The organism is Agromyces binzhouensis (genome assembly GCF_004135055.1).
GTDB lineage: Bacteria > Actinomycetota > Actinomycetes > Actinomycetales > Microbacteriaceae > Agromyces > Agromyces binzhouensis.
In genome coordinates, this window is sequence record NZ_SDPL01000001.1 from 1 (window position 1) to 57,083 (window position 57,083).

Here is a 57,083-nt window from a genome sequence, read left to right on the forward strand (position 1 = left end):
CCCGCCCGCCCGCCGCCATGCGCCACGACCGCGGGATGCCGACGCGCTCGTCGTAGATCCGGACGATGCTCCGGGTGCTCGGGAGGGACTGCCGCAGGAGCGCCTCGCGGATGTACTCCTGCTTCCACCTCGGATCGTCCGGCACGTCGAAGACGCTCCGATAGCGGTCGAGGGCGCCGAGCAGGTCAAGCGTGATCATGGTGCGCCGGCACTTCCAGCATCGCGAGCAGTTGGTGCCGTCGACGGACTCGATGCAGACGTCGAGCCGGTCGTACGAATGCGGCACGTGCGTCACGAGCTCGGTCTTCTGCCATCGGTCGAGGTCGGTGACCGCCGGCTGGAGCGTGAGCGACCGATGCGAGAGGAACGGCAGCAGGATCGGATCGGCGAAGGACACGTCGAAGCTGGGTGTGGCCGCGACATCCGCGTAGGGCACCGACGAGGCGTACAGGAAGTGGCGGATGCCGCCCGCGAGCAGGTGCGCGACCGCGGCGTTCCGCATCGTATGGGTCTGCTGGAAGCCCAGCCCCGGCGCCGAGTAGAGGTCGTCGACGTTGGAGTCGACGTCGAACAGCGGCAGCCCCATCGACTCGGCGCCCGACCGGAGGGGCGCGAGTCGCCGACTGGAGAGCCGACGGCCGCGCTCACCCCGGCCGTGCGAGCCGACGTTGTTGTAGAGGAGCTGCGTCACGCGCACCGATGCCGGGACGTCGGCGGCGAAGTGGTGCCGCGCGAGCGTCGCGTACGAGTCGACTCCGCCCGAGTACCCGGTCGCCACCGCCTCCCCCGGCGGCGACGGCGGGATGGCATCGCGGACCGTCACGTCGATCGGCCCGAGCTCGGGGCGGACGCCGCGCAGCACCGTCGGGACGTCGTGCGACAGGTTCCATGCGAGCTCGTCCGTCACCGGTCCCTCGACCACCAGGGTGCGCCGCAGCCGCATCGCCGGCATCAGCAGCGCCAGCAGCGCGGCATCCGCCCTCGGGTTCACGTACCCCGCCGCGGCCTCGGGCACCGAGAACCAGAGACGTTCGACGCCGTCCACGCCCTCGACGCCGACCTCGTAGGTGATCCGACCTTCGCCGGCCCTCACGACCGGCGTTCCGATGACGATCGTCATCCGCGCTAGCTCCCGGCGGCGCCGGCGTCGGTCACGCCCACGTCGGCACGCGAGAAGTTCTGGAACGAGCGCGACGCCGTCGGCCCGCGCTGCCCCTGGTAGCGCGAGGAGTACTCGGCGGAACCGTAGGGTCGCTCGCTCGGCGAGGAGAGCCGGAAGAAGCAGAGCTGGCCGATCTTCATGCCGGGCCAGAGCTTGATGGGCAGGGTCGCGACGTTGCTGAGCTCCAGCGTGACGTGCCCGGTGAAGCCGGGGTCGATGAAGCCGGCCGTCGAATGCGTCAGGAGGCCGAGGCGGCCGAGCGAGCTCTTGCCCTCGAGGCGCGCCGCGACGTCGTCGGGCAGGGTGACCGCCTCGAAGGTCGATGCCAGGACGAACTCGCCCGGGTGGAGCACGAACGCCTCGTCGGGGCGCACGTCGATGAGGTGCGTCAGCTCGGGCTGGTCCTCGGCGGGATCGATGAACGGGTACTTGTGGTTGTCGAACAGCCGGAAGTACCGGTCGAGGCGCACGTCGATCGACGACGGCTGGATCATGGCGGGGTCGTACGGGTCGAGCCGGATGCGCTCGCGGTCGAGCTCGGCCCTGATGTCGCGATCCGAGAGAAGCACGAGGTCAGCCTACCGAGGGGGCACCTGCGCCTTGCTACGATGGTGTCCGCGGCGTCGACGGATGCCGCATGCCGATGTAGTTCAATGGTAGAACTTCTGCTTCCCAAGCAGACAGCGCGGGTTCGATTCCCGTCATCGGCTCTGATCAGGGATTTCTCGGCTCCACGGGCGGCGCTTTTCGATTGCAAACGGCTTTCGTAGTCACTTAATAGTCACAAATTGGCGAACGCCAGCCTCCGTTGGCCGAGCCGGTGGAGTCTGTGGGCACCTAGTCCCATGTCGCCACCCTTGGTCGAACACGACCGCTGGATTAGGCGCAAGTGGGTCGCCAGCTCAAGCTGTCACGCTTCCCGCCGTGCGAGTCGGCGGTATCGCCCCCAAGCGCGTACCGCCGTCGCGTGCTAACCGGTACAGACCAGCTTGTCGATGCCGGCATACTGCAATGGTTGGGGATCCAGGTTGAGTGTGATCAGCCGAGGCGACCCTGCGTACCAGCCGTGGACGATACGGGTCTCGGTCCTCTCCGAGGCGCCGACGTCGCTCGAAGCCAGCCCGAACGTAATCTCTACTCGGTCGCAGTCCTCCGCTGCAGTTACGTTCCATGCCCAGCAGTCCTTTCCATCACTGCATTCCCAGGAATTGGGTTCGACTTCGATGTCGGCGGGCAGGTCGAACGACATGGCGACTGCCGGCGGACGGCCTCCAGCCGAGTCTCCGTCGGTCTCGGTGTTCATCGACGACAGGGCAAACACAACGCCCGACGCGATCACGGTGGCGGCAGTCATCAATGCCACGAGAGTGACCGAGAGGACGTCGCGAGCGCGAGTCTGCTCGTCAGGCCTCGGTGTGCTGGACTCGAAAGCTCCAGCGGCCGTCGGTTGCGCGAGCAATATGAGAAGGAGGATCGGACCGACGAACGGGACCCACACGATGAAGATCCAGGCCCAGTGGTTGCCGCCGTCACGGAGACGTCTCACCGTCACCGCAATTGAGGGCACGATCAGTGCGACCGAGATGAGAAGCGCCGCGACGAGGACTACCCCAAATGCGGGAGTGTCAACGCCGTTGAGAGCGTCAATACCGAGCGCAAGGTACGGAGCGGCGGCGAGCGTGATGCCGAGACAGAACATTGCATAGGCCCACCACCAATACTCGGGTCGACCTGCCCGCCCGGTGAATTTCGCGTAGTTCACCAGGACACTGCGCACGGCCCTTGGGAAGGTCATCGCGCGCGACGGTGGCGCCTCGACATGCAACGTCATGCAGCGAGCGTATTGCAGGCATCGTGCCGGTCAACTTGTCGTTGTGCCCGGCGCGCATGTGGCGACCTTGGACGGGGGCGCGGACGATTTCAGGAGGCTTGCGCACCGCCGCCGAGGGCGTCGAGACGTGACGAGAAGTCGCTGCGGTCGATCTTCACCGGGACATAGAACCGCGAGGTGATGCGGGAGCTGGAGTGTCCGAGTTGCTCGCTGGCCGCCTCGATGTCCTCTGCTGCCTCGAGGTAGGTCGCCACGGCCTTGCGGCAGGACACCGGTGTCATCCACTCGAGTTCGGTGCCGCGCACCGCGTGAGCCCACTGGGTTCGGATGTTCTCGGGCCAGCGAACGGCGCCCCCCGATGCGGGAAAGACGAGCTCGCAGTACGCATCGAGCCGCCGCCTGGTGAGCACATCCAGCGCAAAGTTCGGCAGCTTGAGCCGGCGGGTCGAGGAGTCGGTCTTCGGGCGTTCTTGGATGACCGCTCCCTGACCGGGTGAGCGCACGATGGTGGCCCTGATCGTGAGCGTGCGGTTCTCGAGGTCGACGTCGCTCCATCGGAGCGCCAAGACCTCCCCGATGCGCGCCCCGGTCGCGATCAGCATGTCGCCGATGTCTCCCAGGTCGCGGATGACCAAGCCCCGCGCCGTGTCGCGGCGATCGTGCGCCGCGAGCAACTCTCGGAGCATGTGGATCTGTTCGAGTGTCGGCGCGACGACCTCTTTCCGGCGTCGCCGCGGACCCTTCAGCATGGCGGCCGGGTTGGTCTCGAGGGCGCCAAGGCGCACCGCGAGGGTGAACATGCCATTGAGCACGACGATCAGCATGCGTGCCGCCCCGGGTCCCGAGCCGTCGGCGACGCCGTGGACGAGCCGCTGGAGCCGAGGGACGGTGCATTCATAGAGCCGGAGCCCCGCGCTTGGTTCCAGGTGGCTGCGGATGGTCGACGAGTACCGCGAGATGGTGGCGATCGCCTTCTCTTCACGCTTGATCTCGTCGACCCACTGCTTGGCGAGCGCACCGAGCGTGGACTCCCGCGTCAGGATCTCGTACGTCGGCGTCAGCCTCTCCTTGAGCGCCTTCGTGAGATTGCGCTCCGCCTCCGCGTACGTGCGCCCGGTCCGGATCATCCGTCGACGCTTCCCGTCGGCGTCGCGGAAGTACACGAGGGCGGCCGGGCTGCCGTAGTGAACCAGACGCTGCACCCGGCCCCAGCTCTCCAGATCCAGTGGCGGTCTACCTCGACCCATGTAGCACCTCCGCCGCTCCCGCTTGCTCAAGCCACGCCAGGATGCTTCGCCCGAACAGCTCCGGGTCGCGGTTCCACTCGAGCGTGTGTGGACTGGGTGGGAACTCGACAAGGTCGACCTCACCGAAGGCTGCGGCGGCCGATCGAGTGGTCTCGATCGGGACTGTCGCATCGCCGCGCGAGTGGAAGATGAGCGTTCGAGGCGCCGAAGCGAGGTCAAGGCCGTCGCCAATCGGCTGGTCAATTCCGGCCAGCCGACACACCACCGGTGTGCGGAGAACGGCGGCCGCGGCCGCGATAAGAGGCTTCGGAAGTCGTCGTCGGGTCGCCACCAGTCGGAGCACCTCGAGGAGGTCGAACATCGGAGAGATGAGTACCACGCCGGCAACTTCTGGGCGGCGGTCAGCGGCGTCCAGCACCAGTCGCGCGCCGTACGACCAGCCGACCATGACGACCCGCGTCGCGCCCTGCTGAATTGCATGATCGATCGCTGCGACCACCCGACGAACGTGTTCGACCGCCATCCCCCTGCTTCGCTCGTCGATGTCGGCGCTGGCTTCGAGCGACACGATCGTGGACGGGTAGCCCGCCTCGCGGACAGACTCGACCGATCGAAGCGTCGAGCTGGGTGCAGCGCCCATCCCGTGGACGTGGACGAACCAGACATCGCGCTTCCCCGCAGGGTCCGGCATTACGTCCCAGTGGACGAACGAGACCCCCTCCATCTCACCCGTGTGCGCGATCGCCGAGCGTGCAAGCGGGCTCTCTCGGCCGAAGACATCACCCACGAAGCTCACCTCCGCGGCCCCATCGAGGTCGCAGCGCTCGACGCGGCGCTCGACGGTAGACGTGTCCACCCGCACGACCTCCTGAACGCGAAAGAGTCGGCGCCCGAGTTGCAGGCCGAAGGTGCGAGGCTCCACCGTGGCCTCCATTCGAGGGAGCACTACGGTCCCTGCATCCGCACGAAATTCAGCGCGCATCGGCCGCCGCCGACCGAGCACGGCGTATCGCGCAACGGCAGCGCCCGCGATTGCCACCACGGATGCGCCGCCTGCCGCAATGGCTCCGATCGTGGCCAGCCGGCTCATCGTGCCGCCATCTGGAAGAGGTCATCAGGGATGGCGATGTGATCGTGAGCGAGGCGAAGGCGCCGCGCCTCGTCTTCGCTCAGTTGGAGTTCTCCCCCGGACCTGAACCGAGCGTCCTCGATCTCCACGACCATCCGATGCAACTGCATCTCATGGTCATCGTTGCTGAGCGCGCTCGGAAGCGCCGAGCCCGAGACGGTTCGCGCCCACAACGGCTCGAGCTCCCCGATCAGCGCGGCAGTGTGCCGGCCACGCCAGTATCGAACCACGAAGCGCGCCGCTGCGGGGATCGCGAGTCCGGTGCAGAGTAGCGCCATCACGACGAAGAACATCGGGCTGTAGAGACTCTGCAGGAATCGGAGGGCGTCCCACCATCCCATGAGATTCGACAGGTTCATTCCGATCACGTCGATGACCAGGGCGATGCCGACGACGCAGCCGACTGCGAACATCGTGAACCCGATCGAGCTCGCTCGAGTAGTGAGCCTCGAGCGATTCTGAAGGATCACGACGCCGGTGTATCCCAGCACGAGACCGAGATAGACGAATTGAACGGAGTTGTAGACAGCCGCCGGCCACTGGCCGCCGAAGTCGATCATGAACCGCGTCGACGAGTGCCGCATGTCGATGAAGGCGAACGCCACCACCATCACGCATCCTGCAGCGACGAGCAGCCAGACCGGCCATCTGCCCTTGCGATCCTGCACGCCACGGACGGAGACGATGGCAGCGGCCGAGAGGAAGTACGTGCCCGTGATGAGTGCGCCATCCGAGATGAAGGTCGTGAGGTTGCGTTCCCCGAGCATGTGGTCGACGGCGAGGTACACCTCATCGATGTTGAGGAACATCGCGAGCGTGATGAGGGCGGACGCGTACAGGATCCTCTGGCTCCGGCGGTGGCGCACGGTGATGAACTGCACGACGGTCAGCAGCGCCATGAGGCTGGTCACGGCTACCTGAGTCATCCGAAATGCTCCTCGAGCGGATGCCGGCGGGGCCGACGAATCGCGGCTGCGAGACGATCGGCGAGGCGCTCTGCCTCGACCTCCGTCTCGTCTTCAAATGCGACTCGACCGAAGATCGCGTCGCCACGCTCCAGGCGGATGTCGGGTACGAACCGGGCGAGTTGGCCGGCGCTGCCCGGCGACGATTCGTCGTGGCGGAGAAGGACATGGCTGAGCTCGTGAAGCACGCACTGCAACCGGTGCAGTGGCGAGGTCTCCGGCACGTAGAAGATGTGGTGCATCCCCTGGCGCCTCACGACGAGGCCGCACGTGGAAGTCCCCCGCAGTGTTTCGAGCGGAGTGATGTTGACCTTCGTGCCGCGCTCGCGTTCGACATACGCGACGATCGCATCGAGCGAGCAGTCGTCCTCGAATGGAAGTGCCGAGAAGCTGGCATCGGCTCGTGTGACCGCACCCGAGAGTTGTACTCGCTCGTCTGCGGTGACGACGTCACCCTGACTGCGAACCAACTCGACCGGCGAACGGAAATGTAGGGCTCCCCTGTCCCGCCGGCGCATGCTCAACGTTCCTCGTGCCGAAGACTCGAGGTGATCGCCCGGAGGGTCTCGGGCGTGATGTCGTCGCTGCCTCGGGCGGCGAGCCCTTCGACCTTGCTCTCGTGCAGCGCACGGAGGAAGTCGAGCTGCGCCTCGATCCGAACGACCTCGGGGTCGCCTACGGCGCCAGTGAGGTAGACGCCATCGATGCCGAGCACGTCGGCGATGGCTTCGAGCGATCGACGGCCGGGAGCGCGCATGGCACTCCCCTCGAGCAGCTCGGCCCACTCTTCCTGGTTGAACCGGACTCCGCGCTCGAGCAGCAGCGGCGCGATCTCCTTGTAGCCGTGCGCAGAGCCGCGACCCCGTGCAAGCACCGACACCAGGAGCGCGATGCGCCGGCCGACCTCGCTGGGATCCGGTTCATGCGAGCCGTCAGCGTCGTCGAATGTGAGCTGCCCGGATGGCGCGCGGGACTCGGCCGCGAGACGAGCCGCCGCACGGTCGACCAAAGCTGCTGGATCGACGTCGAGTGCCATCGCGACGTCGTAGAGGACGGGCACGGGCATGTCTCGGTGGTTGTTCAGGTACCGCAGAAGCGTCCCGTGGAAGATGCCTGCCCTTTCGGCGAGCTGCTTGACCGTGACGTTGCGCATGCTGCGTTCGGCGCGAAGCTCAGTCATCAGACAGCGATTGAACTCTGTGCCCGAAGTCTCCATACGGATCACTTTATGCGTCCGTTTGGGTGGTTTGTGAGCCATTGTGAGACCAAATTCGCTTGCGCTACCCGTTTGGGAACCGTACGCTACCCATATGGGAAGCAGTGAGATTCGGACGAACGTAGCTGAACGCGTGAGGTCGGCGCTGAAGACGCAGGGGCGAAGCCAGCTCTCGCTATCGCTCGAGATCGGCATTCCGAATACGACCCTCGGCCGGAAGCTGGCCGGCCACATCGACTTCACCGTGTCAGAGGTGTTCGCGATCGCCAGAGCGTTGAGCGTACCGGCCTCGGATCTGCTCCCGGACACCCTGCCGAGGAATGGGGAGCAGCGATGAGCGACAAGGTCACGTTGAAGCGACTGCTGGACAACGCGCGCAGGTCGCTGTCAGGGGCGGACGAAGCACTTGAGCGCTTCGTAGAAGACCACCGTGTCGGTGAAGTCCTGGACTCCACGCGCGCCGCTGAGTACTGCGGACTCGCGAAGGGCACCCTCTACAACCTCGCCTCGAGGCGCGAGGGGCCGGTGCAGCACAAGCACGGCCGCAAGACGGTGTACTACCCCGTCGATCTCGACGTCTACCTGTTCTCTCGGGTTCAGCCCATCCTCTCCGACGCAGCGTGACGCTGCGTCGACATCTGACTACCACCAAAGAAAGGACCCCCCGTTGCAGCGGGGGGCCGGGATTCCGTTTCGCCGGGAAGCAAGAGGAGGAATCAGTCCATGTTCAAGATTATCAGTGGGGCGCACCGCGCCGCCGTCGACGCCAGCGCGGCGTCCACGGGTAGGCCTGCCACGCCGTTCAAGCGCTCGGAGGTCGAGCGACTCGGGGCATTCGCCGAACGAATCCGCGAGACGACCCACGGCCTCTGGTGTGGGTCTGCCTCCCCCTCCACCCCAGCGACGGACTGCACCTCCCTCGCGTGCGCATGGGTGGCGTGGGATATCGCCCGCGACGTCCATGACGAGCTGCGCAGCTCAGGGCTCAGCGCATGACCGCCACTCAGCCCGCGATGCCGCTGAACCGGACCGATGAGGTGAATCCGGTGATCTGGGCCGATGTCGAGGCGATCGTGCTTCCGCACGATCGTTCGAGGAAGGAGCCGGACCCGACGGTCGTCGATCGCCTCACTCGCTCGCTCGCGGATGTCGGGCTGCTCATGCCGATCGGCGTGACGCCGCGCAACGTCCTCATCTTCGGAAGCACTCGCCTGGCTGCCGCGAAGAAGCTCGGTTGGCAGCAGATCGAAGCTCGTGAGTTCGAATCGGCCGACGACCCTGAGGTGCGACGACTGATGGAGTGGGAAGAGAACGACGCCCGTCAGGATCTGTCACTCGAGGAACAGCTCGCGTTCAAGCGCGATGTGCTCGATCCGATTCTGACCGCGCGAGCGAAGGCAGCGCAGCAGGCCGGCGCGGCGAGTACGAACCATCGGCGATGGGGCTCGCCCGTCGGCGGTGGAAACTTGCCACCCGCGAACGACGCGGTCATCTCAGCGGCGGCACTCGTCGCGCGCGCTGATGCCGTATTGGAGCGACCTGCAGCGGCGACGCTGCAGGCATCTGGCAAGTCCCGCGACCTGATGAGTCACTACCTTGGCGTCTCCGGGCGGACGATGGAGAAATTCGAGCGCCTCGCGGAGTGGTCGGAGGATCCGTCTCTTCCCGAGCCGATTCGTCAGGAAGCGAGTAGGGCTCGAGACCGAGCAAACACCCTGGGCAAGGTCGACGGCGAGTACAAGCGCGTGCGGGCACTCGTAGAACCTCCCATCGTCGCTGAGCCGCCCGCTGCGGTGATCGCCGAGACCCAGCTAACACGGGGGTTCAGCACCTTCGAGCGCTTGCTCGAGGATCACCCGCCTGCCGAGATTGCCGCACAGCTGTCGGAAGGCAGCTGGCGTGGCCTTGCCTCGGTCCTGCGGCGGGCGATGGAGTGGGGGCGAGATGCTCAAGCCTCCCGAACCACTGCTGGGGAGGTGAGCTGAGATGCAGCGGTGGTCCGGGAACCAATTGAAGGCGGTCGTCATGGCCGCGACCTCAGTCGGGCGTGACTTCTGGTCATCGGCCGATTGTGCTGAGCTGGTCGACCAAGTCGATCAGTATCTCTCCGGCCAGATCTCGCGTTCGGTTCGAGCGAAGCTTGGATACGCGATCGAGCGTGACGAGGTGACGAACACCGTCCTTGTGCGCCTTGCGGAAACAAGCACCGGGCAAGCGCTCGCGTCAGGCATGCTCAGCTCGCGAGACCCGTGGGCATACCTGGCCAAGTGCGCCGGCATCTGGGCGATCGGGCAGGCCGGCCACCGGGTAGGTGAGCTCGACGCACTGGTTCATCTGCCGGGCGTTGCCACCTCCGCCGCAGATGCCGGCATCGATCCTGCGCATGGGCTGACGCCACTTCCGGTCGTCATCGAGAAGACGGCGACGACCGTCGAGGCGTTCGTCGACGATGCGGCCGAGCGGTCGTATCGAGCCGCCGTCAGGTGGTTCGCCGAGAACCCCCCGACGCATCAGGGCCACGGACACGCTGAGGCGCGCCGCGCCCCTGAGTTCGCGCGGATGGGTTTCGCGCCTGATGAGGTCGCCGCGCTCGCTCGCGTCACATGGGGTGGCCGGCCGAACATGCACGTCACAAGCCTCTTTCGCGCCTTCCTCCTTGATGACGCCTTCGATCCGCATGCCTCCCGGCCACACCGCTTGGCCCTGATGAACATGCGCGCCGCTCTCGCCCGAGCAGGCGTCCAGGTGGATCAGGGCCGTGCGGCCTGATGCAAGCAAAGTCTGAATCGAGAGGGATCACGACATGAGACGGGAAACCGAGTTCGTGCGCCCGGAACTCGCCTTCGAGCGCGACTTCCTCCAGGTGCGCAATTGGTGGGTGCGGGATAAGCGGATTGTCGGGAACGCCTCGTCGATCTTCTTCTATCTCCTCTCGCACCGGTCCGACTTCCGGGTGACCCAGTCGAAGGTGATGCGCGAACTCGGCCTCGGCAAGGATGCGTACCTCGCCGCGCGGCGGAAGCTCGAGGCAGCCGGCTACCTCGAGGTCGTGGTGCACCGGTATGCCCCGGGCGAGGTTGATGAGCTCGGAGCGCCGATCGGCGGTCAGAAATGGACGGAGCTCATCGTCTGCGACCCAGAGGCACCGGCCGAGCTGCTCCCCTTCGAGCGTCACCGATCGACCGATGCCGACGCTCCCGAGATGAAGGTTGGAGCCTCGGCGGATATTCCGCCAAGGGCCCCATCTGGCATGGGAGAGTCGCTCCCTCAGCCCTCGGCGGAAAAGCCGCGTTGGCCTTCGCCGGGCTTAGTACCGGCGGGTGCGGCCAGCGAAAGTCCACGTGATCACTGTTCGAAGCCCTCGGCGGAAGACCCGTCGCCGGATCATCCGCCGCTTAAACAAGACCAAGCCCAAGAACACTCTTCGTCGTCTCTCGCATTCACGACCATCGCCGGTCGTGAACATCGTGCGACGGCCACGCCGGACGACGACGAATCTGTAGCCGAGTCCGACTCGGCGCTCGCGGAGCGGCTCGCTGCGCTTGACTCACGGCTCCGCCTCGGCGAACTTCTCGATCGCCTGGCCCAACATCATCCCGAGGTGGCAATCGGCGTCATCGATCTGTCCCGCGCGGCCGATGACATCCTTGGCGCCGCTCCCCGACGCGTCGGAAATCCCGTCGCGTACGTTGCCTCGTCTCTCGCCGCCGAGCCCTGGCGTTGGGTCCGCACCGAAGATCTCGATCGGATTGGATCCGCGCCAGCGAAGTCGGCATCGCAGCCGGAGCGGACACCGCGAAGGCCACCGACTGGCGCCGAATGCGCCGCAGCCGGGCATCGCTGGATCGGCGAGTTCGACGAGTCCTGCGCCTGGTGCGGGTCTGAACGACCGCACTGGCGGGATGACCGCGACGCGGCACTCGCGGTCACCGCACCGTCACGATCGAGGGGATGACGCGATGAGCGCGAAGAACGTGAAGCGTACGTGGGGCAGCGTGATGTCGCTCGTGCTGCCGCTCGTCGTCGTCGGCGCCTCCGCCATGGCGATCAGCTACGCGACACTCATCGATGTCGCGCGCGTCAATGGAATGCCCTTGCCGGAGCTGTTCCCGATCCTCATCGACGTGGGCACCGTCGCTTGCATGGTCGCCGCGGCGCAATTCCGAACGCTCGGCATCAACGGTCGCTGGCTCGCGTATGCGACGTTCTTCGCCCTGTCGGCGATCTCGGTGTTCGCGAACGCGACGCATGCGCTCGGCGCCGCTGACCTGTCGTCGACGACGCTCGGTGTCGCGATCATGCTCGCAGCGACGCCGCCGGCCGCGCTCGTCGCGATCACCCATCTCGTCATGAAGCTCGTCCCCGACATCAAAGAACGGGAACGGATCGCAGCAGCGAGCGCGACACGCGACGGCGCTCGTCATGACGCGGCCTGGAGAGCGTCGCGGCGCGACACACGCGTCCGCGACAACCCGACGACCAGCCGGCCGGACGCGACTCCCACCACGACGCAGTCTGTCGCAGTCAGTTCGGCCGCCACAGCCGTCGATGACGCCGTCGCGGGCGCCTCAGCGAGCGACGCCGTGATGCGTCACACACAGGCCGCGACGCGAGCCCGGTCCCCGCAGATGTCGAAGGGATCGTGGCGCGTCGATGCGCGAATACGCGAGGCGCTTGAGCAGGGCATGACGCCGTCAGGGCGCGAAGTCGCCGACTGGCTCGGCGGTAAGTCGACTCGCACCGGACAGCGGTACCTCGCCGCCTACCTTGAGCGCGAGAACGCGGCCTGAGCGGCGCCGCACCATTCTTGCCCGCGTGCTGCCTACTGCGCGAGCGGCGGGATCGGTGAGGCGTGTACGACGACGAGCTTGGGCCAGGCGACCACAACACGAGTGAGCCCGACCCTGTCGCGCCTCTCTCCGAAGGCGGCGGGCTGAATCCACCGATCGACTGGTGGATGCTCAGCGAGTCAGAGCGGCGCGCCCAACTGAACCGTGCGTGGTCGTTCACCCAGCGATTGGTGCGGTCCTACCGGCTCCCTGGCGAGATCGTGCCGCCGTGTTGGTTCCGGCACGACGAGATGGTCCAAGAACTCCTCGCACTCATGCAGTTCCGCAATGAGCAGCAGTTCATCCAGCAGCAGTCCCCCGGGGCGGCGCTCGACTTCCACTATCACCTCGGTCTGTGGATCACGAGAATGCGCGGCTGGGTTCTCGAGGCCGGATGCAAGCCGAATGAGCACCTCGAGAAGGCTCACCCCATGTGGGTCGTGCCGGACAGTTCGGCCGCGGTTGCGGTTGAGCGTGATTTCGACGAGCTGCTTCGGCGAATGGCGAATCAGGAGTAGAGAACATGGGCAAGGTCTGGGCATCACTCACCGGGACGCTTCGGGAGCTGTGGTCGACTGGGCGCGGCCGGTTCGTCGTGATTGCGACTGGTGCGCTCACGCTCATGGTGATCGGGGCGATCGTCGCGATGAATGTCGCGATCGCGCCCGCAGCGGCACCGCCCGCTCCGGCGACTCAGTCCCGGCCATCCGAAGAGCTCTTTCCCGATGCATCGGCGGAGACACCGGAGTCGGGCGGTGCCCCGGTCATCAAGGACAACGGACAGGTCGATATCGGCGGCCCGGGGATCGCTGCGAACGTCGACGGCTGGATCGAGCCGGATGCGCCCGAGGCCAAGCCGAGCGCAGAGAGCGGACTCGCGTCGTGGCCATCGGAGGTTCCGCTCGACGAGCTCACAATTCCGAGCTACAACGAGGTGCCCGTTGCTGAATGCGCTGCACCGCAGATTCCCGAAGCACGCGCGATGGCGAATGACATCGTCGCCTACCTGTTCACCTGGGACAGCCGTGTGGCGAGCTTCGACGAGTGGGCAGCACCCGTCGACGGGGAATGGAATCGGCTGTTCGGCTACTACGGCGGCGAAGGGATGAATGGGAAGGGCGACACCGGTCGGCTTGAGGACCGATTCATGTCGATCGGCGCCAGCGAATCCACGTGGACGGGTTGGGCGCGGAACGGCGTCCGAAGCGAGGTTCGCGTGAATCAGGTGGTGACCACGGCACCGAACCGCTCGCTGCTGCAACTCGACTACACGGTAACCATCACCCGGGCCGGCGACGGCCTCGCTGCGGAGTCCGCGGTGGAGACCGTCACGATCGTACTCACGGCCCCGTGCGCCCATGACAACTGGCCGAGCCCCGCGTCGCGATGGGACATGACCGGTCTGCAGTTGTTCGACCTCCGCGGGTGGGGCTCGGAGTAACTCGTGAAGCAGCCATTGCGGGTCGCCGGTGCTCTGCTCGCCCTGGTGGTGCTTGCCGTAGTCGGCCCGATCGCGCTCGTGATCATCCTCCTAGCGAGCGGAGCGCAGGCCGCTTCCTGCGCGCCCCCGCGCCCCGTCGATACCGCGGTCGCGCAGCTCGATGTTGAGCAGACCCAGAACGCGGGGATCCTCATCGGCGCGGCGAAGGCACTCTTCCCCGACGAAGCGACCGGGCAGCGAGCTGCGATCGTGGCGATCGCCACAGCCCTGCAGGAATCGGGACTGCGAAACATCGAGTATGGAGATCGCGACTCGGTCGGTCTCTTCCAGCAGCGGCCATCGATGGGATGGGGAACCCTCGAGCAGATCATGGACCCGCCGTATGCGGCTGGCCGGTTCTACAAGGCACTCGCTGAGGTGCCGGGATGGCAGCAGCTGCCGGTCACCGTGGCGGCGCAGCGCGTGCAGAAATCCGGCTTTCCCGACGCATATGCAAAGTGGGAAAGCACCGCATCAGGCACGGTCGACGCATTGTGGTCTCAGCAAGACCCCATCTCGATCCCCTCTGGGGTCGGTTGGGCTGGCATGGCCGGCTCCGAGGCGGAGGACGCCATTGGGACCGGCGGATGCATTGCATCGGGCGAGCTCGTGCGGCCCTTGCCGGCCGGGTACTCGCTCACCGACGGCTACGGATGGCGCAACCTCGGGATGGGAACGAACCCGTTCCATCGGGGCGTCGACCTCGCAGCCGAATGCGGTACGCCGGTATACGCGATGATGAGTGGCCGCGTCTTATCCACGGGCCCCCTCACAATGCTGATCGAGACGCCCGGCGTGGGCCAGATCGGCTACTTGCATACGGCCCCCACCGATCATCTCGTGCGCATCGGCGACGAAGTGGCGGCTGGTCAGCAGATCTCCGCGGTCGGCAATCAGCCGCCGTCGACCGGTTGTCACCTCGACGTGCGCGTGAATCCGGCCGGTGCAACCGATCCGCGAGTCCTCGCGCTTGTACCCGACCCCGGCGCTGACGGGTGGGTGAACCCCGAGGAGTTCACACGGGCGTTCGGTGTCGACCTCTGCCCTGCGGAGAACTGCGGACGCCCGGAGGAAGCGAGTCGCCTAGTGCGCCGTCCGGTGGATCAGTGTTCCGAGCCGATGAGCGGCTCGGAAGGGGCACAACTCACATGGACGCAAAGACCCTTACGATCGCGGGCGAGATCGACCCCGGGGTGACCCCCTCGAGCTCGTGGCCGATCTTCAGCTGGATCGGGCAGCAGGTCGGCAACTTCCAGACGCTGGGGGTCGTCGCGATGGTCGCGCTTCTCATCGCCGGCATCTTCACCTGGGTGGCCGGATCGGGAAGCGACAACTCGAGGCAGCAGACCGCGGGCAAGTGGATGGTGTTCCTCTCGGTCATCGGCGCCGTCGTCATCGGCGCGGCACCGGCCATCATCAAGTGGGCATCCGGCCAGAACCCGATCGGCTGATCAGGAGGCGCGACATGGGCTGGCTCGGTGACTGGTTCGGTGACGGGTTTCTCGACCTGCTCCGGGCTGGGATTCTCGGACTCGCGGCATTCGTGGGCGACATCCTCGACGGCATCTTCACAATCGACTCGCGTACGACCGACGGCCGGCCGACCGACGCCGACCTGGACGCGGCGACGAGCGTCGGTAATGTCGTGCTCTACCTCGCCGTGCCGCTGACGATCGCCGCGATGATCTGGCAGATCATGCGCTCGGCCGCCCAAGGGCGAGTTCAGGGCGTGCTGCGCGCCCTCGTCGGCGGGGTGGCGATGGTCGCAGGAACCCGCCTGGTCTTCTGGTACGGCCCCGAGCTGGTGCGTGGCTTCGATGAAACGACGATCGCGCTCCTCGACGCGTTCGAGTCCGGCCCCGGTGGCCTCGGCACGACCCTCATGGAAGGTGTCGGTCTCCGCAAGGTGGGTGACGAGTGGCAGTCGACCGACGGCGGCGAATACGAGCCTCCGGTATGGATGGTGTTCAGCGCCGCTGGCGGCAACCCCCTGGGCATCCCGCTCATCCTGTGGCTGCTGATGGCGGGCGCCGCCCTCGCGCTCATGATGATGCTCGCCTTCCGCAGGTGGGCCATCGTCGCGATGATCGCGCTCGCTCCGCTTGCGCTCATGTTCCTGCCTGCCGAGAAGGCGTCGAGGAACATGATCGGCCTCTGGATGAAGATCTTCATCTCGCTCGTGGCAGCAAAGCCGCTCGCGGCGATCATCCTGTCGCTCTCGGCGAAGATGGTGTCGGTCTCGGCCGGCATGAACCTGGTCATGTTCATCGCGGCGTTCGTCGGACTACTCGTCGCTGCCTTCGCGCCGATGATCGCGATGAAGTTCTTCGGCTTCCTCGGCACTGAGGTCGCCGATGCCTACGCACGGGCGGCAGGCGAGGGCAACCTCAAGAACGGCGCCCAGAGGACCGGCCGGGCCGCGACATCCGTGATCGCAATGGGACGTGGCGGTAGTGGCGGTGGCAGTGCTGGCCGGAGTGCTCCGAAGCCGGTGCCGAATCGCTCGGGCAGTTCCGGTTCGCGCGGTAATCGACCTGGGCCCGTGCCGAACCGTCCGAACGCCGCGCCGTCCGCGAGCTCGGCGCCGCGGCCGAACCCGGGCCCGCCGTCGCGACCGGCGCCCGGGCACTCGAGGCCGAGCCATCAACCGAGACCGGTGCCCAAGCAGTAGTCCCAAGAATCGAGGCTGACCATGACACGAGATGCTCCCACGGGCGTTCCCCGCCTCGCATTCCCAGGTCGCCGTCGCACGGGCGTCCTCGGCAGCTACAGCCCTGCCCAGCTCGCCGTCGCCGGAACCGGGGCCGGGCTCGCCATCCTGAGCATGTTCACCGCGCCGGACCCGGTCCAAGGGCTCACGGCGGCGCTCATTCCCGCGGCGGTGCTGATCGCTGTCGGCCTCTGGTTCGACGAGTACGGCCACCCGCTCCTTTGGACCATTCAGCAGAGAGCGTTGTTCACCATGAGGAAGCTCCTTCGTCAGACCATCTATCGCCGCCCTGCCGGCATCCCGATCGAGGACGCTGGAAAGCTGCAGTTGCCCGGGGCGCTGGGAAGCCTTCGCCTGCTCGAAACGCAGGGCGGAGGAGCGATCGTCGAGGATGCCGCATCCGGAACCGCGGCGGCCGTCGTGGAGGTGACGTCACCCGGCTACGGCCTCCTTGACGACCGCGATCAGGAGGGTCGGGTGGCAGCTTGGGCGCAGCTGCAGTCCGGCCTTGTCAACCACGTCGGGCTCGCTCGCGTACAGGTGCTGAGCACATCTCGTGTCGCGCAGCCGAAGCAGTTGCGCGACTACTACGAGCGCCGCGTCTCCGATTCGGTGTCGAGCTGGGCCCGCGAGCAGTACGAGACTCTGCTCGAGGCTGGCGTGGCGACGACCACCACGCATCGGCAATACCTTGCCGTCGTGCTCGACAAGGCGAGGATCGGCAAGGAGATCCGGGCGCAGGGAGGGGGCAGGGCCGGCCTTGTCTCAGTGATGGCCCGTGAGGTCGCCACGCTCAGGCGCGGCCTTGCGGACTGCTCCGTGACCGTTCGACATTGGCTCGGGTCCCGGCAACTCGCCGCGGTGACGCGCATTGGCTACGACCCCACCACGGGCGACCTGATCGAGGAACGCACCGCCGACCGAGCCGGCGTCGCGCCGGAGTCGGCCGGGCCGATGGCCGGCGAGGAGCACTGGGACCACATCCAAGTGGACGGCGTGCTGCACCGTACCTTCGAGATCACGGAATGGCCGCGCATCCCGACCCTCCCCGACTTTCTGAACGCCGTGAACACGTTGCCGTTCCAGCACGCGATGTCTCTGTACTTCTCTCCAGTCAAGCTCAGGCAGTCGATCTCGCGGATCAAGCGCGAGCGCGGCGCGATCGATTCGAACCGGGAACTGCGGCAGAAGCGGGGCAACTACCGCGAAGACAATGCGTTCGAGAAGCGCGAGCGTGACGCGATCGACCAGCGCGAGGAGGAGCTCACGCAGGGGTTCGGTGACCTCGAGTACATCGGTCTCATCACGGTGACAGCGACGACCCTCGAGGACCTCGACGCTTTCTCGAGCGAACTGCGGACCGCAGTCGAGAGCAAGGGCATGGAGGTTCGTCCTATGTTTGGCCAGCAGCTCGCTGCGTTCAACTCGAGCGGCCTGCCCTTTGCGCTCGCGCCGGCGAAGACGCGCGGCGTGAAGGTGTGGTGATTCGGCATGAAGAGTAAAGCGTTCGCTGGCCGGGTCATCCCGGAGAACGAGACGCGCGACGCCCGGAAGGCGCGCGAGGCGGAAATGCGCGAGCGGGTCAGCGCCACGGCGCCGTCGCGGCCAGGACCGTCAACAAGTACTGAGCCGCGAGCGAAGGCGTGGGGTGATCGAGGACGATCGGCGTGGTGGGGGCCGGCGCGCGTGACCCCCAGTCCGCACCGCGCCAGTTCCCTCGTCGCCTCGTATGCCTACCCGTTCCTCACAGAAGAGGGCCTCGGAACCCGAGGGGTATGGATGGGCAAGCTCGCCGACGTCAGTGGTGGCGGCGACTTCGTGTTCGACCCGTACGAGCTGTACAACGCCGGCCACGTGACCGGCACGTCAATGGTCTGGATCGGTACGGTCGGAACCGGGAAGTCCGCAGGGGCGAAGTCGTTCGCCACGCGGATGGCGACGATGGGTGTCAAAGTCACCGTCGCGTCGGACCCGAAGGGGGAATGGGCGCCCGTCGCCGAGGCCATCGGCGGGAAGGTGATCGCTCTGTCGCCTTCAGGAGACCACCGTCTGAACCCGCTCGATGAGGGTCCACGCGACTCGCGGCTGAGCGACGCAGCCTGGGCGCGGCTCGTGAAGTCGCGACGGCGGCTGCTGCTGTCGTCGATCATCCCGTCGCTGATCGATCGCGACCTCAAGCCGGCCGAGCACACACAGCTCGACATCGCCCTCGACCGCGCCGTCGCCGACAGCGCTGGCGGCGGGGTGGTCACCATCCGCGATGTCTACCGGTGGCTCGTCGACCCCGAACATGGCGCTCCCGCAGAGCCGGCCGCGGATGCCGACGTCGCCCACGGCATGCGTCGACTGGTCGAGGGCGACCTTGCGGGCGTCTTCGACGGCGAGTCCACTGTCACGTTCGACGAGGACGCGCCGATGGTCGTCATGGACACCTCTGGCTTCATGGGCGCATCGGGGACGCTGCTCTCGGTCGCGATGACGGTCGTGGCGGCCTGGGTGGAAGCGGCGGTCATGGACCCCGATGGCGGGCGACGCATCCTCGTCTACGACGAAGGGTGGCGGATGCTGCGCGACGAGCTCATGCTGTTGCGGATGAGCGAGCAGTGGAAACTCGCCCGGCAGTACGGGCTCTGCAACCTGCTGATCATGCACCGCATCACCGACCTCGACATGATCGGGGACCAGGGCTCGGCTGCGCGAGCGCTCGCGCAGGGGCTGCTCTCGGATGCCGAGATTCGCATCGTCTACCGCCAGGAAGCGGACGTGCTCGAGGCCACCAAGGAGGCACTGGGGCTCACGGATCGAGAGATCGACGAGGTTTCGACACTTCCTAGGGGGATGGGTCTATGGAAACTCGGCAAGCGTCCGTTCCTAGTGAGCAACATCCTCACTGAGCAGGAGCTGGAGGTGTTCAAAACCAGCGGTCGCTTCGAGGTCGAGATCCCGGAGGAGATCATCGTCGACCGGGCACCAGTCGCGGAAGCTGTCGTGAGCCAGCACACATGGGAGAATCTGGCGACTACCGCCGGGTGCGACTCGGCGATCCATTCAGTCACAAGGGCAGGCAAGTACTGCACTCGATGCGGTGCGCGAAGGCCGGACGCGGAGGTCGGTTCCGCCGCAGCGTGAACCGGGTGGTGCGCACTGTCGTAGGGCGACTGGAACCGCCGCGTGTCTCGGATCCAGATGCAGCTCGTGTGAACCAGGCTAACTCGTCCTCGCTGGCCCAGCCTAGGATCCGAGGGCGCCCATCGCGATGAAGCCGCTTGTCAGCACTGCAAGCTCTGCAAACATACTCCGAGACGATTGACCACGGGCGACAACGCGACAGGTTCGTGGCGCCAGGCCCGAACCGTGTGTTTGCTCCACGCGAGTCATGAGTGAGCGCCCCTCCGGCGAAGCGCGGGGACACACACGAAACGAGACGTGGTCTTGATTCAAGCGGTCATCTCGGTCCTGAACGACAGTGCAGCTACGCGGCGGACAGCGCTTCACGCACTGGAACGGAGCCGATTCAAGGGGGCTCGCCCACCGTCATTTCGACCTCTTCGCCCGATAGCGTGTTGCTTGATCATAGAGAGCACCGAACCACGCCAAAGGGAGCCCCTACCGATGACGCTTGCTTCCATCGATCAGCGCCACCTCAGTCAGCGGGAGCTCGAGCAAACGCTCTGGGCAGCCGCGAATGCACTGCGCGGCCCGGTCGACCCCGGCGACTTCAAGGCGTACGTGTTCCCGGTCCTCTTCTACAAGTGGATTAGCGACGCATACGACTACCACCACGGTCAGGCCGTCTCCGATCTGGGCGACGAGTGGACGCAGGAGATCGAGGACGAGGACTATCAGACGTTCCTCATTCCTGATGGGACCCACTGGGACGCGACTTACGAGGTGACCAAGAATCCCGGCGCCGCCCTCAACCGTGCACTCGTCGCGATCCAGGAAGCTAACCCCGGCAAGCTCGCTGGCGTGTTCGGTGACGTGAACTGGGCGAATACAGAACGTATCCCTGAGTCGGCGCTGAAGAGTCTCCTAGGCGTGTTCAATCGGCTCACTCTCGACCCGGCTCACGTCTCGGGCGACATGCTCGGCTCCGCATACGAATACCTGCTGCGGGAATTCGCCGAAGCGAGCGGCAGGAAGGCAGGCGAGTTCTTCACGCCCCGCCACGTGGTCCACCTACTCGTCAAGATCCTCGCCCCCGAAGCCGGCGACTCTATCTGCGACCCCGCTTGTGGGTCGGCGGGCATGCTCGTCGAAACAGTCGAAGCCGTCAAACTTCACGGCGGCAACCCCGAGTCGCTCCTCCTGTACGGGCAGGAGCAGAACCTCACGACCGCCGGTATCGCCCGCATGAACCTATACCTGCACGGTCTCGAGGATTTCGAGATCAAGCGTGGAGACACTTTCCGAGAGCCGAAGCTCCTGGACGAAAGCGGGCGGCTTCGAAAGTTCGACGTCGTCATCGCAAACCCGCCGTTTTCCCTCGACAATTGGCCCGCGACGACCTGGGCGCAAGACCCGTTCAAGCGCGCGCTCGGCGGGATCGTCCCGCCCGCAAAGAAGGGCGACTGGGCGTGGATTCAGCACATGCTCTCCACGATGCGCGACGAGACTGGGCGGGTGGGCGTCGTGATGCCGCACGGCGTGCTCTTTAGGTCAGACTCGACGTCTGAACCTGCGATGAGGAAGTACGTGGTAGAGAACGACCTGCTTGACGCAGTCATCGGGTTGCCGAACAACCTCTTCTACTCGACCACCATCCCGGTCTGCCTGCTCATTTTCCGCGCGAAGAAGCCTGTCGAGCGCGAAGACCACGTCCTGTTCATCGATGCCCGCGCGCGATTCAAGCCGGGCAAGAATCAGAACACGATGAGCGACGACGACATTGAGATCATCGACGCCGCCTACAAGACCGGGAACGACACCGACGGCGACAGCGGCCTGAACCTCCAACTCGTGCCCAAGTTCGACATCGAGAAGAACGGCTACGATCTCAACCTTGGTCGGTACGTCCAGGCCGAGACCGAGGCAGAAGCCGACGTCGATGCGGCTCTCGCCGCCCTCCGTGAGGCTCAGGAGCGAATGGACGCCACGCGAGCCGCCCTCGACATCCGACTCAAGGAAGCCGGCTTCTATGCGTGACGGCTGGAAGCAGGCGGTGCTGGCGGAAGTGCTGACCGAGATTCAGCGTCCCGTGCCGGTCTCATCACTCACGGAGGTGCGGTTCGCGGGCGTGCGCTGGTACGCCGAGGGCGTGTACGCCCGCGAGACAGTTCGCGCCGGAGAAGTCAAGACTGCCACCGTCACCGAACTCCGCTCGGGGGATATCACCTACAACCGGATGTGGGCTACAAAGGCGAGCTTTGGACTCGTCGGCGACGACGTCGACGGATGCCACGTCACGAATGACTTCCCAATCTTTGAGGTGAACGAAGCCGAGACGACGGGGCGTTATGTGGAGTTGATATTCCAAACCACACCGTTTCAGGCGGAGGCGGCGGCTCGCGCGACCGGGACTACCGAGCGTCGCCGGCTCAAGCAGCGTGACTTCCTGTCGATCCCGATCGTCCTCCCGAAACTCGCCGAGCAGCGGCGGGCCGTGGATCTAATCACGGCGCTCGACGAAGCGATCGAGGCCGCCGGACAGGAGGCTGAGGCGGCGCACGCGGCTCTTGAAGATGTCCGGGACCTGTTGATCTGGGGACGATCGGAGGTCCGCGTAGCGCTCCGAGAGGTTGCTGCGGTCGTAGGACGATTGGTGAGCCCGATGGAACCTGAGTTCGCATCATTGCCCCATATCGGGACGGACCGAATCGAGTCAGGAACCGGCGTTCTACATGGAGTCATCTCGGCCGCCCAGGACCGGGTCATCAGTGGAAAGTACCTGCATGAGCCGAGGACGGTGATCTACTCAAAAATTCGCCCCAACCTGCGCAAGGTGGCCGTTCCAGACTGGCGCGGTCTTTGCAGCGCGGACGCCTACCCGCTTCTGCCCCTCGGCAGCGATGATGTCGACTACTTGAGTCAACTGCTCATCTCTCGGCCATTCACGGCCGAGGCAGTCTCGCGATCGGGCCGGACGAAGATGCCGAAGATCAATCGCGCGGACCTTATGTCGATCGAGGTGCCGTCACTGGACTCAGCTGAACAGGCGAAGGTTTCAACTACCTTGAGCAGCCTCTCGAACGCTCGCGACGCGGCCCGCGCCACCGCCCAGACCCTTGGTGCGTTGCGTGCGAACCTGCTGACGGTAATTCTGTCGGGCGAGCACGAGATCCCTGCGACGTATGACGCACTGCTCGAGGAGGTCGCGTGACCGGGTATTCCGAGAAGGACACGGTGCAGAACGGGCTCGTGCAGCTGCTTGTAGAGGCGGGCTGGACGTACGTGCCTGGTCACGCGCTTCCTCGCACAAAGCAGGAGGTGTTCGTGCAATCGGACCTGCGGGACGCGATCGAGCGGCTGAATCCTGCCCTCGTGGGCCGCACGGACGCGGTCCTCGCCGCGCTGCGGATCGTCGCGTTGTCGGCGGCATCCGACGGACTCATGGTCGCCAATCAGGCGTTCACGCGGCTGCTGCGCGGCGGTGGGACGGTGCTGATGCCGGACACGAACCATGACGAGCCGTACCGCCTAATCGACTTCGAGCACCCGGAGCGGAACACGCTCATTGTCTCCGACGAGGTGAGCTATCAGGACGCCAGATTCGACGTCGTCCTATGGGTCAACGGCATCCCGGTTGTGGTGGGAGAGACGAAGACGCCAGTGTCGACGTCTGTGACTTGGGTCGATGGTGCGAAGGACATCTACGGGGCGTACGAGGAGAAGTCGCCGGCGTTCTTCACCGCGAATCTGCTCTCGTTCGCCACCGAAGGAAAGGACTTCCGCTACGCGGGCGTGCGGACCCCTCTAGACCACTGGCACCGCTGGGGATCCGGCGACGTGCCCGCCACCATTGAAGGCTGGCCTCGCGTCCAGATGTCAGTCACTGGGCTCCTCACCCCGGTGGTAGTGCTGAACCTCGTCGAACACTACGCCATGTACGAGAAGAAGCACTCCGATGGCGTCGTGCACACGATCAAGCTGCTGCCGCGGTACTTCCAATACGATGCGGTCGAAAAGATCGTCGCCCGCGCCACGACCGAGACTGGCAGCCGCGGACTGGTCTACCACACGCAAGGCTCCGGGAAGACGCTCACGATGTCCTGGGTGGCGACCCGCCTGTACTTCGATCCCCGGATGCATAGGCCGACGATCGTTGCCGTCGCCGACCGGACGCAGCTTGTCACCCAGACGTTTACCCAGTTTGCGTCCGCAGGCGTCCCCGAACCGGTCAAATCGTCAAGCCTGGCGTCGCTCCAGTCCGCGCTGCGCCATGACGAACGGGGCATTATTGCGACAACCGTGCACAAATTCGCTGGCGCTGGTGTTCTCAGCGAACGGGCGAACATCGTTCTGCTCGTCGACGAGGCTCACCGCACTCAGGAGGGCTCGCTCGGCGCCGACATGCGGGCGGCGCTCCCTAACGCGCACCGGTACGGATTCACCGGCACACCCATTGCCGACCTCGACCGGAACACTTACCAGCTGTTCGGCGACGAGCGCGACGACGGGTGGGCACTCGGCACGTATGACTCCGATCGCTCCATTGCCGACGGAACAACCGTGCCGATGCGGGTGATCCCGAGGCCCGTGAAGTTCGACATCGCCAAGGACGAGCTCGACCAGGCGTTCGACGCCCTCGCTGATGAGGAAGAGTTGACTGAGACGCAAAAGGAGGGATTCGCTCGGCGGGTAGCAAACGCACGTGCCATCTTCCACAATCCCGAGAGGATCGCAGCGGTCGCGGCAGACATCGTCGACCACTTCTATAGATCCATCGATCCGCTTGGGATGAAGGCGCAGATCGTCGTGGCTGACCAGGAGCTGTGCATCCTCTATAACGCCGCTCTCCGTAATGCATTAGCAGGGGCGGGCCGAGACGACGAGGTCGCCGTGGTGATCTCCGCGAAGGGCAAAGCCGAGTTCGAGTTCTATAAGCTCACGGAGGCCGAGGAAGAGGTGCTGCTGGACCGATTTCGCGATGAAGCCGACCCGCTGAAGTTCCTCATCGTCACTGCGAAGCTCGGCACGGGCTTCAACGCTCCTATCGAGGGGGTGCTCTACCTCGATAAGCCGTTGAAGCTGCACACACTATTCCAGACGATCACGCGCACCAACCGCCCGTGGAAGAACGCCGAGACCGGGTTCGCCAAGGCGTACGGCACTATCGTCGATTACGTCGGGCTCGGCGACGGATTCGCTCGCGCGATCGCCCCGTCCAATCCTGAGCACGCGCAGCGTCAGATCGACACGGAAGGTCTGCTGGGAACGCTCGGCCAGGCGCTGAAGGAGATGAGACGCCGATTCGTCGGAGTCCCCCGCGACAACTCAATGGGATCGCTGCAGGTCGCGCTGGAGCGTGTCCCGGCTGACACCGAAGACCGGCAGGAGTTTCGGGCCGAGTTCCAACTGGCGCAGGGCCTGTGGGAAACGATATTCCCGGACGCCGCCCTCGATGACTGGTCTGAGGACTACCGCTGGTACGCGCAGGTCTACGCGGCTATCCCCGCGGGGACCGATGATGATGACTTGCTGTGGGAGCGCCTCGGCCCGAAGACACGTGAACTCGTCCACTCGCACATGCGCAACGTTCGTGTTGACGACCGCAACATCGCCGTCGTGATCGCTGACGCTGACACGATCCGCCGCATGTCAGAATCGGGACGCCTGCCACCCGTCCCGACGGAGTACGAGGGGCAATCTGCCCAGGAGATTCTGGACTCGTTGACCGATCGGATTCGACGCCGGCTCGAAGGCGGCGATGACGAGGCAGCGCGGTACTCATCGATAGCAGAACGTCTCGACCAGCTCCGCCAGCGTGTGATCGCGACAGCCGAGGACTCGATCGACTTCCTAACCGCCCTGTTCGAAGTCGCCACCGAACTCACCGACGCGGAAGGCGAGGACGGCGACGGCGTCCTCACCGATCTTCCCGACCCGAACGTCGGCATGCTCACCCGCATCTTCGAGGAGCACAAACCCGAAGGGATGACCGTGCTCGTCAGCCAGGTAGTGGCGGAGGTGGATGTACTGGTCCGCCACGCGGTCCATCCAAACTGGGCGTCAAAGGACGCGTCGAAGAAGGAGATCCGCAGACAGCTGCGCCAACTGTTTCGTAAGTACAGGCTCCCCATTGCGGGCGAGCCGCTCGACTCGGCGTGGGCATACATCCTCAAGCACTACTGAGTTATGGAACGCAGCACGAAGTGTGGCGATGATCGGGGCCGCTCGATTGACCCCTGATCGATATCGCCCTAGGGGCGGTCGTGGCCGCAATGGGTTGGTGGGGTTCGGATAGAAGGAGCTCATTCTTCAACCTCATGCAGAGGACGTTGCCGGGGCGCTGGTGCGCACCACGATCGATTTCGGCGCTGGACGTTCAAGGTTTCACGGCAGCTCATCGAAGGCGCTCCGACGGACACGGCCTCGTTTGTTGATCGATTGGATCGTCAGGTGAGTCAGCAGCTTCAGGTTCCCGTGAGAATGGCGGATCTGCTCAAGTGAGGCGTCCGCTCAGCATCCGAAGCTGCCGTCAAACTCGGCTAGACAGTACGCGCAGATCGCAGCCCCGGCAGGTGCAGATGCCATGGTCAAGCACGCACCTAGTGCCGCAGGCCGGGCAATCCGGCTCTGTGGAGAGGAAGTCGTCCATCCTGCGAGCGTAGGCGTCAGCGGACACGCGCGCTCGTCGCTGTCCACATGATCGGCGGAACACCGCGAGTGGACCGCGCACCTGTGTGTCGAAAGGTTGCGCTTCGCGCGTGCTTGCAAGTATCTCGCTAGCGTTGGGCTGTGACTGACAAGCCCCCACGCGCCCGCCGCGTGGTTCGCGGAACATGGGCCGCCCATGTCAGGAAGATGGCGGCATTCCTCAGGGCGGACCCCCGCTGGACGATCGGCACGGCAATCAGCACGGCAATCGGCGCGGCAGCGCTCGTGGTAGCGATCTCTGTTGCGCTTGCATCATCCAACACTTCTGCCGGCCAGCAGGATGCCATCGACGTCGGCGACAAAGGCCCCCCACCAGTTGCAGCGCCGACGGATGACCCGGGCGCGACTCCCCCATCCGACGACTACGACGGCGGATGGGGCCCGGATCGAGAGGTTTTTACCACCGCAAATCCTGCCGGTTATGTCGCGCTCAACTCCATCACCGACAACCCTGTGCACGGCGACGAGCGCAACTTCGTCCAAGTGCGGCAAGCAGGAGCGCCTAACGAGACCTACTCGGACGTGATCCGCGGTGGACCTGGTACCGAGTACGTCGTCTACGCGTGGGTTGCGAATAATGTGGCGGACAACTTTGCAAGCCCAGTTGCCACGTTGCGTGGCCTACGAGCGCGAGTCATTCTGAACTCTGGATCGAACGAGCATGTGATCGGTGTGGCCATTTCGGCCGACAATGCGACGGCGGTGTGGGATGGCGCAACAATTTTCACTCGTGAATCGTCAGCGCTTGAGTACGTCGACGGGAGTGCCTGGTTTCATACCAACCCCGACGGCGGTTTCGCTCTAGCCGACGACCCTACGACGGCGAAGGGCGCGCTGCTGGGACAGCACTTTGCCGACGGCGAACTTCCAGTGGGGCGCGATAGCGACGGTGAGTACCTTGGCCACGGCTACCTGACGTTCAGAGTGAAGATGGTCGAGGTACAGGGGGCAGGTTGAAGTGGGCGATCGCCGATCTCGGAGGATCGCTGCTTCGGATTGGGCGCTATCGGTACGGCTGTCCAAGCACCGACTAATCGCGGTCGCTAACGTCATGCGTGTCGTGTTACTCGTGTGGCATCAAAGTCGCTGCGCCGCAACGTACGCCTTGTGCACGCGCTCAGCTGCCTCACGCAGACGCACACTGCGCCCGCCGAGCCGTTCGCCACGTAGCTCGCCGACGTAGAGGATCGATTCGCCCTCTCGAAGGATCCGGACGGCTCCATACGCGCGACCGGACGAGTCGACCATTGTCCAGACGCCAGGTGTCCGCTCCTCCGCGCTAAGGAGGGGATGCCACTCGACGCCGTGATCATGGGTCCTGACCATCGTGCCCTCCTGGTGCTGAGCCGCGATAGCGGCTTGGTACTCGTCCCACACGCACTCGGCCGCGAGGCGCAGCTCGTCGGCCGGGAAGTAGCCGATGAACACTCGAGCTGCGGCGTCCGGCGCCCACGTTTCTGCGCGGAGAAGCGATCGCGGCGGGGTCGATCGCTGAACCATGCGAATCACCGCGATGCGTCGCGACCCGTCGAACTGAAGCCACTCGCCTCGCTGGACGGTGCGCAGTTTCGGTTGCCAGTAACGCAATCGGGCCGGCTCCTCGGGAAGGTGTGGAGCGCGCCGGCCCGCGCGATGAGCCAAGTTTACGACGGCGACACCCGGCGCGACCACGGTGCGCCGGCCTCGGGATCACCTTGGTGACCGAGAGGAGCTACCGATGCGATCACCGGATTCATGGCGCGCAAACATGGCACTCGCGACCGTCGCCATCGCTGCCGCCCTGGTTGCCATTCAGGCCGGAGTGGTCTTCGCGCTGGCGACGTTCACGTCGACCGCCTCCCCCAGACTCACAGTGTGGGAACTGCTGGGTCTCTACGGACAGCCTGACCCGACATCCGTCACGACGCAGCCGGTATCAGCGCTCGTGCACTGGGCACTCGTGACAGCAATCGTCGCCGGCATCGTCATGTGTGCTTCGTACTGGAACTCACGCCGGCGCGGATCGGCGAAGACCGAGACTCTTCGCAAAGGAACCGCCCGGCGAGCAGAACTCGCGAGGCACGCGGGCGCCGATCAACTCGTCGCCCGTGCGCGCACCCTCCGCCCGTCCGTCGACGTGAAGGCCGCACGCCCCGGGGACGTCGGCTACTGCATCGGCCGCTCGCATCGTCTGCCGATCTGGATGAGCGTCGAGGACTCGGCGATCCTCGTCGGGCCGTCGCGGTCGGGCAAGGGGTTCAACTTCATCGTGCCCATGCTCACTAAGGCGATGGGCGCGGTCGTGACGACATCCACTCGCGCGGACAACCTTCTCCTGACGATGGAGCATCGCAAGCGAACGGGCGGGCCCGTGTTCGTCTTCGACCCCAACGGTGTCACAGCCGGCGCCGGGAACCAGCTGCGCTGGTCGCCGCTCGACGGGGCGGAAGACCTCGACGTCGCCATGCGGCGCCTCGCGTCGCTCATTCCCGGTGACGGGTTCGAGGGAGTTCAGAACGCCGGTTATTGGGAAGCGACGTCGAAGAAGATCATTCTCGCGCTGTTCCACGCCGCCGCGCTCGACGGCCGTACGATCGAGGACTTCTGGCGATGGATGAGCGACCCGAACCTCGCGAAGACCGAAGCGCTCGACATCCTCAACAGCTCCCCCGACGCCGACCGAGCTACCGCGCGGTCTCTCAACGCCGTACTCGCCGGCAGCCCCGAGCAGCGCGGCAACGACTGGGCGGCGGCATACGCGGATGTCGCGTACATGGCGTCGCCGAAGGTGCGGTTGTCGATGAGCCCCAACGAGGATGATGCGGTGTTCGACCCGTTCGACTTCATCATGTCGCGCGGGACGCTCTACCTGATCGGGGATGCCGCGGCCGCGGCAGCCTTCGAACCGCTCGTCGTCGCACTGGTCGAGGAGATCTCCGCGGTCGCTCAGGGTATAGCTGGCGCGTCGCCCGGTGCGCGGCTGGATCCGCCAGTGCAGTTCATCCTCGACGAAGCGGCGAACTTCAAGATCCCGACGTTGCCGAAGCTCATCAGCTACAGCGGTGGGTCGGGGCTAACGGTCATCGTGGTGCTGCAGTCGATCTCGCAGGCTGAGATGGCGTGGGGACGAGAGGGCGCCCGAGCAATGTGGGGCGCGGCGAGCCTCAAGATCGTGCTCCCCGGTGGATCCGATCCATCCGATCTCAAAGATCTCGAGACGCTCGTCGGTGAGGTCGAACTCGAGCGTCGCTCGTACTCCACATCGGAGAGCGGCGTCTCACGCCAGTACGCGCGCGAGGAGAAGCGAGTGCTGCGGGCGAGCGAGATCCGAACCCTGCCATTCGGCACCGCGCTCGTATTCTTCCGGCAGCTCAAGCCCGCGATCGTGAAGCTCTCACCCTGGATCAAGCTGCCGATCGCCGAACAGCTCGAGCGTGACCGCGAGCTCGTTGCCGCGCGTCTGAAGGCCGCAAGCCCGTATGCCGCGCGGCTCCACGCATGGAACAGGTCGATTGTCTGAGCTCTAAGGCGCGCGTGCTTCGCACCCGAGGCGCCGGCCTTCGAGTCCCTACAGGGGGGCACTCAGTCATCGCGACCCGTCCAATGATGCCCTAGACATCGAACTCGGCATACCTGCAGACGACGCGGCTCAGTCAGCTGGTGCGCGCCTAGCGGCTTGCCGCCGTCGGCGGCGGGGACGTCGATGGCAAGAGGGTGACATCGGCGATCGCCCAAACGAACCGATTCTCGTGGCGTCGCCATTTCGGGTCCCCAGCAGGCTCCTCGCGTTCACTGATCACAGCCTTGGCGCAGATGTAGCGAACCTCACCATTGGAGCCGCTGATCTCCACGTCAGCCTTCCATTGGGTGGAGGCCACCCCCGTGAGACTGACACCTGTGTCGCCCCAGTAGAGAAGCACGTAATCCAACGACTGTGCTGTGTCGGCCAAACACTTGAACTCTGCTTGTTTCGCCTCGGAAACCCTCGGGTCCTTGGAAGCCAAGTCGGTGAACGCGATCAACCGGAGCAGCAGGGTTTCCTTTGCTCGCATCGAAGATGCCGAAGCGTCGGCGGTTACCGTAACTGTGTTCGCATCCTTGGGGACGACGCTCAGGTCGAGCGAAGGCTTCTCCCGAACGCTGAGGTTGGCAGTACCAACTACGACGGCGACGCTCACGCCCACCAAGGCCACACCCGCGCCGATGGCAAGCACCCATCTTGTCGCCGTTGCCCTGGGCCATAGGAGTGCGATCGATGCGGCGACGCCCCCGACCAGAGTCGCGATGACGGCCCAAGCGAACGCTTCCGGCGCGTTCCTGATGAGCCTGGTCAGGAGATCGCCTTGAATGCCGAGCGCAGCGAGCACGGCGATCAGCAATCCGAAGTACGCCAGCGCGGCAACCCGCACCGCGTTCATGAATTCAGCGGTGGGAGGCTCGCCCTTGGCACCGTTGAGGCTACCCGACTCCACCTTCTCGCTCGCCGTCCCTTTTCTCGTTGGCGGGGAATCCTTCTTCGCGCCCTCTTCCGGCTCCTTTGCCACTGGTGGTTCGGTCGGAGCAGCCTTCGTGCGGCGTAAGCGAACGCGAATCGCTGCGAGGACTGCGATCGCCACAAGGGCGACGAACGTCTGCCCGCGGACATGCGCGGATCCCGGATTCGCCGTCGCGGCTCGTTGCCCCGAGCCCACAGATCGCGGAGCGCCCATCATGCCTTCCCCCGGGCCTGAGCGGTTCTCAATCGGAGGATACTCTCACTCCTCCTATTGATCTATTCCTCAGAAATGAGGACAAGTCAGCACCTGCAGTTCTTCGGACGGCCCTACCTCGACGAATACCGCGCTCGCGCACGCCGATCGCTGCGCGACGGGTGGCATCAGAAGGGTGAGGTCGGCACCCGCTGGCCATGACGGGAGTCGAAGATTCATGGCAACGACGAAGGAGAACATCCCGCTCAAGGGGCGGCTGGTCACCAATCCGGAGCGATTGGACCACGAGAACGGTCCGAAGATCCGCTTCCGATTCGTGGAGGAGGACTACAACCGTGAGAACGGGCAGCTCGTCCGGGACGAGAACGGCTACCCCGTCGTGTCGAACATCGCGTTCCACGACGCCGTCGTCTGGCATGAGCCGCTCGCCGAGCGGATCGCGAGCACCCTCCGCTCCGGTGACGCCTTCGTCGCGACGGGTGACCTGAAGTTCTCGACGTACGAGGACAAGGACGGCAACACCCGTCCGTCGCATGAGTTCGCGCTCCGCGCGATCGGTGCCGACCTCGCCAGCGGGCGTGTGGTGATCGATCGCGCTCCGAAGGCAGCGACCGTGACGGGGGAACAGCAACTCGCTCCAGAACAGACACGTCACCTCGCACGGTGACCCCATGGGCGGCCTCCGCGTCACGCGGAGGCCGCCATCGACTTCAGCTGAGAGGACAACGCGATGCAGGGTCCCGAGTTCGCGGAGCAGTCCGCAGCATCCGCCCCCGATTCGCCATCAAGCTCGCACGTCCGCCGCGGCGTCCTTCTTCCGCCGGCAAGGGCAGGGATCGTCGAAACCAAAGGGAACGGATACGACTTCATAGCCGCGAACGAGCGGGCGGGATGGCGCGCCGTCCCCGACTGGGGCAGAAACGGTTGGGACCTGGGCCGGTGGCCCACTGCAATCGTCATGGCCTCGGACGAGCATCGCCGTCCGCGGGCGCTCGTCTACCTCGAGGGGGACCTGGAGGCTCGAGAGTTCGACACCGCCGATGAGCGCACGCGGTTCGTCGACGATGTCGCCGAGGAGCTCTGGCGCGCCGGGGAAGCGGACGGCCCTCGCGATGTCGCCGCGTATCCGGCCGGCGAGCTGCCTCCCGAATACCGCGGGCCAGTCCCGCGAGCGCAGGGGTCACCGGCTGCGGGGACCGTCGGCCCGTCGACGACATCCGTGCCCTCCGTGCACGAGGCACCATCCACCGCACGCTCCGTCGGGCGGCGCTGACGCCTCCGACGTTCCTCAGATCGGGCAGCCATCCACAGATCGCACCGCTCTCCGGCCCTATCGCGACACCGTCCATACCTTCAAACGCACGGCCGAAAGGACCGACCCCAATGACCGCTCAAGACCAGATCGACATCGCCCTGCAGCGCACCGCGATCGCGGCCTTCATCTACTACCCGCAGATCCACGTCGACCAGCCGGACTACCGGCTCGAGGACGATCTTGCCTGGTGTGTGGAACCGCTCGGCGAACTCGACGCAGTCGCTCTCGGCGCGGTCAGGGAGGTCGTCGGACGGGCGATCGTCGAGCCCACCGAATACCGCGAGGAGCTCTTCGCGATCCTCTCGGGCCTTGCCGACGCAGACACCCCGGGCGAATGACTCGTCCCCTCCCGGAAGACGAGCGCATCGCCCGTGACCGGGCGCGCAAGCAGGCATGGTGGGACGCCAACCCGAACTACCGGGCAGAACACCGCGAGAAGAACCTCGAGCGTCTCCGCGAGCAGAACCGCGAGTACATGCGCGCTCAAGCCGCCGAGAAGAAGCGGCGCGCGCGCGAAGTCGAGCGCGTCCGCCAATGGAGCAAGGAGAATCCCGAGAAGCGCCGTGCTGCGCGCGAGCGCTACAGGGCGGCGAACCCCGAGAAGTATCGCGAGGCCCAGCGGGAGTACTACCACCGCAACAAGGAGGCAATCCGAGCTCGGCGCGATGCGGCGCGCACAGCTGATCAGGTGCGCGCAGGCGCGCGACGCGACTACGAGAAGCGGGATCGGTCCAAGCCTGCGAAGCCGCCGTCGCCGGAGCAACGCGAGCGGCACAAGGCTCAGGAGCGCGAGAAGAAGCGCGTCGAACGAGCCCTCGCCAGGGCCGGGCTTCCTCCGCGGAGACTGCAGCGCGTGCTCGCCTTCGAGAAGCGGAACAATGCGGCTGCGGCGAACGAGTTCTTCGACAGGCGGCGAACCGTCAAGGAGGTCGCGCAGATCCGGAGGCAGGACGGGCCGACTCCCCGAGCGCTGCTCGAGGGCTTCACCGAGACGAACGCTCGCCTTCGGGAGCGGCTCCTGTTCCGGCGCGCCGTCGACGCCCACCAGCTTGCCAACGCCGCACGGCTCCACCGAGACGTCCTCCTCGACTCGCGGGCACGCGAGCTTGCCGGGAAGCCGCCTTACGACACGTTGCTTGAGGTCCGCCGGCGTGCCGCGAGCGAAGTGCGCGAGGCGCAAGCCCGCCAGAGCGGCGCCGGACGCCTCGTCGAGCCGCACCGGAGCGGAGCGGTGCTGAGAGCCGGCAGCGTTCGTGAACTGGTGCAGGCGAATGTGAGGGCCGGATGGTGCGTCGTCCCCTCGCGCGCTGGCGTCGCGCCGCAGCAGCTGCTCCTCTTAAGCGACGAGTTCGACTCCCCGCGGCTGCTGACCATCAGCCGTGGCGGACCCGAGGTCCGGGAGTTCGACAGTGCGGAGGCACGATCGACGCACCTCAGGAAGTTGAATGGCGGGAGCGAGGCGTCGCCGGTCGGACCTTCAGCGGTCGCTACTCGGAGAGGATCGACGTCACAGCCGCCGTCCGTGACGTCGCCCCGCACGGCGGCGGTCTCGGGTCGGTAGGCACAGTCTGTTCACCGTGCGATGTCGCGTTGTCCGACTCGAACCCTCCGGGTCAGTAGGACACCGCGATTTCGATCGACGAGCTGCCAGCATCCCTGAGCGGCCCGGCCCCAGAGGTCTTCCTCGACCCACTCTCCGGTCGCGTAATCGAGAGCGAGAACACGAGAGCGTTCGCGAGCATGTTCCGCTCGCTCTATGTAGAGAATCCCGTGGCCACCATCCTCGGCCATGCGCACGAGTCGCGCCCAGCGCCAGCGGGCGAACGCGCGCGCGAAATGACGTGTCATGGCGCCGCCCACAACTGCCGCGGCGCCGAGGAGAAGCGCCCCGGTGATCATGAACGCGGTGGTCGCGGCATCCGTCATGTCGGTGGTCGCTGCTGACGTCAGCATGGGCGTCGATGCGGCGCTGGCGATGATCATGCCGAGGAAGCCTCGGCGAACCATACGCCGGCTCGGGACGAATGCCACGATGGCGCCGAGGACGAACGCCGCATACGCAAGCTGGGCGCCGGTCAGCCGAACGATGGCCGTGGCCGGCTCGACCTCGATAACGGCGAGCCGGCTGCTCGACACGCTCATCGCAACGGCCGACGCGACGACCAGCACGGCCGGTATCAGGATGGCTAGAACGGCGCGCACCCAACCTCCGGCCCGCCGGCGGCCCTCCCCTCGGCCGCACCGTTCGTCGTACGCTCGCCGGCGATCGGGATCCGTGAGCACTCGACCCGCATCCAAGACCCGGCGATGTTCGCGCCGCGTGCGGCGGGAGCCGGCCAGGTCAGGATGGGTCGCGAAGGCGCGTTCGGTTGCGGCGCGCGCGATGGTTTCGGCGGATGCGTAACGGTCGACGCCGAGCGACCGGTAGAGATCGCCTCTCATGGCGCCGACCGTAGCCGCGGTCCACGATGCTCGTGCAGTTCGGTCGGAACCTGTGGACGGGCGCCTACCAGCCCTCGGCGCGGGCTTCTGGGTGAATCCGGGCTCGTCTGCTCGATACGGTCGAGCGCGCCCTTCGCCACGGTGTAGTCGGCGCGGCGCTGGTGGTTCAGGTCGTCGATGGGCCCGAGTGGGTCGGCGTCGGTCACGCCCCACTTATCGCGGTATGCGGCGACCGTGATGGCCGCAGACCGCCCTCCTTCTCCGGATGCGTCGCCGAGTCGCTCCGTCCATGGCTCGCGATCTGAGAGCGCAATGTCGAGGACGGTGTTGGCTCGCATGACGATCGCGGCCGCGCGTTCCTCGAGCGCGCGGCGCATGTCTGCGTTGTCCGTGGTGATGCTCGGAACCAGGCCGGCGATTTGTTCGCGGTGGCGGCCAGGCCGGGATGCCGCGGCGACCGCGAGGCGGTCGGTCAGTCGCTGATGCACCACGGCCGCGGCATCCGTCGCATTATGCAGCTGCCGCGCGCGGACGGCGTCGCTCACCACGTCACGGACGGGAAGACCTTGCTCGTCGACACGGCGGATGAGGGCGACGAGTGCGTCGTACCCGCCGTGGTGCCGAAGCTGGTCGTGCAGCTGCGCACCGAGCGCGTCGGCGAGTAGTGGGCCGTAGCGTTCGTGCGCGACGTGTGCGGCGAGTGTCTCGTACTCAGCCGCGAGCTGACGGATGCTGGACATGCGCTCGTGCTCGCGCGTGATCGTCGCCGTCGCGGAGGTCTCGGCGCCGGTCGATCGCAGCACGGACTCGAGCACATCCCGCCAGCCGCGCTCGAGCTGCCGGGTGGCGTCGGTGTCGGCGAGACCGGCGGTGACGTAGGCCCGGTTGGAGTGCTTGCCGCGGGTCATGCCGACGTAGAAGACCTCCCGCGAGGTGCTCTCATCGACCAGGACGTGGGCTGTGTCGACGGTGCGGCCCTGAGATCGGTGTGCGGTCGTCGCGTACGCGAGTTGGACGTGGTCGCGCAGGTAGTCGACCGGCATCGTCACGCGGGCCCGTTCGGTGTTCTCGACGACGGCTTCTCCGTTGCGCCGTATCCGCACGACGACCCATTCCTGTCCGTTCCGAACCCATTCGCCGGCGCTGTCGCGCAGCGTGCGGTTGTTGCTGCGGGACACGATGCGGTCGCCGATGTGGGCGCGCATCCGCTCTAAGATCTCGACGGATGCCTCGCCGAGGCGGCCAGCGGCGCGAAGCCATTGCTGGGCATGCTCGTTCAGCGTGCGAACCTGCGAGTTGTCGGATGCGATCAGGAGGGCGTCGCGACCGTCAGCGACATCCTGCTTCCATGCCGAGAGCGCGTCGGCGAGCATCTGCTCGCTCGTGCCTGACTCGACCCGGTCGTGCGCCGCGTAGGCATCGATCGCGGCGGAGTCGCCAAGACGGAGCAGCACGGACGCGTCGCGCTCCCACTCAGCGGTGAATCGCCACACCTGGTCGAGCTCGGCGGCGTCCTTTCCGCGGGAAGCGGCGATCGTGACGAACATCCCGCCGGCGCCGACGGCGCCGAGCTGTGCCCAGTCGCCGACGAGCAGCAGTTTCGCACCTGCCCGCTCGGACTGGGCGCGGAGCTCGTCGAGTGCGAGGGTGCCGCTCATGCCGGCCTCGTCGACGATGACCAGCTGTCCCGAGCGCATCGCGAACCGCGGGGCGGGGCCGGTTGAGCCGGTGATCCACATGGCGGTGTTCTCGGTCTCGATCTCGAGCGCCTCACCAAGCACTTTCGCGGCTGATGCTGACGGGGCGAGCCCGATCACGGAGTTCTGCCCGTGCTGCTGCTCCCAGAGCTCGCGGAGCTTCGCGAGGGTGGTGGTCTTCCCGGCGCCGGCCGGCCCGACGAGCACGTCGATCGCGAGCCCGGACGCGGCGATCATCGCGACGGCGTCGCGCTGGTCCGAGCCCAGCATCCGCCCCTGCCGGTCCGGCTCATCGAGCCGTCCCTCCAGGATCGCGGCGTCGACTCGAAGCCCGGTCTGGTGCGATGCGGCATTTAGGAGCCGGCGTTCGGCGTCGAGCAGTCGCTGTGTCGTGAACAGCTCCCGGGATGTTGGCGCGAACGCGGACGCGCCATCTGACTGCCGGAATTCGCGCGGCGCATGCATCGGGTTTCGTGGGGTGACCGCGACCGCTTGGTCGATGACGCGCTGCAGGACTCGACGGGATGCATTGTCGCGGTCGAGGATGCTGCGGAACGTGATCGGCTTCAGGGCCCGGTGAATCTCGGCCATCGCGTTCGCCCGCGTCCACGTCGCGCGCGCCTCGGCCAGCGTCGCGAGTACCCGGCCGGCGACTTCCTGGATATCGAGCACATCGGCGAGGTCATCGCCGCGGAGCGACCAGCGGCCCTGTTCCGCGAGCCGGGCGGATCCGGCACGAACGATGTCGGCGACGAGCTCGTCGGGGTCGGTGATGCGAGCAGCGCGTTCGCGCCAGTCCTCGCTGAGTTGTTCGAGCGAGCGCACGGTCTTCGCGGTGCGAGTGCGGCGGGTCGCCTGGTTGCGCATGCGCCACACCTGGAACCGGGACGGCTCCTTGCCGGTAGCCGCCCGGTACTCGTCGATCAGGTCGTCTTTCGCCTTCGCGATCGCCGTCGATCGTTGCGAGAACTCATCGAGCAGCCGTGGCGGGATGCCGGCGATCTCCCACTTCCGGTTCCGCGCAGCGACCCCGTTCGCGTCGGCGAACAGCGCCCGCGCCTCCTGCGAATCGGACAGGCCACGGTCTTGCAGGAAGCGGGCGAAGCCGCGCTCGTCGACGGCGGCCGTCCGCTCGGTCCATTGCACGCCGAGCCGGTTCGAGAGCGCATCCATCAGTGCCGCGTCGTACGCCTCCGAGAGGGTGACGACATGCGGCGAGAGCGCGTGACGGGAATCGATAGTGCGCCACCGCCCGTCCAACGTCTGCACTCGGTTCGCGATGAGCAGGTGCGTGTGCAGCTGCGGGTCGCCATCCCGCGAGTCCCAGTGATCGAACCCGGTCGCGACCGCGCCGAGCACCTCGAGTTGCGCGACCCCGCCGGCGCCGACGCGGGTCCGCAACGCGTCGCGCTCGAGGATCGCGAGAGTCTCCTGAAGGGCCTGCTCGTGCGCGGCCTTGATCTGCTCCTGCACGGACGGCGGCGCGAGCGCCCAGAGCACGCTCACCGACTTCGGCGGGTTGAACACGAGCTCGAACCCGGCGACGGATGACGCCGGCGCGTGCGCCGTCTCCTCGGCGATGATCTTGGTGACGGCGTGCTCGCGCGTCGCGTCATCGAGCGAGGTGTCGAGCTGCTTGACGCGGGCGTCAACGCGTTCCTCGAGTGTCGCGACTACGGCGTACCGCCGCGCCAGCGGCTCACCGGTCAGTGGGTGCGCGCCAGCGCCGTACAGATGCGACAGCTCGGCTGGCGTCACGGTTCGACCTTCGGCGACACCGAGGCCCGCGACACCGGAGCCGTACCAACGCCCCGCGGGCGTTCCCTCTGCGGCGTAGTAATCGACGGCGTCACCACGCCCAGCCTCGACGGCGACAGAGTCGTGGAAGTAGCGCCACGCATCCTCGCCTGACGCGATCTTCACCATCGAGATCATGACGCCGCCGCCTGTCGCGACGCCCGGTACGCCGCGACACGACACCGCGTCGAACAGTACTGCTGGCCCGCCCGGGGATGCCGCATGTCGCCGCGACACGCGGCGTTCGCGCACGTCGTCCGGCGTGGGGATGCGACGCGCGACGCGTCATGCCAGGCACGCTTGCGACAGCTCGCCGAGCAGAAGCGTTGACGCGGGCTCCCCGCCACGTACCGCGACAGGCAAGCCTCGCAGCGACGCACAAGCACGGATGTCGCGGCGTCGCGGCCGTGACGCGACCGTCGACGCCGCGCCGCGTCACGGCACGACTGCGAGCAGAACGCCGCGTGCTGCGTGCCGGCGACAAAGCGGCCGCGACACTCCGGACACCACAACGCGAAGCGTCGATGCCCGATCCGCTGCGGCGCATGCGCCGCGTCGCCGAGCATCGACATCGCACGCGACAACTGCCGCGTCACAGTCGCAACTCCGCGCCGTTCGTGATCGCGGGCTTCGTGCCGGCCGGCTTCAGCCGCTCGTCGCCGTGCTCGAGTTCAAGGTCTGTGCCCGGTGCCTGCTCCATGCCTGCCCGATGGCCCACGGCGCGCACGCGACGTAACGCGGTTGCGACGCAATCGCCCTCAAGTGCCAGACGTGTTCTGCTTGGATAAGCGCCAGGGTCAGCGCCTGACCTCGGTCTAGACGCGGCCGCCATCGACGAGGATGGTCTGTGGCAACCGTGCGCGCTGCGTGTCTGGGCGTCCGCCGCCGTCAGGCTCGCTCGTGACAACTTTCCACCTGCGACAATTCCGGAACACGTGCTGCTCTGGGCGTCGCATCCTCGTTTCGCCGACCCGAGCTCACCCTTTCAACTCGGCACGCACACGTGCCAAACGATGTCGTCTTTCAACGTGACACTTAATGTCGCGCCGCGGACGACGACTCGCCACGGGTCCCTCAGTAGGCAGAGTTCTCGTGCTCGCGGACTGCCATGCTTGTCACGTGTCGCAACCGAATGACCTCCTCGCCGTCCTCGTCGACGCAGATAATGTGCCGCCTTCGAAAGTAGGTGCAGTCCTCGCGGAGGTCGCCCGGTTCGGCACGGCCTCGGTGAAGCGGGTCTACGGTGACTGGACCAAGCCGAACCTGAGCGGTTGGAAGCCTGTCGCGAGCGATCATGTGGGTCAGCCGATGCAGCAGTTCGCGAACACGGTCGGCAAGAACGCGACCGACAGCGCCCTGATCATCGACGCCATGGACCTGCTCTATACGCGCCGATTCCACGGGTTCTGCATCGTGTCGTCCGACAGCGATTTCACCCGTCTCGCCTCACGTATTCGCGAGGAGGGCGTCACGGTCTATGGGTTCGGGGAGCGCAAGACGCCGGAAGCGTTCCGCAACGCCTGCGATCGATTCACTTACCTTGACGTGCTCGACGAGTCTGCAGCGGAGAACACCGCGGCCGTGCCGGCGCGCGTCCCGGCTGCGAAGCTCCGCAGCGACACCAGGCTCGTTCACGGGCTGCGTACTAGCGTCAGCACCGCATCCGGAGAGGACGGCTGGGCGAACCTCTCCACAGTAGGTCTACTGCTGCGAAAACAGCGTCCCGATTTCGACTCGCGAAACTGGGGCTACGCGAAGCTCTCGGATCTGATTCGAGCGACCGAACTCTTCCTCGTTGAACCACGACCCGCCGGTGGGCTGCAGGTGCAGGGCAGAACGAAGAACGGCGACTGACCATGGTCGCGACCGGGGCGAGAGCACGAGAACTGCAGTCGATCCTCATTCGGGCGGGCTTCGCCAGGGCTGTAGGCCCCTCGGCGCCGCGCTTGGAGACGCTGCCTTCGGAAGCGGCAGCTGACATCCTGAATCTGTACCGTGCGCTCGGTGGAGTTCTGGCCTGGCCGGCGCTCGCTCCAGGAAGCTGGGACCTGTCATTCTCAGACGGTCTCCTGGTCGAGCTCGATGAGTCGTTCCACTTCAACCGATACCGCGAGTTGACGCTCCAACGTCCATGGGCAGCGTCGCTTCCGTGGCAGAACGACTATCTCGAATACAGTCGCCGATGGGAGCGGCACTCTGGCACTGGCGGTCGACGGTGGTCGAACGACTCCGCGAAACGCATGTTCGGCAGGGCTGACGCCGACGGAGTGTTCGGCGAGTTCGGCGCGCCGAGGTGGAAGCAGCGCGCCCTCTACGACGCGATGAAGGATGCCGCGGCTGCCACAGGGATCGTTAGGCTCGCGCGGGTGTCGATCTACGACGAGGTTGGAGGGATCCGTCTGGATGACATCCTCTACCGGAAGGCCGACGTGCCTGCCGAAACCGTCGCAGCGCTCGTCAGCGAGCGAGTCGCCCAACCATGAATCGCGAGCGGGCCACCCGGAGCGGTCGGGGGAGCCGATAGTCTCATCGCGGCTGACACGATGTCGGCTTGTGCGGCGGATGGAGCTACATGGCGGACGACGGTGTCAAGTATGAGACGAGGACTGTGCGCACTATCCGTGGCACGGAGTCTCGGGCGGCGGCGAAGTGGGAGAAGGCCGGTTGGGAGGTCCTCTCCCAGTCTCAGGGGAAGCTGCAGACGGAGCTAACCATTCGTCGACCCCAGCCGAAGACACCGTGGCGTCTCTACGCGGTCGGCGGCGGTGCGCTCGCGATCGTCATCATCGCTGGCATCATCGGCGGGATCATCGGTGAGAGCAGCGACGTCGAGACTGCCGGTCCCTCGACCGACTCCGCCAGCCAGACAACCTCGCCGCCCAGGGAGACGCCCTTCCAGGAGCCGACGCCATCCTCCGCACCCCCGGCCGAACAAGTCGTACTCACAGCTGATAACAACGAGGAATTCGCAGCCATCCTTGCTCTCGGCGACACCTGCGATGACTCAATCGCTGCGTTCGCCGAGAAGTACCGTGGTCAGACGCTTGCGTTCGCCGCGAGCATCGGGGCAATGGCCAACCACAACGGCTATAGCACCCGATACGACATCCTGATCTCAGCAGGCGACTACAGCGAGACGTCGGCCTGGGGACCGGCCTTTCAGTTTCGCGATGTGAACACCACATTCGACCTTCATTACTCCGGTAACGCACCCGACACGATCGGCGTCGGCACGAACCTCCTCGTGACGGCGGAGGTGGACCAGTACGAACCCAACTCGTGCCTGTTCCTATTGGAGCCGGTCGAGACCGCGTTCCGGTAGACACCCGCGCTAGGGCCGAGGCAGCAGTAGGGCTAGCACCCTGAAGGTGTGGCCCGCACGACCTACCGAGCACTCGCCCGCCACGACATCGCTCCCCATCGGCTCCGCAGTTGAAGGACCCAGCACATGACCAACTACTTCGCGGCTCGCGGACTGAGACTCGCCGCGGAAGCGATCGCTAAAGAGCTCCGCGCGACGCCCGGCTACCAGAACGTCAGGGTCTATGCGGACTCAGAATCGCGCGAAGGCTACGCGATCGTGGAGTATCAAACGCCGAAGGGAAAGGCCCGCAAGTTTGCTCTGCACTTGGACGAGGACGGCCAGCGCCTTCGCTGGGTAAACGCCGGCGCGTACGAGATCGGCAAGGTCGTGCAGGAGACTCGGGTGGCGGGGAGCATGACGCACGGGTGGACTCAAGCGCTGTCAAAGCTGATAGCCGCACCAGCAGCTGCAAAGCGGAATGCCCGCGTCCCCGGCGCTTGATCTGCCAGCATCGTCTGCCGCCGTGAATCGGCTTGAGTCTCGTTCCGTTCTTCAAGCAAGAATGGAGAAGATGAACAGGAGTGTTCGCCGGAGATACGTGAGCGGGAATCTCGCTGAGGTTCGGCCGAGGCACCCGAACATGATGAGCGCGGTCCGGAGTGTGCCGGGCTGTTGGGGATGAGCCCGGAAGTGCGGCGGCCCTGGCATCGCCGCGCGAGATCGACTCTGGCGTGAAGCCGGCTGTGACGACGGACGCGGCGGAGATCAAACGGTTGCAGAAGGAGAACGCGAAAGGGAGCCTTGATGGCATTCGTTGGCAAGACCAGGAAGGTTATCCAACAGTTCGATACCCCCGAGGAGCTGTATCTGAGGGGTGCACTCCCTCGTACGGGTGAGGCGGTGCCGTCGCTCTGGCTACACCAAGGCGACGTTATTCGTTCGTATGCAGAAAAGCATCAGAAGACGCCCGATCTCGCCTTGGAACTCCCGACCGGCACAGGAAAGACGCTTCCTGGTCTGCTTATCGGCGAATGGGTAAGGCGCAAGGGCGAGGGGCCGGTTCTCTACGCGACGCCGACGAAACAGCTCGCCAGGCAGGTCGCCGGTGCCGCGAAGCGTGAAGGCATTCCCGTCGCACTGCTCCTCGACGGGCACCGGAAGTGGGACGTCAATGATGAGACCGCTGTGGAGGCAGGCGAAGCCATCGGGGTCACCACGTACAGCGCGATCTTCAACAGCAACCCGCATGTGCCCACACCGCGCCTGATCGTCTTCGACGACGCGCACGCCGGTGAGCAGTTCGTCGGGCACGAGTACGGCGTGGACATACGTCGATCAGAGAGCGAGGAGGCTTACTTTGCCGTGCTCGCGACTCTGAAGCCTTTCCTGTCCGGACTGCTGATTCAACGACTCGAGGGCGCGCCAGATCCGGGGGCGCACAATCAGGTAAGGCTCATCGTCCCCGCCGTAGATCAGACTGCGCTGGGGGCCTTGGACGCCGCGCTCGCGAGGCTGCCAAGGCCGTACAAGTTCGAGCACGCGATGGTGCGCTCCGGGCTTGCCTCGTGCCTCCTGTATCTCTCGTACAGCGGAGTCCAACTACGGCCCATGGTGCCGCCGACGTTCGAGAATAAGGTCTTCGCGCAGGCCGGACAACGGATCTACCTCTCGGCAACGCTCGGCTCCGGAGGCGAGTTGGAGCGAGCGTTCGGGCGGCGCGAAATCGTCCGCATGCCGCTGCCCACCAAGACTCCGCCGCGTTCGGGACGCCGACTCTTTGTGTTCCCCGACCTCGTTGCGGGTGGTGATAGTGCCGCGCTCACGAAGCGCATCGTGGCCCTCACGAACAAGGCACTTGTCCTGAGTCAGGACACGGTTGAGCGGGCTCGCGAGGCGGCAGCTGCTCTGGCTGGCCCAGGAGTTCCCGTTCTCGGTAAAGACGAGTTGGAGTCCGAAGGCCTGGAGTCGTTCGCGATCGCCAGGACAGGCGTGCTCGGCCTGGCTAATCGGTATGACGGAATGGATCTTCCAGACCACGCGTGTCGAATCGTGGTGCTGGACGGCAAGCCGGATGCTGTCGGCCTACAGGAGAAGTTCCTCAGCGAACGCGCTGAGGCGAACGCCGCGCTCTCCGAGCGGATCCGAACACGGATCGTGCAGGGGGCAGGGCGGAGCACACGCGGTCCGAATGACTACGCGGTGGTGGTTGTCCGAGGTACTGATATCACCAAGTACTTCAGCCGCCCGGAGAACATCGCTGCCCTCGAGCCAGAGATCCAGGCAGAGGTGCAGTTCGGCTGGGCGAACAGTCGAGGTGCAGATCCGGATGACGTCATCGAGAACGTCACGACGTTCCTCGCTCATGACTCGGCCTGGCGGGAGACTGGCGAGGAAATGGTGGCGGAGTTCCGGGGAGACGCCGTCAAGGTCGAGCCTCTCGCCGCGGAGCCTCTCGGGAAAGCGGCACCGCTCGAGGTCGAGGCGTGGCAGCTGGCGTACAGCGGGGAATGGATTGCAGCCAGTGAGAAGCTCCGAGAAGCGGTGGTTCACGTCGGCCCGGAAGCAACGCGCGGGTACCGCGGCCTGCTGCTATACATCGCGGGCGTCTGGCTGCATCTCGGTGCGGCCGACGAGACGGAGCGCGGTCGCGCACGAGAGTTGGTCCGAGAGGCGGGGTTGGCGGCGAACCGGGGAACTTGGCTCAGGGAGATGGTGCCGCTCCCCGCTGCGGATGAGGTGGAGCTGGCCCCCATGGATGTAGTGGCTGTCAACGAGATCGTTGCACGCCTCCGCGGTCGCATTCGTCCCAGCGTTATCAAGGCCGAACTGGGCGAGATGGGGGCTGCGCTGTCGCAGGCGGACGCCGAGCGCTACGAGCGGGGTCTGACAATCCTGGGCAAGTACCTTGGCGCTGCGGCATCGAAGCCGAAGGGTCGCGCCCGTTGCGATTCCGCATGGGAATGGGGCAATGCGATGTGGATGACGGTCGAAGCGAAGTCGGAGGAGCACTCTGACGGGCTACTGCCCGTGAAGGACATTCGACAGGCGAACACCCAGCTCGACCAGCTGGCGCACGACCGGGGCGCAGACAATGCGCCGGCGGGAAGCGTGAGCGTGCTGCTATCCGACCGGCTGGCCGTGGACCCGCAGCATGCCCCCGTGGCGAACCCCAATGTCTACCTGAGCTCGCCGGAGACGGTGGAAGGAATCGTGGGCGATGTGGTGACGGTCTGGTCGGATCTGCTCTCGACCGCCACCGGCCAGATGTCGGAGGCTGAACAAAAGAAGCACGTCCGCGCCGTCCTCACTGAGAACGGATGCCTGCCAAGCCAGATCCTTGACCGCCTCACGCAGACCCGGATTCGGCCTGGCGACTAACGGGCGAGCCAGGTCGCGGCGACAGTGACGTGGTGTGGGAAGGTCGACTCGTGAGCGAAACAGTGCCCCTTCGTCATCTTCTCGAGCCCGGCGAGTACCGGGTGCAGTGGACGATTCCGTCACGAGAAACCGGGGAGATCACGCTCGAAGGCGACCTGGATCTGGTCGCTGACCGCCCGCCGCGCGCGCATGTCTATGGCGAGATCCCCGGGACCTACTCGCCGGGCGAATCCGGAACACGAATCGCGAGTTTTCCGCAAAGCTACTACGGGGGTTTGGTGCGGGGACGCCTGCTGAACGGGCAGCACGTCCTGCTCGTGGACACCACCATCGACGTCATCTTCCCCGACCGGGCGGCACTACACGCACGGGCTGCGCTCGTCGGCCGCAACCCTGCCCCCGATGGCGAACTGTCCGTCACGCAGATGAAGGCCCAAGTAGAAGGACTCGACGCGGTAGCGGGGATTCCGCCGATTCACCAGACCGAGGTGCCAATGCAGGCGCCACCAGGAACGAAGCATCTCGACTGGAGCTGGAAGGCCTATGGGCAGCCGGAGAGCACGCAAATCTGGGCGGATACGGAGGCCGAGGTACAGATCCGATACCTGAACAGTTACTCGGCGACGGACTGGTACGCCTTTCGCGTGAGCTTCAGCCCGGTCGTGCTCGTCAAACCGACCGCTCCTCTGGGTATTGAGGCGGTGTTCGACGATTGGATCGAACCGGTGCGGCGCCTCATCTCGCTCTCAACCGGACGGCGCGAACGCCTTACTTTCGTCTCCGTGACGCTCGCAGGCAAGCCTGACATCGCGCCGGATGGAGACGAGGTCAACGAGTTTCAGATATACGGGAGCGCGATCCACCAAGAGCCATACGCATCACGTGGAGCGGACGTTGGCAAACTCTCGCCAGCGTTCCACTTCTCGCCACAGGAGATGTCACTCCTGGCGATGCTCCGCCGCTGGCAAGAACTCGCGGCAGATCACCACCCGCTTCTCGAGTCCTACGCGTCCCTCATTTACGCCCGAGACCAGCACCCTCGCTCCCGGTTGCTGCTGCTCATCCAAGCCATCGAAGGCTTCTACGGTCATGAGACCCACGCCGCCTACGAGGTCCGGCTAGCAACACACAAGACCCGCAGGGAAGAGATCCTCGCCCTCCTCGCGAAGACGCAAAATGAGGACGTAATGAGCTTCCTGAAGAAGCACCTCATGAAATCGCCTCCGGCCAGTCTGGAGGAGGCCCTCGGGAAGACGCTAAAGGCCGCGCCGGTCGACGTCGTCCCGGAGCTGAAAAGGACGGCCCTGCTATCCGAGCACGAATCGGTTCCGTCTGGTCTGCGCATCATCCGCAACGATCTCGCTCACGGTAACCGCGGCTACCCACCCGAAGACCTCCACGAGATTGTTCGCGCCCTTGATGGCGTTGTCCGAGCCAACCTGCTGCGCGTCCTTGGTTGCGACGAAGCGAGCCAACGAGCGGCCCAGCAGTAGTGCCCCTGCAGGCGGGCCGCTCAGGAATGTCGCGCCCTGAAAGGGCCGCGCCGCACGACTACGTTGAGACGAACGCTTTACGAGTATCGAGATCAACCGACTCGGTTCTGAACTGAGGGTCGCGCCGGCGAAGCACGGACGATTCCTCACCGAGAGTTCGCTTCCCTCCCACGGGCCCAGGCTGTGATGGGGGCCGAATGGCCACGGCTCGAGTTATGGCTGACCCAGAGCGAAGAGAGATCCGGATTTCGTCTGGTACATCCTCGGCGTCGAAGATGCGAAGGGCTACGTAACGCTCGGGAGGCGCCGGAAGGGTCCGGGCCCTCCGGTGCAGACGCATGATGCTCACTCTCATGTGTGAGGGCGAGTCTGGCCGTGTCAGCACCGCGAACCCAGCCGCCCACGAGTGTTCGTTCACGCCTAGGAAGCGCGGCGGTGGCGGCGAACGTGTTCGTCGAACTCCGCCTTCGGCACCAGCTTCCCGTTGAGAAGCCTCCGTCCCCCTGCGGCCAGCAAGTATACGAAGACTGAGATCGCCGTCACGCCGATCAGGCCTGCGACCTCTTCGAACGTGTCACCGTGCAGTAGTCCCCACACCACGCTCGAGCCCAACAGCACCATTGTGATACACGCCAACGTCGCGATGGTTTCCCTCATTGCTCCCGGATCCTCGGGCCTTCATTCATAGATCGAGATTCGACTTGGATCGTAGAGCTCGATCTGGGCGACCCCGTTGTATAGCGTGATGACGCCCGACGTGCAGAGCGTTGAGCCGTAGGCGATTGGCTCGAGACCGCCGACGTCCCAGACGATGATCTGGAAGCGGCCCGGATCCGGGTAGTCGAGACCGAGGTTGAGGAAGACATCGTCTTCGGAGTAACCATCACCGACGAGCGGCCCACAGACGCGCTGCTCCGTTCCCGCGTAGCTGACGGCCGCGTCCCACGCGATCCCATCGCCGGGCTGTTCAACCGGTTCGGGCGCGGCTAGCGCGCTTCCGCTGGTGCAGAGCCCATCGGCGAGGAGAAGTTCGATGGCTTCGGGAACGAGGTACTGGGCGAGGTCACTGCAGGGCTCGGGGCCGAGCGCTCCCGATGCTGCTCCTCTCGTCGACGTGTAGTCGACCAGGATGTCGTATTCGTACGAGCAGTTCTCGGTGAGCCATTGGAAATACGAGTCAGTCGTGCCTGAGCTGTCGTCTGCACGCACGCCCTGGATGGCATTCGCGAGTACCCCGTCGCAGTCGGGCTCTTGGTAGGAGTTGCTGCTGCCGATTCCGTAGCTGCAGCCCGTCAGTAGGAGCACGAATGCGAGCACGGCGCCAGAAACGCAACGCCCAGTGTGCATCGTGTTGGCCACGGCTCTCCTTTGGTCGGCCTCGGAAGTGCTCCATGAGGACACTAGGACCTAGGACGGGTCTGGCGCGGCCGCGACGTACCCCCTTTCTGGTGACACATCAGCTCCATTGGAGTGTGCCGCGCACGCATTCCCACGGATGCCGGACTGAGCGTTCGCATGAGGCCTATGCGATGCGGCGGGCGTTCTCGCCGTGCGGGTCAATCCACACTTCGAGCTCAGCATCGCCGTATAGCTCGTCGTACTCTTGGGCCTCGCGCTCGAGGAACTCGGCGTCTTGCGCGGCGCGGGTCGCGGCGCGCCGGGCTCGAACTTCGTCGAGCCACGCCCACCCGTCTTTGCCCCCGTAGCCGCTGTATCCCGAGAAGGACAGATCCGCCACGAATAGGCTGCCGTTGCCGACGCCGACGTAGATGTCGAACAGGTCCTTGAAGGCTTCCGGCGTGTGCGCGGTTTCGACGAGTATTACTGAACTCTGAACGCGTATCCAGCGACCCCCGCTTTCGCCGAATTCGTCGCGGAGCAGTCGCTTGAATCGGCCGTGGCCCTGGGCGTCAAGGTCGTAGGTGGCGAGGAGTAAGTTGAGCGGTTCTTCGGTCATGGCGTCGACCGTACACGTCGACTTTTCTTTATCCGGCTTTATCCGAGCATCCCTCACCCCTCACCCTGTTCCGGAGGGCACCCGGTTGTGGTCGGCCGTCCGTGTGCGCGCTAATCATGGCGGCGAAGTCTACCCAGGTCGAGGCGAAGCCAATCACCCCAGTAAGGGCAGCCGGACAAAATTCGGATTATCGGCCAGTCACTATGTAAAGCGACTTACGATAGTGCTACGATTAATGCATGATCGAAGTGAACGTGTCGCAGGAGGCCGACGGAAGTTGGCTCGTCGTGGTCGACGGCCGCGAACAGTACGCCTACCAGCGGCTCACCGACGCGATCCGTCGCACGGGTCGCCGGCTCGGTGACGAGGCAGGTCCTGGCCAGTCCACCTCGGTGAGATGGACCTTCGCCGACGACTTCGTGAACGAGGCCGTCGCTATTGCCAAGGAGCGTCGTCAGCTCGCGGAGGACGAGGCCCGGATCGCAAAGCTCACGAACGAAACCATCGTGAACCTCGCCCAGCAAGGGCTCTCGAATGGCGATATCGCCACCGTTCTGGGCCTCACTCCGGCTCGTGTGTCTCAGATCGTCCAGGATCGCGCCGACTGGCTCTGGGGGGAAGGCGATACCACCGGAGAGGTGACCTTCGCCCGGCTCCATTTCGGAAACGGCTGGCGTGTGGTGAAGGGCCGCGGACCTGTGCCTCCGCGGATCACATTTGCTGGCCTTACGTTCGAAGCCAGCGGGGGCTCTCACGCAGTGGGTGGCCAGCCCATGATTCCTTCGTACGTGGAAGTCGTCTAGGTATGCATCACCGCGAATCGGTCTCGCGATCGTGTCGGAGCTCTCGACACAAGGAGATTGTCGGCTTACTGTGACAGCCAGTTCCTCACAGCGCAGGGGTGGTTGACAGGAGTTCAGCCCCCGTTGGCTTCTGGAGAAAATTCCATGCGTGCGGCAGACAGAGCGCCAGCAGTCGACGGTCGATACTTCCTGCACCAGGCTTCGACCTCGGGATGGTCGATCTTGCTGGAGGCTTCCCATTCTCCACTGCGTTGTAGCGCCTCTTCGCGCTCAGCAACTACCGCAAGGACTGCTGCTGCCTCCTCGGATCCAGCCGCCTCGGGGCTTCGGGCTGCCGTGATCACCGCCGTGAGAGCTGTGAGGCGCATCCAGTCGAGTGTCGTTCCGGGGTCGAGGCTGGAGTCTGTCTCTCCAGCGAGCCAGTCTCGACTCACTCCGGTGGCCAGGGCCCACATGGCGATGGTCGCCTTCGCAGGGCGGCGGTGCCCGTTCTCGGCCGCCGAGATCGTGGCTCGCGAGAGGCCGGCTATCTCTGCCAGTTCTGCCTGCTCGAGTCCCGCTTCCTCACGCGCCTTTCTGAGGCGGTCCGCGAGCGACCACGCGGGGTGCTTGTCTCGATTGGGATCGGAGATTTCAGGCAGCATGCGCACAATGCTAGTCATATGACTAACCTTATGCAAGGGTGTCGCCGCTGCCATTCCCCAAGGAATCTTGGGTCCGGTTGGAACGAATCGGACCCGTTCCGTCGTGAGATAGGTATGAAACGAACCAGCGACCTGAGCGGGGACCAGATGACGGTCGAGCGTGAGCCCACGGCGGCGGAGATGGAAGAGTGGCAGCGGGAGCACACAATTGCCTCGTCGGACGAGATCACGGACGTGACCTACCCCCGTATGACGAACTTGAGCGCGGGGTTCATGTTTCGGGCGATCGCCAAGCCGCTGCAGCCTGAGCGCCCGGAGTACGTGACCATCCGTTCGGACGGTTCGTTGGAGACCGTGGGGATGATCGCGCAGTGGAACCTTCCCTGGGAGGCAGGGCAATTCCGGCGGCGCTACTTCGATGAGGATGACTTCACCCCCCAGCTGCGACGCATCGCCAGCCTCGGCGACGTCAACGTCACGCTGGTGCCGCGGACCCGGTCACGGTACTGGGAGTACGCCCCGCTCGTGCACCTCCTCCCCCGTGCCACGCTTGAACGGTTCGGTCTGCCGCTGCTCCGCGCCGGCCAGTGGCCATTTCTGGCTGATTCCGGGGGTATCGATCGTTACCTTCCCGAGGACTTCGAGCAGAGGCTGTCCCGGGCTTGGGCGTCGGTCGTGTGGCCGCATCTGGTGTCCGGGTCGCCGATGAGGGGGTTCTCGAAGGATGACCCGATTCGGCTGCTCTCCCACAACCTTGATTACTGGCTGCCGCCGGTCACCGCAGTGATCCAGGACACTCTCCGACAGTTGCCCGAGATCGCCAACGGCATCGAACCAGGCCCGGTCACCCTTGTCGACGGCAGCACCCTTGAAGGTGCCATCGCGGCCAACCCGAGGAAGGGAGGGGACATCTGGGAAGGCGAACAGGAAGCCGCTGAGATCGTGGAACGCACGGTTGAGGCGGCCGATGGGACGGGTCGGCTGCGGGGAATCCTAGACGCTGTTCGATCGAATCGCGTCGAGGACGACTTCTCGAGCACGTGGTCCTTCGCGCGGGAGGATTTCGAGCGCAAGCTCTACCGGAAGCGATCGAAGACTCGGGTTCGTTTCGTTGAGCTCACAGACACGATCCCGGTGCAAGCACCGGAGAGCGATATTCTCGGCTCTCTTGTCACCAACGACTTCCTCGCGGTCCTTGACCAGCGCAACCGGCAGATCGTCGTCCTCCTCAACAGCGGCTACACAACGAAGACCGAGATCGCGGAGATCCTCGGCTTCGCCAACCATTCGCCGGTCTCGAAGCGGCTGGCTCAGATTCGCAAGACGGCGAACGACTTCTTCGGTGAAGACTGATGACCAACGAGCGCCGCACCGAAAGCGCCCGCGTGCCTAGCGGGACACATGGGTCAGTGGTCGACAGTTGGTGAGCAGGCCCGCCGCGGGTGACTTCGACGGGAACGGTCAGACCCAGCGGGTAGAGAAAAACCCCGGTCGCATCATGGCTCAAGGCCAGAGAGGCGAAACCCGGGGACTTCTGGTTCTAGTTTATTGGCATCGGCGGAAGGAGTCCAGCCTTGATTGACCAGCCCGGTGGTGCCGATCCGGTGGCCGCTGCGGCGATGGCCGCGGCGCAGCTTGCCCGCGAGGAGTCGGCTCTGGACCAGGCCATCTCGGCGGACAGGTTTGCCACGTACCTCGGTGCGGGCGCCGGCGATCATGCGCTGGCCCGCGCGCTGTATATCTGGGATCGGGATGTATCGATCTCAATCCTTGCCGATATCGCGATCCTCGAGGTTGCGCTCCGCAACGCGATGCATGGCGCGTTGAGCGCGGTGTGGGGTGTCCGGTGGTACGAGAACCCCGATCTTATGTTCGATGAGCGCACGCTCGGGCAGCTGCGTCGCGCTTGGGAGGAACTCCCGGCACCGGTCCGCAAGAACCGTTCCGACTCGCGGCTTCCCGGGCGGCTGGTGGCACGCTGCATGTTCGGTTTTTGGGCGAACCTGCTCGATGCCGGCGGACAGGTTGGTCTCGAACCGCGACGGACCAAGGTCGACTACGAGGTTATGTGGCGCAGTGCACTGCATAGCGCGTTCAAGGGTGGCCCGGTCGAAGCTCGCGCAGAGGGAGCCAGGTATACCCGGCCGTGGGCGCATGAAGCACTGCGCACCGTGAACATGCTCCGAAACCGCGTAGCGCACCATGAGCCTTTGATCAATGGCTTTCCGCTTCCAGGGCAAGCCCAGCGGCTCAGCGCCATCGACGGACACGAGGCGTGCCGGAAGTTGGCGCGAATGATCGACCGCGACCTCGCAACCTGGCTGGACCGCTCTTCGCAAACGCCGACATTGCTCGCTACCCGCCCGCAGCCCTGACGGCGCTCACAGCGCAGTCGGAAGCGGCGTCCCTGCCCGGCGAGAAGAAGCCCAGCCGGGGCAGGCCGGTAACGTCAGAGGTTGAGCTGGTACACCGCTTCGACGACCTCGAGTCGTTCGGCGAGGCCGTCGAAGAGTTGGAGAAGCGGCCCGTCGCGGTGAGCGTCAAAGTATTGACGCGCACAGCGACCGCTTTGAGTGATTGTCCCGCAGGAAGGCCCTAATGCAGCGTCTCAGGCGCGCTGCAACCGTCAACAGTGTCTACGCGCCGATGAGGCCTTTCCGAGGCAGCTCGGCATGTGGCATGACCAGCGCGCGCAGGTACGCTATCGCGGCCAGACTCCCGTCGGTGGGGGGTGGTTGACCCGGCGAGCGTAGCGGCGTTCGTCAGCTGCGCACTTCCGGTCCCTCATCGAGATCGCGCGCGGTCGGAAGGGAATGTCCTCGGCATGCATGTCGGCTCGCCGATATACGCGAATGGTGCACCTATCGGCGCGCCATTAGGGTGAAGCGTGCGATGAGAGACCCCACGGTCGACCGCCGGAAGGAACTTGGTTCGCGCGCATCCCAAGCACGCAGGAGGAGCTCGTAGTCACTTAATAGTCACAAAATCGAGATCACGTTGGTTCACTGGAGTTCACACTTCCCCGTGATTCCGGGGCTGATGAGCCAGAGTGAAGTCGAGTGAATCACTACTGGATAACTTCTGCTTCCCAAGCAGACAGCGCGGGTTCGATTCCCGTCATCGGCTCTTCGGCAATTCCCTGATCAGACGCACTTTCGATGCTCCCGCATCACGCGTGCGATCCCACGTAGCGCACGGAAACAGTCCACGCGGATGCACTTCGATAGGTTCACGGGGCTGATCAGGGATTTCGACTACGACGGAGCCGCGACTCTCGATTGCGAAATCGCTCTCGTAGTCACCTAATCGTCACAAATTCGAGCGGCCCTCCGCCTCAGCGACCGTGGCCGACGGTCATGCGCCTCGACTCATCGACTCGCCCGCGGTGGGACACTGATCCCTGTGACCGTCGAGTTCGAGTGCCGGACGCACGTGCCCGTCGGCGTGCAGGAGGCATTTGACCGCTCTCGGAGCATCGACCTTCACATGGCGTCCATGTCCGCTTCGCGCGAGCGCGCGATCGCCGGCGTCACGACCGGTCTGATCAGCGAAGGCGAAGAGGTCACCTGGCGGGCATGGCACTTCGGGGTGCCGATCCGAATGATCAGCCGCATCACCGCGATGACGGAACCGGAGTACTTCGTCGACGAGCAGGTGCGCGGGCCGTTTCGCTCGTTCCGGCACGAGCACGAGTTCCGACAGGACGGGTCCGGCGCGCTCATGATCGATCGCGTGAAGTTCGACGCGCCACTCGGACCGCTCGGCACGATGGCAGAACTGCTGATCGGCCCTACCTGCGACGTCTCATCGAGAAGCGCAACGCCCGCATCGCGGCAGCCAACTAACCGCTCCGTCGAGATCCCTGCTTCACGAGGTGGGCGGCCAGTCGATGAGCGGCGCGTCACGATGCACGTAGAGCGGATGCTTCGGGTGCCCATCCTTCGTGACGCCCAATGCGTTGAGCGAAGGCAACAGCGCGACCGCCTGAGCGACTCGGGCCGGGTCGGCGTTCGTGCCCCACCCCGCTACGACGGTGCCAGTCACTTTGCCGAGCACGCGATCGTTCTCAGGCCCCACGGGATCAGCCGCGGCCATCATCACTCTCGGGGACTTGGTACGGAACGCGTACAGGTTGGCGATCACCATGCCGCCGTACCCCTCGCGCTTCGCGAAACCGACGCACCGCCGTAGCGTGGGATCGAGTTGCTCCGCGTCGGCGGTGCTCGGGTTCAGCAGCACGAACGTGATCGTTGGCAGCGCTGCGTCCCAGACGCGGGTCAGTGTGTAGCGGTAATCGCCACGGATGTCCGCGGTGGCCGAAACGAAGTCATTCATCGAACTCGCTGCTTTCCTCGGGCCAGATCATATTGCGCTGCGGCGACATCGGGTCAGGGCTGATCCGCACGGCACCCGGTGGTTCGCGAGGCGGTTGAGCATGAGATCGAGACCCCCGCGGTGGATGGCTTCGAGGTCTTCGTGCTGGGCTGCGATGCGGCCATGATCAGCGAAGGGGTGCGACTATCGGCCGACGTAGGTCGGTGGCGATAGCGATATCGGCGGCCAACGGGGGATCCCCAGTGCGAGCGAAGAGCCCGTAGGGATGCTCGCGCGAGCGAGCTTACCCGGCGAGAGGGCCACTCGTGACGCGGTCATCACTGCGTTCGGAGGCCGCTGCGTCGGGCGATCCGCGCGATGATCGCGCGTCGGCCACGGTGGAGCCACGGCATGATGCCGTAGATCACGATCGGCACCGCGATGGTGGCGAGGATCAGGGTGCGGACGACGCTCGGCATGCCGTCGAGCACAGGTCCGAGGAGCAGGTTCAGTGCAGTGAGGGTCGGGAAGACGGCGACCCAGATCATGAGCGCCAGTTGGTGCGTGCTCGGCGGCGGCAGCTGGGGGGCGATCGTGGCGGCGGATTCGGTTGCGGACATGGTGGTTCTCCTTGGTCGTTCGGTGCTGCAGACGGGGTGGGACGGCGTGAGGTCAGCCGTCGAAGCGGGGTGAGAGGGCGTGTTCGAGGTCGTCCTCGATGAGTTCGGCGTTGATGGCGATCGCCGCGGCGGAGCCTTGACCCGCTGCGGTGATCACTTGGGCCCTGGGGTCGGCGGCATTGCCGGCAACGCGCACACCGGGCACCGAGGTGCGGCCGAGGGCGTCGTGTTCGACCCACCCGTTCCCGTCGACACGGCAGCCGAGCTGGAAGAGCAGATCGCTGTTCGGCACGAATCGAGGTCGCACGAATACGGCGGCTCGGGTGACGATGCGGCCGTCGGCGAGCTCGATGCCGCGCACGCGATCGTCGCGGACGACGATCCGGGCGACGACGCCCTCGATGAGACGGATGCCGCGGGCGGCGAGGAGGGTCCGGTGCGCGTCACTCGGGTCGTCGGTGTGCGTGAAGAGCGTGACATCGTCCGACCACTGCCTGATCAGCAGTGCATGCTGGACGGCTTCGGCGTTCCCGCCGAGCACGCCGAGGGGCTCGCCGCGGACTTCGTGGCCGTGGCAGTACGGGCAGTGGAGCACGTCGCGTCCCCACCGCTCGTGGATCCCGGGGATGTCGGGCACATCGTCGGTGAGTCCGGTCGCGACCAGGAGCTTCCGCGCACCGAGTTCCCGGCCGCCGGCGAGGTGCACGTGGAAGCCCGGCGCGGCGTTCGTCACCGTGTCGTCGATCAGCACTCCCCCGTACTGCTCGACCTCGCCGCGGCCCACGGCGATCAGTTCGCGCGGGGCCATTCCGTCGCGCGAGAGGAACCCGTGCATCGCCGTCGCCGGCGCGTTGCGGGGTGCGCCCCCGTCTACTACGGCGACGGTTCTGCGGGCGCGGAGGAGGACGACCGCGGCGGTCAGGCCCGCGGCGCCGCCGCCGATGATCACGACATCGAACTCGTTCATGGTCCAACCGTGAGGTTGAAGCTCCCGTACAGCAACGTTTGTTGCTGAAACTGGGATGGATGCAGTGAGATGAGGGCATGGATGACACGACGCTCATCGACGCGGCCCTCGACGCTGTCGGTCCGAGACTCAAGCGCCTGCGCTCCAAGCTCGGCGTCACGCTCAGCGAGCTGTCGGAACGGACCGGCGTCTCGAAGAGCACGCTGTCTCGACTCGAGACCGGCCAGCGCAAGCCGAGCCTGGAACTGCTGCTCCCCCTCGCCCAGGCGTATCGCGTCCCGCTGGACGAATTGGTCGGCGCCCCGGACGTCGCCGACCCGCGGGTGCGACTGAAGCCTCGGCGTGTGCACGGTCGCACGGTCATCCCCCTGACTCCGAACCCCGGCGGCGTGCAGGCATGGAAGATCCTGATCCCCGCCAGCCAGAACCAGCCCGACCTGAAAAGCCATGAGGGGTACGAGTGGATCTACGTCCTCTCCGGGAAGATGCGACTCATCCTCGGCGAGCACGACCTGGTGATGGCCGCGGGCGAAGTGGCCGAGTTCGATACTCGGCTGCCGCATTGGTTCGGGAGCGCCGACGGCGAGCCGGCCGAAGTGCTCAGCCTCTTCGGGAGGCAGGGCGAGCGCGTGCACGTCCGCGCCAAGTCCGCATCCCGCCGCGCTGCTGACAGCACCTGAATCGGGCCGAGGCTCCCATCGCGGCCGCGGGCCGCCACCAGTGGGCGGGAATGCCCCAACGGCTATCAGCGTTAGCTTCAGTGGCTAACACTGATAGCCTCAACGCCGACCGCAGGAGACCGCGCCATGAGCACCACCATCACGACCACGATCGACATCGCCGCCGACCCGGACACCGTCTGGACCGTCCTCACCGACTTCGCGTCCTACTCGGAGTGGAACCCGTTCATGAGCCGCGTGGAGGGCACTCCCGAGGTCGGCAGCAGGCTCGTCGTCCGTCTCACGCCCGCGGGCGGCCGCGGCATGACGTTCAAGCCGACCGTCCTCGTCGCCACCCCGGGACGCGAGTTGCGCTGGCTCGGCAAGCTCGGCTTGGGCGGCCTGTTCGACGGCGAGCACTTCTTCGTCCTGGAGCGCGGTGCTGATGGCGGCACGCGGATGACGCACGGCGAGAAGTTCAGCGGCATCCTCGTCAGCCTGATGCGAGGTGCCACGAAGGACGCCGACGATGGCTTCGACGCGTTCAATCGCGCCCTCAAGCACCGGGCGGAGAAGGTCGTCGCGAGATGACCTCGCCGAGCGAGGCGACTGAGACAGGG

The 57,083-nt window shown here is 65.6% G+C and carries 53 protein-coding genes and 2 tRNA genes; 35 read left to right on the forward strand and 20 right to left on the reverse strand.

The genetic code is table 11. From position 1 onward, the window contains the following. Positions 1 to 1,120: hypothetical protein (locus tag ESO86_RS00005; RefSeq protein WP_165307136.1), on the reverse strand; the 1,120-nt coding region annotated here is incomplete at its 3' end. Positions 1,121 to 1,125: 5 nt separating this feature from the next. Continuing rightward, positions 1,126 to 1,731: a dCTP deaminase gene (gene dcd / locus ESO86_RS00015; RefSeq protein ID WP_129232851.1), complete on the reverse strand. Its 606-nt coding sequence runs from the start codon at positions 1,729 to 1,731 to the stop codon at positions 1,126 to 1,128. A 70-nt stretch (positions 1,732 to 1,801) separates the two neighbouring features. Here dcd and ESO86_RS00020 point away from each other — a divergent pair. Next, positions 1,802 to 1,872 (forward strand) — tRNA-Gly (locus ESO86_RS00020). Between the two features lie 260 nt (positions 1,873 to 2,132). Here the strand turns inward: ESO86_RS00020 and ESO86_RS00025 are convergent. The 6 genes from ESO86_RS00025 to ESO86_RS00050 form a co-directional block, all read right to left on the reverse strand. Next, positions 2,133 to 2,993 carry a DUF805 domain-containing protein gene (locus ESO86_RS00025; protein ID WP_129232852.1) on the reverse strand — a complete coding sequence of 287 codons (861 nt, stop codon included), beginning with the start codon at positions 2,991 to 2,993 and terminating at the stop codon, positions 2,133 to 2,135. Positions 2,994 to 3,082: 89 nt separating this feature from the next. Next, complete coding sequence (locus tag ESO86_RS00030) at positions 3,083 to 4,195, reverse strand: tyrosine-type recombinase/integrase (RefSeq protein ID WP_165307138.1); 1,113 nt, start codon at positions 4,193 to 4,195, stop codon at positions 3,083 to 3,085. 31 nt (positions 4,196 to 4,226) lie between these two features. After that, positions 4,227 to 5,162 (reverse strand): alpha/beta hydrolase family protein, encoded by a 936-nt coding sequence (locus tag ESO86_RS00035; RefSeq protein ID WP_165307140.1) that lies wholly within the window; start codon positions 5,160 to 5,162, stop codon positions 4,227 to 4,229. 164 nt (positions 5,163 to 5,326) lie between these two features. Beyond that, positions 5,327 to 6,295: a hypothetical protein gene (locus ESO86_RS00040; RefSeq protein ID WP_129232855.1), complete on the reverse strand. Its 969-nt coding sequence runs from the start codon at positions 6,293 to 6,295 to the stop codon at positions 5,327 to 5,329. Beyond that, entirely contained in the window at positions 6,292 to 6,852 is a 561-nt protein-coding gene (locus ESO86_RS00045) for a hypothetical protein (protein ID WP_129232856.1), read from the reverse strand. The genes ESO86_RS00040 and ESO86_RS00045 overlap by 4 nt, the downstream gene beginning before the upstream one ends. A 2-nt stretch (positions 6,853 to 6,854) precedes the next feature. Next, positions 6,855 to 7,550, reverse strand: coding sequence for a helix-turn-helix domain-containing protein (locus ESO86_RS00050; protein ID WP_129232857.1), 696 nt, complete (start codon positions 7,548 to 7,550; stop codon positions 6,855 to 6,857). A gap of 94 nt (positions 7,551 to 7,644) precedes the next feature. Here ESO86_RS00050 and ESO86_RS00055 point away from each other — a divergent pair, with 94 nt between their 5' ends. The 17 genes from ESO86_RS00055 to ESO86_RS00135 all read left to right on the forward strand — a co-directional run bounded on the left by ESO86_RS00055 (position 7,645) and on the right by ESO86_RS00135 (position 27,342). Continuing rightward, positions 7,645 to 7,887 (forward strand): helix-turn-helix domain-containing protein, encoded by a 243-nt coding sequence (locus ESO86_RS00055; protein ID WP_129232858.1) that lies wholly within the window; start codon positions 7,645 to 7,647, stop codon positions 7,885 to 7,887. After that, entirely contained in the window at positions 7,884 to 8,174 is a 291-nt protein-coding gene (locus ESO86_RS00060; RefSeq protein WP_129232859.1) for a helix-turn-helix domain-containing protein, read from the forward strand. Before ESO86_RS00055 ends, ESO86_RS00060 begins: the two co-directional genes overlap by 4 nt. Positions 8,175 to 8,542: 368 nt before the next feature. Then, entirely contained in the window at positions 8,543 to 9,535 is a 993-nt protein-coding gene (locus ESO86_RS00065; protein ID WP_129232860.1) for a ParB N-terminal domain-containing protein, read from the forward strand. A 40-nt stretch (positions 9,536 to 9,575) separates the two neighbouring features. Next, positions 9,576 to 10,319, forward strand: a complete 744-nt coding sequence (locus tag ESO86_RS00070; protein ID WP_129232861.1) for a hypothetical protein — start codon at positions 9,576 to 9,578, stop codon at positions 10,317 to 10,319. A gap of 34 nt (positions 10,320 to 10,353) precedes the next feature. Next, positions 10,354 to 11,505, forward strand: coding sequence for a hypothetical protein (locus ESO86_RS00075; protein WP_129232862.1), 1,152 nt, complete (start codon positions 10,354 to 10,356; stop codon positions 11,503 to 11,505). Between the two features lie 4 nt (positions 11,506 to 11,509). Next, positions 11,510 to 12,340, forward strand: a complete 831-nt coding sequence (locus tag ESO86_RS00080; protein ID WP_129232863.1) for a hypothetical protein — start codon at positions 11,510 to 11,512, stop codon at positions 12,338 to 12,340. A 62-nt stretch (positions 12,341 to 12,402) separates the two neighbouring features. Beyond that, the gene (locus ESO86_RS00085; RefSeq protein WP_129232864.1) at positions 12,403 to 12,897 is read left to right on the forward strand and encodes a hypothetical protein; all 495 of its coding nucleotides are present in this window, start codon (positions 12,403 to 12,405) and stop codon (positions 12,895 to 12,897) included. Positions 12,898 to 12,902: 5 nt separating this feature from the next. Next, positions 12,903 to 13,820, forward strand: coding sequence for a hypothetical protein (locus tag ESO86_RS00090; RefSeq protein WP_129232865.1), 918 nt, complete (start codon positions 12,903 to 12,905; stop codon positions 13,818 to 13,820). Positions 13,821 to 13,823: 3 nt separating this feature from the next. Then, entirely contained in the window at positions 13,824 to 15,056 is a 1,233-nt protein-coding gene (locus ESO86_RS00095; protein ID WP_129232866.1) for a M23 family metallopeptidase, read from the forward strand. Then, positions 15,008 to 15,310 carry a hypothetical protein gene (locus ESO86_RS00100; protein WP_129232867.1) on the forward strand — a complete coding sequence of 101 codons (303 nt, stop codon included), beginning with the start codon at positions 15,008 to 15,010 and terminating at the stop codon, positions 15,308 to 15,310. Before ESO86_RS00095 ends, ESO86_RS00100 begins: the two co-directional genes overlap by 49 nt. A 14-nt stretch (positions 15,311 to 15,324) precedes the next feature. Beyond that, positions 15,325 to 16,530 (forward strand): TrbL/VirB6 family protein, encoded by a 1,206-nt coding sequence (locus ESO86_RS00105; RefSeq protein WP_129232868.1) that lies wholly within the window; start codon positions 15,325 to 15,327, stop codon positions 16,528 to 16,530. 21 nt (positions 16,531 to 16,551) lie between these two features. Next, positions 16,552 to 18,054: an SCO6880 family protein gene (locus tag ESO86_RS00110; protein ID WP_129232869.1), complete on the forward strand. Its 1,503-nt coding sequence runs from the start codon at positions 16,552 to 16,554 to the stop codon at positions 18,052 to 18,054. Positions 18,055 to 18,348: 294 nt separating this feature from the next. After that, the gene (locus tag ESO86_RS00115) at positions 18,349 to 19,698 is read left to right on the forward strand and encodes an ATP-binding protein (RefSeq protein ID WP_129232870.1); all 1,350 of its coding nucleotides are present in this window, start codon (positions 18,349 to 18,351) and stop codon (positions 19,696 to 19,698) included. A 483-nt stretch (positions 19,699 to 20,181) separates the two neighbouring features. Further along, the gene (locus tag ESO86_RS00120) at positions 20,182 to 21,714 is read left to right on the forward strand and encodes a type I restriction-modification system subunit M (protein WP_129232871.1); all 1,533 of its coding nucleotides are present in this window, start codon (positions 20,182 to 20,184) and stop codon (positions 21,712 to 21,714) included. Beyond that, positions 21,707 to 22,888, forward strand: a complete 1,182-nt coding sequence (locus tag ESO86_RS00125) for a restriction endonuclease subunit S (protein WP_165307144.1) — start codon at positions 21,707 to 21,709, stop codon at positions 22,886 to 22,888. The genes ESO86_RS00120 and ESO86_RS00125 overlap by 8 nt, the downstream gene beginning before the upstream one ends. Continuing rightward, positions 22,885 to 25,860, forward strand: coding sequence for a type I restriction endonuclease subunit R (locus ESO86_RS00130; protein ID WP_129232873.1), 2,976 nt, complete (start codon positions 22,885 to 22,887; stop codon positions 25,858 to 25,860). The genes ESO86_RS00125 and ESO86_RS00130 overlap by 4 nt, the downstream gene beginning before the upstream one ends. A gap of 606 nt (positions 25,861 to 26,466) precedes the next feature. Beyond that, positions 26,467 to 27,342, forward strand: coding sequence for a hypothetical protein (locus ESO86_RS00135; RefSeq protein ID WP_129232874.1), 876 nt, complete (start codon positions 26,467 to 26,469; stop codon positions 27,340 to 27,342). Positions 27,343 to 27,462: 120 nt separating this feature from the next. On the opposite strand, the gene ESO86_RS00140 is transcribed toward ESO86_RS00135, so the two are convergent. Continuing rightward, complete coding sequence (locus ESO86_RS00140; protein WP_165307146.1) at positions 27,463 to 27,972, reverse strand: hypothetical protein; 510 nt, start codon at positions 27,970 to 27,972, stop codon at positions 27,463 to 27,465. Between the two features lie 160 nt (positions 27,973 to 28,132). Between ESO86_RS00140 and ESO86_RS00145 the strand changes: the two genes are divergently transcribed. After that, positions 28,133 to 29,884: a type IV secretory system conjugative DNA transfer family protein gene (locus tag ESO86_RS00145; protein ID WP_165307148.1), complete on the forward strand. Its 1,752-nt coding sequence runs from the start codon at positions 28,133 to 28,135 to the stop codon at positions 29,882 to 29,884. Between the two features lie 148 nt (positions 29,885 to 30,032). On the opposite strand, the gene ESO86_RS00150 is transcribed toward ESO86_RS00145, so the two are convergent. Continuing rightward, positions 30,033 to 30,908: a hypothetical protein gene (locus ESO86_RS00150; RefSeq protein WP_129232877.1), complete on the reverse strand. Its 876-nt coding sequence runs from the start codon at positions 30,906 to 30,908 to the stop codon at positions 30,033 to 30,035. Between the two features lie 382 nt (positions 30,909 to 31,290). On the opposite strand from ESO86_RS00150, the gene ESO86_RS00155 reads away from it, so the two are divergent. The 4 genes from ESO86_RS00155 (at position 31,291) to ESO86_RS00170 (ending at position 33,949) form a co-directional block, all read left to right on the forward strand. After that, positions 31,291 to 31,740, forward strand: a complete 450-nt coding sequence (locus ESO86_RS00155; protein WP_129232878.1) for a single-stranded DNA-binding protein — start codon at positions 31,291 to 31,293, stop codon at positions 31,738 to 31,740. 63 nt (positions 31,741 to 31,803) lie between these two features. Then, entirely contained in the window at positions 31,804 to 32,346 is a 543-nt protein-coding gene (locus tag ESO86_RS00160; protein WP_129232879.1) for a hypothetical protein, read from the forward strand. 110 nt (positions 32,347 to 32,456) lie between these two features. Then, positions 32,457 to 32,726, forward strand: a complete 270-nt coding sequence (locus tag ESO86_RS00165; protein ID WP_129232880.1) for a hypothetical protein — start codon at positions 32,457 to 32,459, stop codon at positions 32,724 to 32,726. Beyond that, positions 32,723 to 33,949 carry a hypothetical protein gene (locus ESO86_RS00170; protein WP_129232881.1) on the forward strand — a complete coding sequence of 409 codons (1,227 nt, stop codon included), beginning with the start codon at positions 32,723 to 32,725 and terminating at the stop codon, positions 33,947 to 33,949. Before ESO86_RS00165 ends, ESO86_RS00170 begins: the two co-directional genes overlap by 4 nt. A gap of 11 nt (positions 33,950 to 33,960) precedes the next feature. Here the strand turns inward: ESO86_RS00170 and ESO86_RS00175 are convergent, their stop codons facing one another. Next, entirely contained in the window at positions 33,961 to 34,830 is an 870-nt protein-coding gene (locus ESO86_RS00175) for a DnaJ domain-containing protein (protein WP_129232882.1), read from the reverse strand. Continuing rightward, positions 34,827 to 38,462 carry a MobF family relaxase gene (gene mobF, locus ESO86_RS00180; protein ID WP_129232883.1) on the reverse strand — a complete coding sequence of 1,212 codons (3,636 nt, stop codon included), beginning with the start codon at positions 38,460 to 38,462 and terminating at the stop codon, positions 34,827 to 34,829. Before mobF ends, ESO86_RS00175 begins: the two co-directional genes overlap by 4 nt. Before the next feature lie 981 nt (positions 38,463 to 39,443). Here mobF and ESO86_RS00185 point away from each other — a divergent pair. From ESO86_RS00185 to ESO86_RS00210, 6 genes are all read left to right on the forward strand, one after another. After that, positions 39,444 to 40,178 carry an NYN domain-containing protein gene (locus ESO86_RS00185; protein ID WP_242492127.1) on the forward strand — a complete coding sequence of 245 codons (735 nt, stop codon included), beginning with the start codon at positions 39,444 to 39,446 and terminating at the stop codon, positions 40,176 to 40,178. A 2-nt stretch (positions 40,179 to 40,180) separates the two neighbouring features. Continuing rightward, a complete protein-coding gene (locus ESO86_RS00190; RefSeq protein WP_207206958.1) occupies positions 40,181 to 40,807 on the forward strand; it encodes a DUF7255 family protein in 627 nt (208 codons plus the stop codon). 89 nt (positions 40,808 to 40,896) lie between these two features. After that, positions 40,897 to 41,646 carry a DUF4839 domain-containing protein gene (locus ESO86_RS00195; RefSeq protein WP_129232885.1) on the forward strand — a complete coding sequence of 250 codons (750 nt, stop codon included), beginning with the start codon at positions 40,897 to 40,899 and terminating at the stop codon, positions 41,644 to 41,646. A 126-nt stretch (positions 41,647 to 41,772) separates the two neighbouring features. Beyond that, positions 41,773 to 42,129, forward strand: coding sequence for a hypothetical protein (locus ESO86_RS00200; RefSeq protein WP_129232886.1), 357 nt, complete (start codon positions 41,773 to 41,775; stop codon positions 42,127 to 42,129). A 303-nt stretch (positions 42,130 to 42,432) separates the two neighbouring features. Continuing rightward, positions 42,433 to 45,006: a DEAD/DEAH box helicase gene (locus ESO86_RS00205; RefSeq protein ID WP_129232887.1), complete on the forward strand. Its 2,574-nt coding sequence runs from the start codon at positions 42,433 to 42,435 to the stop codon at positions 45,004 to 45,006. A gap of 50 nt (positions 45,007 to 45,056) precedes the next feature. Then, positions 45,057 to 46,499, forward strand: a complete 1,443-nt coding sequence (locus ESO86_RS00210; RefSeq protein ID WP_129232888.1) for a HEPN domain-containing protein — start codon at positions 45,057 to 45,059, stop codon at positions 46,497 to 46,499. Positions 46,500 to 46,919: 420 nt separating this feature from the next. Here ESO86_RS00210 and ESO86_RS00215 read toward each other — a convergent pair whose 3' ends face one another. The 3 genes from ESO86_RS00215 to ESO86_RS00225 all read right to left on the reverse strand — a co-directional run bounded on the left by ESO86_RS00215 (position 46,920) and on the right by ESO86_RS00225 (position 48,456). Next, positions 46,920 to 47,156 (reverse strand): hypothetical protein, encoded by a 237-nt coding sequence (locus tag ESO86_RS00215; protein ID WP_129232889.1) that lies wholly within the window; start codon positions 47,154 to 47,156, stop codon positions 46,920 to 46,922. A gap of 21 nt (positions 47,157 to 47,177) precedes the next feature. Then, positions 47,178 to 47,858, reverse strand: coding sequence for a hypothetical protein (locus tag ESO86_RS00220; protein ID WP_129232890.1), 681 nt, complete (start codon positions 47,856 to 47,858; stop codon positions 47,178 to 47,180). Between the two features lie 163 nt (positions 47,859 to 48,021). Next, positions 48,022 to 48,456 carry a hypothetical protein gene (locus tag ESO86_RS00225; protein WP_129232891.1) on the reverse strand — a complete coding sequence of 145 codons (435 nt, stop codon included), beginning with the start codon at positions 48,454 to 48,456 and terminating at the stop codon, positions 48,022 to 48,024. Positions 48,457 to 48,695: 239 nt separating this feature from the next. On the opposite strand from ESO86_RS00225, the gene ESO86_RS00230 reads away from it, so the two are divergent. After that, entirely contained in the window at positions 48,696 to 49,259 is a 564-nt protein-coding gene (locus ESO86_RS00230) for a hypothetical protein (protein ID WP_129232892.1), read from the forward strand. A 113-nt stretch (positions 49,260 to 49,372) separates the two neighbouring features. Here ESO86_RS00230 and ESO86_RS00235 read toward each other — a convergent pair whose 3' ends face one another. Further along, positions 49,373 to 49,903: a helix-turn-helix domain-containing protein gene (locus ESO86_RS00235; RefSeq protein WP_129232893.1), complete on the reverse strand. Its 531-nt coding sequence runs from the start codon at positions 49,901 to 49,903 to the stop codon at positions 49,373 to 49,375. Between the two features lie 147 nt (positions 49,904 to 50,050). Here ESO86_RS00235 and ESO86_RS00240 point away from each other — a divergent pair, with 147 nt between their 5' ends. The 3 genes from ESO86_RS00240 to ESO86_RS18475 all read left to right on the forward strand — a co-directional run bounded on the left by ESO86_RS00240 (position 50,051) and on the right by ESO86_RS18475 (position 53,029). Beyond that, positions 50,051 to 51,256: a sigma-70 family RNA polymerase sigma factor gene (locus ESO86_RS00240; RefSeq protein WP_129232894.1), complete on the forward strand. Its 1,206-nt coding sequence runs from the start codon at positions 50,051 to 50,053 to the stop codon at positions 51,254 to 51,256. 221 nt (positions 51,257 to 51,477) lie between these two features. After that, positions 51,478 to 52,278, forward strand: coding sequence for an Abi family protein (locus ESO86_RS00245; protein WP_207206959.1), 801 nt, complete (start codon positions 51,478 to 51,480; stop codon positions 52,276 to 52,278). Between the two features lie 660 nt (positions 52,279 to 52,938). After that, positions 52,939 to 53,029 (forward strand) — tRNA-Gly (locus tag ESO86_RS18475). A 356-nt stretch (positions 53,030 to 53,385) separates the two neighbouring features. On the opposite strand, the gene ESO86_RS20110 is transcribed toward ESO86_RS18475, so the two are convergent. The 4 genes from ESO86_RS20110 to ESO86_RS00265 all read right to left on the reverse strand — a co-directional run bounded on the left by ESO86_RS20110 (position 53,386) and on the right by ESO86_RS00265 (position 55,804). Next, positions 53,386 to 53,625: a hypothetical protein gene (locus tag ESO86_RS20110; protein WP_165307150.1), complete on the reverse strand. Its 240-nt coding sequence runs from the start codon at positions 53,623 to 53,625 to the stop codon at positions 53,386 to 53,388. Between the two features lie 145 nt (positions 53,626 to 53,770). Beyond that, a complete protein-coding gene (locus ESO86_RS00255; RefSeq protein ID WP_129232895.1) occupies positions 53,771 to 54,238 on the reverse strand; it encodes a DUF1643 domain-containing protein in 468 nt (155 codons plus the stop codon). Between the two features lie 317 nt (positions 54,239 to 54,555). Beyond that, positions 54,556 to 54,837, reverse strand: coding sequence for a putative antibiotic biosynthesis monooxygenase (locus ESO86_RS00260; RefSeq protein WP_129232896.1), 282 nt, complete (start codon positions 54,835 to 54,837; stop codon positions 54,556 to 54,558). Between the two features lie 52 nt (positions 54,838 to 54,889). Then, complete coding sequence (locus ESO86_RS00265; RefSeq protein WP_129232897.1) at positions 54,890 to 55,804, reverse strand: NAD(P)/FAD-dependent oxidoreductase; 915 nt, start codon at positions 55,802 to 55,804, stop codon at positions 54,890 to 54,892. Positions 55,805 to 55,881: 77 nt separating this feature from the next. Between ESO86_RS00265 and ESO86_RS00270 the strand changes: the two genes are divergently transcribed. Both ESO86_RS00270 and ESO86_RS00275 read left to right on the forward strand, forming a co-directional pair. Further along, positions 55,882 to 56,484: a helix-turn-helix domain-containing protein gene (locus tag ESO86_RS00270; protein ID WP_129232898.1), complete on the forward strand. Its 603-nt coding sequence runs from the start codon at positions 55,882 to 55,884 to the stop codon at positions 56,482 to 56,484. A gap of 126 nt (positions 56,485 to 56,610) precedes the next feature. Continuing rightward, complete coding sequence (locus tag ESO86_RS00275; protein WP_129232899.1) at positions 56,611 to 57,054, forward strand: SRPBCC domain-containing protein; 444 nt, start codon at positions 56,611 to 56,613, stop codon at positions 57,052 to 57,054. Positions 57,055 to 57,083 lie beyond the last annotated feature (29 nt).

Bases quoted from the DNA above. Each gene is read 5' to 3' on its own strand.
- ESO86_RS00055 (WP_129232858.1), top strand. From the start codon at position 7,645: ATGGGAAGCAGTGAGATTCGGACGAACGTAGCTGAACGCGTGAGGTCG.
- ESO86_RS00045 (WP_129232856.1), bottom strand. From the start codon at position 6,852: ATGCGCCGGCGGGACAGGGGAGCCCTACATTTCCGTTCGCCGGTCGAG.
- ESO86_RS00200 (WP_129232886.1), top strand. From the start codon at position 41,773: ATGACCAACTACTTCGCGGCTCGCGGACTGAGACTCGCCGCGGAAGCG.
- ESO86_RS00040 (WP_129232855.1), bottom strand. From the start codon at position 6,295: ATGACTCAGGTAGCCGTGACCAGCCTCATGGCGCTGCTGACCGTCGTG.
- ESO86_RS00065 (WP_129232860.1), top strand. From the start codon at position 8,543: ATGACCGCCACTCAGCCCGCGATGCCGCTGAACCGGACCGATGAGGTG.
- ESO86_RS00195 (WP_129232885.1), top strand. From the start codon at position 40,897: ATGGCGGACGACGGTGTCAAGTATGAGACGAGGACTGTGCGCACTATC.
- ESO86_RS00080 (WP_129232863.1), top strand. From the start codon at position 11,510: ATGAGCGCGAAGAACGTGAAGCGTACGTGGGGCAGCGTGATGTCGCTC.
- ESO86_RS00215 (WP_129232889.1), bottom strand. From the start codon at position 47,156: ATGAGGGAAACCATCGCGACGTTGGCGTGTATCACAATGGTGCTGTTG.
- ESO86_RS00115 (WP_129232870.1), top strand. From the start codon at position 18,349: ATGGGCAAGCTCGCCGACGTCAGTGGTGGCGGCGACTTCGTGTTCGAC.
- ESO86_RS00160 (WP_129232879.1), top strand. From the start codon at position 31,804: ATGCAGGGTCCCGAGTTCGCGGAGCAGTCCGCAGCATCCGCCCCCGAT.
- ESO86_RS00235 (WP_129232893.1), bottom strand. From the start codon at position 49,903: ATGCTGCCTGAAATCTCCGATCCCAATCGAGACAAGCACCCCGCGTGG.
- ESO86_RS00255 (WP_129232895.1), bottom strand. From the start codon at position 54,238: ATGAATGACTTCGTTTCGGCCACCGCGGACATCCGTGGCGATTACCGC.
- ESO86_RS00120 (WP_129232871.1), top strand. From the start codon at position 20,182: ATGACGCTTGCTTCCATCGATCAGCGCCACCTCAGTCAGCGGGAGCTC.
- ESO86_RS00230 (WP_129232892.1), top strand. From the start codon at position 48,696: ATGATCGAAGTGAACGTGTCGCAGGAGGCCGACGGAAGTTGGCTCGTC.
- mobF (WP_129232883.1), bottom strand. From the start codon at position 38,462: ATGATCTCGATGGTGAAGATCGCGTCAGGCGAGGATGCGTGGCGCTAC.
- ESO86_RS00100 (WP_129232867.1), top strand. From the start codon at position 15,008: ATGGACGCAAAGACCCTTACGATCGCGGGCGAGATCGACCCCGGGGTG.
- ESO86_RS00205 (WP_129232887.1), top strand. From the start codon at position 42,433: ATGGCATTCGTTGGCAAGACCAGGAAGGTTATCCAACAGTTCGATACC.
- ESO86_RS00075 (WP_129232862.1), top strand. From the start codon at position 10,354: ATGAGACGGGAAACCGAGTTCGTGCGCCCGGAACTCGCCTTCGAGCGC.
- ESO86_RS00260 (WP_129232896.1), bottom strand. From the start codon at position 54,837: ATGTCCGCAACCGAATCCGCCGCCACGATCGCCCCCCAGCTGCCGCCG.
- ESO86_RS00050 (WP_129232857.1), bottom strand. From the start codon at position 7,550: ATGGAGACTTCGGGCACAGAGTTCAATCGCTGTCTGATGACTGAGCTT.
- ESO86_RS00070 (WP_129232861.1), top strand. From the start codon at position 9,576: ATGGCCGCGACCTCAGTCGGGCGTGACTTCTGGTCATCGGCCGATTGT.
- ESO86_RS00265 (WP_129232897.1), bottom strand. From the start codon at position 55,804: ATGAACGAGTTCGATGTCGTGATCATCGGCGGCGGCGCCGCGGGCCTG.
- ESO86_RS00155 (WP_129232878.1), top strand. From the start codon at position 31,291: ATGGCAACGACGAAGGAGAACATCCCGCTCAAGGGGCGGCTGGTCACC.
- ESO86_RS00165 (WP_129232880.1), top strand. From the start codon at position 32,457: ATGACCGCTCAAGACCAGATCGACATCGCCCTGCAGCGCACCGCGATC.
- ESO86_RS00125 (WP_165307144.1), top strand. From the start codon at position 21,707: ATGCGTGACGGCTGGAAGCAGGCGGTGCTGGCGGAAGTGCTGACCGAG.
- ESO86_RS20110 (WP_165307150.1), bottom strand. From the start codon at position 53,625: ATGAGCGCGCCGGACCCGTCCTGTCGGAACTCGTGCTCGTGCCGGAAC.
- ESO86_RS00145 (WP_165307148.1), top strand. From the start codon at position 28,133: ATGGCACTCGCGACCGTCGCCATCGCTGCCGCCCTGGTTGCCATTCAG.
- ESO86_RS00060 (WP_129232859.1), top strand. From the start codon at position 7,884: ATGAGCGACAAGGTCACGTTGAAGCGACTGCTGGACAACGCGCGCAGG.
- ESO86_RS00090 (WP_129232865.1), top strand. From the start codon at position 12,903: ATGGGCAAGGTCTGGGCATCACTCACCGGGACGCTTCGGGAGCTGTGG.
- ESO86_RS00240 (WP_129232894.1), top strand. From the start codon at position 50,051: ATGACGGTCGAGCGTGAGCCCACGGCGGCGGAGATGGAAGAGTGGCAG.
- ESO86_RS00270 (WP_129232898.1), top strand. From the start codon at position 55,882: ATGGATGACACGACGCTCATCGACGCGGCCCTCGACGCTGTCGGTCCG.
- ESO86_RS00190 (WP_207206958.1), top strand. From the start codon at position 40,181: ATGGTCGCGACCGGGGCGAGAGCACGAGAACTGCAGTCGATCCTCATT.
- ESO86_RS00105 (WP_129232868.1), top strand. From the start codon at position 15,325: ATGGGCTGGCTCGGTGACTGGTTCGGTGACGGGTTTCTCGACCTGCTC.
- ESO86_RS00025 (WP_129232852.1), bottom strand. From the start codon at position 2,993: ATGACGTTGCATGTCGAGGCGCCACCGTCGCGCGCGATGACCTTCCCA.
- ESO86_RS00110 (WP_129232869.1), top strand. From the start codon at position 16,552: ATGACACGAGATGCTCCCACGGGCGTTCCCCGCCTCGCATTCCCAGGT.
- ESO86_RS00175 (WP_129232882.1), bottom strand. From the start codon at position 34,830: ATGAGAGGCGATCTCTACCGGTCGCTCGGCGTCGACCGTTACGCATCC.
- ESO86_RS00170 (WP_129232881.1), top strand. From the start codon at position 32,723: ATGACTCGTCCCCTCCCGGAAGACGAGCGCATCGCCCGTGACCGGGCG.
- ESO86_RS00275 (WP_129232899.1), top strand. From the start codon at position 56,611: ATGAGCACCACCATCACGACCACGATCGACATCGCCGCCGACCCGGAC.
- ESO86_RS00225 (WP_129232891.1), bottom strand. From the start codon at position 48,456: ATGACCGAAGAACCGCTCAACTTACTCCTCGCCACCTACGACCTTGAC.